Consider the following 57,671-nt stretch of genomic DNA (forward strand, 5'->3'; position numbering starts at 1 on the left):
TTTGAATTTAAACTGTATTGGATTTTTTACGGATCAGATTTGTATACCATTTTATATAATAAAGGGTTATATGAGTTGTATGACAATGATCTAGGTGCATCTTTAAAACAAACCTTAAAAAAAGAAAAGCGTAAAATCTATAATTTTTTTTCAAGATATTCTGGGAATAAGGCAATTCAAAAAACAATCAGCTCCTTAGATTTTTTTTGTTTTTGGAATGAGTTGGATTTTAAATTGCTTCAATCAAATTTTGACACAGATGCTCGCTTTAAGTTTTTTAGATATGGAATTATTGGACAGGAGCTATTTGACGAAAAATACTTTTTTTCTGAAAAAGAATTTCTTTTAGTAAACCATTCGGGTTCAAAATCTGGAAATCACTTAAGAGTATTAAAAAAACTTAGAGATTTAAGAATTCATAAGGGAAAGCATAGATTATACGTTCCTTTAAGCTACGGTGATCAGGAAAATATAAATATTACTCATTCCTTTTGTCTAAAGAATTTCCAAGATGTTTATACTCCATTATTAGAATTTTGTCCAAAGGAAGATTATTACTGGTTTTTGTCGAAAGTGAAAGTTGCATTTTTTGGTCATAGACGCCAAGAAGGAGGCGGGAATATTAATTTTCTTTTATCCACAGGGTGTAAAGTCTATTTGAGAGAAAGTAGCAATTTATTTGAATTTTACAGGAATCTTGGTATTAAGGTTTTTAGTTTCGAAAAAGAATTATCTAATGAAGGGGATCTCGAAATATTAGACCAGAGTACTCAATTTATAAATCGAGAGAGGCTACTAGATTTTTTTTCCGATAAAAATTTGGTTCAATCTTATTCTGAACTTATTGAATAATAAATTGGATGTCATTTAAAAATTTAAAATTTATTCTTAAAAAGTTTTAGAATGGAAGTATCTGTAATAATTCCTGTTTATAACGCAGAGCGGTATGTTAGAATCGCAGTTGAATCAGCTATTGTTCAAAGGGAGGTTTCAGAAATAATATTGATCGAGGATAATTCACCCGACAATGCGTTGGAAATATGTGAAAGTCTGGTAAGTGAGTATAGTAAGATAAAGCTTTTGAGGCATCCAAACGGTGAGAATAGGGGAGCGAGTGCCAGTCGAAATTTAGGAGTGAGAGAAGCAAAAGGAGATTACATATCTTTTTTAGACGCAGATGATTTTTTTGCGGCAAACCGCTTTAAAAAAACGATGGAAGTGTTTTCTGAGAATCCTGAAGCAGATGGCGTATATGAGGCTATAGGGATTTTTAATAAGACCCCGGAGGATTATAAATTATATAGTGTTTCTAAACCAATCGCACCTCCAAAATTATTTCATTTTTTTTTAAGAGGTACTTATGGTCACTTTTCAACTGACGGAATAACCGTGAAAAGATCATTTTTCGAAAAGGCAGGCTATTTTAATGAAAAATTACCATTACACCAGGATTCTGAGTTATGGTTAAGGATGGCTTATTTTGGGAAATTATATGCAGGTAATTTAAATACTCCCGTAGCTTTTGCCCGAAGACATGAGAATAACAGAATAAGCACAGCAAATAAGGAGAGTAATCTTAAATTCTGGAAAGCCGTAAAAAAGTTTTTTGAAAAACAGCAAATTTCGCCTATCGATAAATTTTTGATCAATCGTAAAATTGCCCGACTGGAAAGTAACTCTTCCTCTCAATATTTAAAATCTATAATAAAAAATTCTTTAGGTTGAGGTTTGCGGCTTTCATAATGACCTATGAACGGGCAGAAATCTTATCCCTCACTATAGATAAAATTCTCTCCCAAAGCTATCCTCCTCAGGAGGTCTTGATTGTAGATAATAGTTCTTCAAACGAAACTCAAAAATTCTGGGAGGGCCTGGGGAATGACCTTGTTACCTACCACAAAATGGGTTATAATTCCGGACCCGCAGGTGCAGCATATTACGGTCTTAAAGCACTTGCAGAAAAAGGCTACGATTGGATATTTTGGGGAGATGATGACGATCCACCAAAACATTCCGGAGTATTTAAGGAATTACTTTCCATAGCCGGTCGAACGGAGAATGTCGGGATTGTAGGAGGCCTGGGGGGGCAATTCTTAAAAAACCGTGCCAGAACCCGAAATTTTTACAACAAAGAATTACAGGGTATTATGGACGCTGATTATGTTGCAGGTGGACAAATGATGATCGTCAATTCAGATGTAGTAAAGGAGGGGATTTTGCCAACCCAAAAGCTGTTCTTCGGTTTTGAAGAACTTGACTTTTGTTTAAAGGTAAAAGAACAAGGTTATAGGATTGTTTTTGATGGGGAAAGGATAAAGAAAGAAAGGATCGCAAGAGGTGATACCCATCCAGACTATAAGTGGCAAGGTAAAACCTTTGGGAATAAGGAGTTGGTTTGGAGACAGTATTATAGTATAAGAAATATGTTATATATCCTAAAATCCCGTCATATATATACTGGATATATTTATTATTCTGTCCGAAATATCTTTAAAATTTTAGCATCATATAAATATGGGTTGAATTATGGCACTCAGGTTTTAAGACTATATAAAAAAGCATTTTGGCATCATCTTAACGGAAAATATGGTTATCAAGGGAGAAACAATTTATAGATTTGCAAATTATAATGAACCCTGTATTTAACATATTCCTAACCCCCCATTTAAAAATGGAAAAATCAAATAAATTTAAAATATTGGACTGCACCCTTCGGGATGGCGGTTATTATACCAACTGGGATTTTAATAAGGATATTGTAAAAACCTATTTCCAATCTTTTAACAGTTTACCTGTAGACTATCTTGAAATTGGCTATCGTTCCAATCCAATGAATTCTTATCTGGGAGAATATTTTTACTGTCCGCAATACCTATTGGAAGAATCTAAAGAAATAAGTTCTAAGAAATTGGTGATTATTTTAAATGAGAAGGATGTAAGGCCTGAACATGTAAAAGATTTATTAGGACCAACTTCCGGTTATATAGATATGGTAAGAATTGCCATCGATCCGAAAAATTTTAAAAGAGCTTTGGTGCTGGCAGAGGAAGTTAAAAAACATGGCTTTGAGATAGGGTTTAATGTTATGTATATGTCCAATTGGGAAAATGAAAAGGAATTTCTGGGTCAGATCAAAGAGGTTACAGGAATCGCAGATTACTTTTATATGGTAGACTCATTTGGAGGGGTATATCCCGAAGATGTAAAAAAAACTTATGAAATAGTGAGGGATCAAACCGATACTAAAATAGGTTTTCATGGTCACAATAATTTACAATTAGCCTTAATTAATACTTTAACTGCTATAGAATGCGGGGTCGATATAGTTGATGCTACAGTGACAGGAATGGGACGTGGTGCCGGGAATTTACAGACTGAACTATTGTTGACTGCCTTAAATGCAAAAGGTTTACTGGACTTTGATTTTAACTCCTTGAGCAAAGTGGTGGATCCCTTTGAAAAGATGCAGAAGGAATATGGTTGGGGAACAAATCTGCCCTATATGGTTTCCGGAGCAAATTCTCTCCCACAAAAGGAGGTGATGTCCTGGGTGACAAAAAGATATTATTCCTTAAACAGCATCATAAGAGCACTTTCCAATAAATCCAGGGGAATTGAAGATAATATGGATTTAAAGAACCTTAATGGAGAGAAAAAATTTAAAACTGCTTTAATAATTGGAGGTGGACCAAGTGGAAAGAATCATTCCATGGCCATTAATGAATTTATAAAAAACCAGGATGATATTTGCTTAATACATTCCAGTTCAAAGAATTCGCAAGAGTATAAAAATATTGAGACTCTGCAAATCCATTGTTTAGCAGGAAATGAAGGGCATCGATTAGAAGAAAGCTACAGCAATATGAATATAGACAACAAGTTGGTAGTTTTACCCCCATATCCAAGAACTATGGGGACTTATATTCCCAAAAAACTGGAGGAGGTCGCTTATCAATTAAACGAAATAAATTTTACTGATAAATTCCATGAATCGGTAACCTCCTTAGCAATAGAAACGGCTCTTAAACTTGGTGTAGAAAAATTCTTTTTTGTAGGGTATGATGGGTATACAGGAGCAATAAAAACCCAGGAATTAGAATTATTTAATGAGAATGAATATATCTTTCACAGCTTAAAAAATAACAGAGAATTTACTCCTATATCCTTAACGCCTACTCAATATGATAATTTGGAGACTCAATCTGTATTTGCATTAATTTGATTGTATGTCTATAGCGGTTTTTTTGCCTACCCGAAAAGGAAGTGAACGGGTTAAAAACAAGAATACCCGTAAATTTTCCAAATTTGAGGGTGGTTTATTAGAATTAAAGTTAACTCAATTAAGAGATTTGCAGGTGGAAGAGGTGATCTTATCTACTAATGATGAGGCCTCGATTGCTGTAGCTGAAGAATTCTTAAATGATTTCCCGACTTTAAGAGTAATTCCCAGGCCAGAATATTTAGCTTTAAGTACAACCAGTTTAAGCGATCTTATAAACTATGTCCCCGGTTTAACAAGGTGTGAACATATTCTCTGGACTCACGTTACTTCACCCTTAGTAGGTACTGCCATATATTCTAATTGTTTAGCTGCCTATAAAAAATCCTTAAACGAGGGTTTCGACTCGTTGATGAGTGTCACTCCTTTTCAAAATTTTTTATGGAATAAAGAACGGAATGATATTATAAACAGAATAGGAAAAGAGAGGTGGCCAAAAACCCAGGATCTGGAAACCTTATATGAAATAAACAGTGCGGTTTTTATTAGTCCAAAGGTTGTTTATAAAGAACAACAGGACAGGGTTGGGAAGCATCCCTTTTTATTTGAAATGGAAAAAATCACTTCCCTTGATGTAGATTGGGAAGAGGATTTTAAAATAGCCGAAGCAGTTTATGACAAATATTATTGATAAAAAAAATATCCTATGGGATTTTGACGGGGTAATCATGGATTCCATGCCTGTTAGAAATAGGGGCTTTGAGTTGGTTTTAAAAGAATACCCAAAAAAACAGATAGAACAACTAATGGATTTTCATTTAAAGAACGGTGGCTTGTCACGTTACGTGAAGTTTCGGTATTTCTTTGAAGAAATCAGGGGAGAAGAAATCAATGAAGATGGAGTTGCATTATGGGCCTCCCGGTTTTCTGAGGTAATGAAAAAGGAACTTCTTAACCCGGCTTTATTTATAGAGGACACATTAAGTTATATCAAAAAAAAGCATCAGGATTTTGAAATGCATATCGTTTCAGGTTCTGATCAGACTGAACTCCGTTATATTTGTGAACAGCTGGGCTTAACTAAATATTTTATCAGTATTAACGGATCCCCAACACCTAAAAAGGAACTTGTGAGAGATCTTTTAAATACTTATTCTTATAAGCAGGAAGAAACTATATTAATTGGCGATTCAATAAATGATTATGAAGCAGCCATTACTAATGGTATTAATTTTAAGGGTTATAACAATCCCTCCCTAAAAAATCTAGATGCAGATTATATAGAGAAATTCAGCCATGAATAAGCTTATCAACTTCTTTAAAGGCATTCCCTTTTTTTTCCAGGGAATTAAGGTTTTTCACCCTAAAATTAGCTTTTCGGGTAAGCGTGTAGCTATTGTGGGGCCTGCCGATTCAGCTTATGAAATGGAAAACGGATCTTATATCGATGGATTTGATTATGTGATAAGGATTAACAAAGCCATTTCAACCTGGAAACACGAAAATGAAAAATATATTGGTACAAGAACAGATCTTTGGTTTCATTCTTTTTTTGAAAATGAGAAAAGTGGGGGGGGTAAATTAAACCCTGAAATTATTATAGAGCGAGGGGTTAATACACTTGTTAATCCAAGATCCACATTCCAGGCTTATAGAAGAACTTTTAATTTTTATAGAAAGTACAAGCACACTATTCCTGTTTACCACCTGTCAGATAACGTGTATCGGGCTTTGAAAAAAGAATTTCCGGATAATTTGCGACCAACGGTTGGGTTTACCGCACTATATGCGGCATTAATCTCGGAATGTAACGAATTGTTTATCACAGGATTCACGTTTTTTAAAACACCTTATGCACAAGGCTATCGGGATCATTTAGTGGATTTGGAAGAGAATAAAAAGCACTTTAAAAAACAAGGGATTCACGATGCCGGACTGGAATTTATATTGTTCAAAAAGTTTTTAAAGGAAAGCAGATGTGAAACAGTAAAGCTTGATAATAAATTGGACGCTATTCTGGCAAATGATTAAATATGGGAAAGCTAAAGATTTTATATTATTCTAATGCTTTTATTGCAACTCACGGGGGTCGATTACACTCCGAGGCTTTTTATAAAGAATCCTCTAAGCGTATTGAAGTAGATAGGATTGAAGCCTTTCCGGTCCCCATTAAGAATCAATCAAAGCATGCTAGTAATGGGGGGCTTAGAGGAATCTTAAAAAGAAACACCTTCCTCCAGATTCTGTTTTTTTACAGAAGAAATAATAGAAGCTATAAGGAAATTATCGAAAAAATACGGAATAGTAAAGGTGGAATTAATGTCTTACATATACGACTGGATTCTAATTTCCTTATCATTTCTAAACTTAAAAAGGAATTTCCAAAACTATTTATTACCACTGAAGTTAATGCTTCTCCTTTTGAGGAAAATTTCTCTAATATAGCTTTTAAATCTTATTTCAGAGGTCTTGAGAGAAAAATGCTTGCCAAAGCTGATGCGAATTTCTTTGTATCAGGTTTTTTACGGCAGTCTATTATGAAAGTCGTAAATAAAAACAGAGATTTTGTAGTTCATAACGGGGTAGATGAAAATTTTATAAAGAAAGATGGAAATTTAGGGAAAGCGGGGAACACTGTGGTCTTTGGTTATATAGGAACAATAGATTATCATAAAAAATTAAAATCCCTGATAGATTCTTTTAAAGAAGTAGATGATCAATATCCCAGCAAAGTAGAATTATTAATAGTGGGAGATGGACCACAACTTGAAGAAATTAAAAACTATGTGCTTATAAAAGACCTTAAGGGGAAAGTGAAATTTCCTGGTTGGGTTGCGCATAGTGAAATACCAAAATACCTTCAAAAAATTGATGTGGCTATACATCATTCAGCTAAGCCTTATATGAGTCCGTTAAAGTTGTTTGAATATATGGCAATGGGAAAAACGGTTATAGGTCCTGACACCCCTGCAGTAAGAGAGATCTTTACGGAAGATGAAATATTATTTGTTTCTCCGGGATTAAATGATTTAACCAATAAGATGTTGTACCTCTTTGAGAACAAAGGGAAAAGATTGGAAATGGGAAAACTGGCTCAACAAAAGGTAATTACAAATTTTAAATGGGAGAACAATGCAGCAAAGATTATTAAGGTAATGCAAAATAAATTGTATGAAAATAATTAATCTTATACAAAAACCACAATTAAGAGGTGCCGAAATTTTTGCCTGCCAGTTATCCAATCATCTTGTGGATAGAGGACATGATGTAATTGTAGTAAGTATTTTTCCGGGTGATTCCAAATTGCCGTTTAAGGGAGAAATAATACACTTAAACCGGTCAGTATCTAAAAGATTGTTTGATTATGGTGGATGGAAATTGTTCAATAAAATTATTGAGGATTTCAAGCCCGATATTATACAGGCCAATGCGGCTGATACTTTAAAGTTTGCCGTAAGTTCTAAACTTTTATTTAAGTGGGATTCTAAAATAATTTTTCGAAATGCAAATAAAATGGGTGACTTCATAGACTCCCAAATGAAATGGCAATTAAATAAATTTTATATAAATAGGGTAGATCATGTTATCTCGGTAAGTAAAGAATGTGAAAAAGACTTTATAAAAACGTTTAAATATTCCGAAAACTTAATAAATACTGTAGAAATAGGGGTGGAAGAGACTGCTATTGACAAGCTTTCCAATGATCTAAGTGACATTTTTCAACGAGGCCCCGTACTGGTTCATATTGGAGGATTTGTACCTGAAAAAAATCATGAAGGTCTTTTGAAAATATTTGCCAGGGTAAAAGAAGAGTATCCTGAAATTCAGCTTGTACTTTTGGGAAAAGGTAAATTAGAAATTCCTATAAAAAACATGGTAAATCAAATTAAGTTTGGAGATGATGTTCATTTTTTAGGTCATAGATTAGATGTTCTTGAAATATTAAAAAGTTCACGAGCTTTCTTGTTGCCAAGTTTTATAGAAGGTTTACCCGGTGTAATTCTGGAGGCCATGTATTGTAAAACCCCGGTGGTTGCCTATGATGTTGGAGGAATTTCTGAAGTAGTGAAACCTGAAGAAACCGGTTGGTTAATTGAAAAAGGCGACGAAGACGGCTTTGTTCGTGCAATTCACGAAGTTTTAAATTCCCATTCGGAAAACGAATCCAGAATTAATGCTGCCAAAAGATTAATTCATCATAAATTCCTGAACTCCAAAATTGCAGAAAGATTTGAAGCTGTTTATGAAAAGGTTGTAGCAAGATAAGTTTGGAACCCACATTTCTTTCTTAATCATATTTTAAAATCTTGGTGCCTGTCCAGATTGGCTTAACTTTGGGGCTTTAAAGAAATTATGGCTAAAATAAAAGTACTTCATATCATAAAATCTTTAGGAAGAGGAGGGGCAGAAATGTTACTTCCGGAGACTCTTAAACTTCATGACTATGAAAGATTTGAGTTTCATTATATCTATTTCTTACCATGGAAGGATCAAATGGTCGGAGCAATTAAAGATGCCGGAGGCAAAGTGACTTGCTTAGAGGCGAAAGATAATATCCGGTTGGTATTACAAAATAAGAGAATTATATCTTATTGTAAAGAGCATAAGGTAGATTTGATTCATTGTCATTTACCCTGGGCGGGATTTGTTGGTCGTATGGTTCATAAAAAGACCGGGATTCCCGTGGTGTACACCGAGCATAACATGCAGGAACGCTATCATATCGCAACAAAGACCATTAATAAACTAACATTTAATTTTCAGAATCTGGCATTGGGGGTATCGCAGGATGTTACTGATTCGATAAGGAAAAATATCCATCCAGATATTCCAGTACGAACTTTATTGAATGGAGTGAATACAGATTCTTTTCAAAGATCAGGAGGATCCGGAATCCGATCAGACCTGGGAATCCCTAAGGACGCTATAGTGATTGGGAATGTGGCTGTTTTCAGGTTCCAGAAAAGGCTTGTAGAATGGTTGCAGGTAATTAAAAAGATCCGGGAAAAGAATTCAAACGTTTATGGAATTATTGTGGGAGCTGGACCTTTGGAAGAAGAAATTAAAAAGGAATGGAAGGAGCTGGAGCTTGAAAATCTTGTATTTTTTCCGGGCTTGAGAACAGATGTAAAACCATATTTCGAAGCAATGGATATATTTATGATGAGTTCTTCTTTTGAAGGCTTACCTATTGCGTTATTGGAAGCAATGAGTATGGAATGTGCTGTTGTCTCTTCAGACGCCGGTGGAATAAAGGAGGTGGTCAGGAATGAACAGGACGGCTTGACCTGTAAAGTGGAAGAATGGAAAAAACTTTCAGACCTTTGCCAAATCCTGGTAGATGATTCGGAAAAATTAATGAAATATAAAAAAGCTGCGAGGGAAAGGGTTGTGAAGAATTTTAGCCTGAGGAGGATGGTGGATGAACTGGAAGTTATATATAGTGATCTTGTGACCTAATTGGGGACCGGGAGACTAGGAGAAGAGGGGACTGGGAGACGTGGGGACTATGAGAATTGGGGACCGGATGATATCGAGGCGAAGAGATCGGAGGAGAAGGAAGCTTGGGGACTAGGAGACTGGGGAACTATTATATAACTTGATCTGGCAGCAATATCACTTGTCAATTAATCTGCTAAATGTAAAACTGATATACCAATTAACAAATCACTAATTACTAATTAGCCGGTTCACGAATCCCGAATTAACGAATTAACGAATGCACATAAGAGAAGCCACTCACAATGATATCCCACAAATCCTAAAGGTTTTAAAAGCAAGTTTAGGAGAGACTTCTTCAAAAAAGACCGAAGCTGTATGGAGGTATAAACATATAGATAACCCCTTTGGAGAATCATTGGTGCTGGTAGCTGAAGAAGAGGGCGAAATAATTGGAGTGCGGGCGTTCATGCGATGGAAATGGCAAAAAGGTGACCAGGTTTATTCCGCCTTTAGGGCGGTAGATACGGCAACTCATCCTGCTCATCAGGGGAAGGGGATCTTTAAAAAACTTACTTTAAAAGCTTTGGAAATAGGGAGGGAGCGTGGAGATCATTTTGTTTTTAATACTCCCAATGAACAAAGTAAGCCGGGTTATATTAAAATGGGATGGGAAGAAGTAGATAAGATAAAAATACATTTACGCCCTTTAAATATTCTACGGTTTAAAAACAAAGAACTAGAATACAAAACCTTAGGTAAAGAAGAGGCCATTGTAGACCTCCTAAATAATCATTTTGAACAACTAAAGGCTGCCGATAGACTTTTTACCCCAAAAGATGTAGCTTATATAAAATGGCGCTATCTTCATAATCCATTGCAGGACTATGTTGTAATATTTGATAGGGAATATTTCATCGCAGGGTACATTAAAAACAGGGGGAAAATTAATGAATTTAGGATTTCAGAAGTTATTGTTTTAAAGGCAGGAATGGAATCTGCAAAATTGGTAATTCTAAAATTAGCAAAATCATCTGGAGCAGCTGTTTTAACAATGTCACCAGATGCGGAGATCAATTTTAAAGCGGGAATTACTGGGAATTTCGGGCCGGTTCTGACTTACAAACCTATTAATCTTAACCAACTTGAATTTTTAACCCTAAAAACCTGGTCTTATAGCTTAGGGGACCTTGAACTATTCTAAATGATAGGAACCTTAGTCTTAATAATTTTTCTTCTCCTTATTAATCAGGGACTATTTAGCTCGTTTTCGAAACGGCATAAATGGTTTTCCAAAAAATTAATGAACTCCCTTTTTCTTTATCATCTTTTCTTCTTCGGAGTATATTATACTTATGCCTCGTTTGCCCGGTCTGATTCTGTAATGTATTATGATAGACCTACCTGGTCCCAAAACTGGCTGGACTATTTTGGTACCAGTACTACCTTTATTGATTTTATGTCCTGGCCGTTTATAAACATTTTGAATTTCAACTATGAAATGATGATGTTATTATACTCCTGGTTTGGTTTCGTAGGTTTTGTCTATGCCTATTTGTTTTTTAGGGAAAATATTCCCATTAAGATAAAAGTTTTTAAAAATATTGATTTTTTATCTCTGGTCCTTTTTCTTCCAAATATGCACTTTTGGACAGCCTCTTTAGGAAAAGGTGCACCAATTTTCATGTCATTAATGATGTTTGCTTACGCTATTAAAAAACCAAAGAGTAGGTGGGTTGCTTTGCTGATTGGTTCATTAATTACTTATTACATTAGGCCCCATGTATTTTTATTCATTGCAGCGGGTACTGTTGTAGGTTATATGACAGGTAAAGGTAAAATTGCTTTTTGGAAAAAGCTTTTAGTTTATGTAGGAATGATTGGGAGTTTAGTTTTAGCTCAGGACACAATTTTAGGAATGGCCGGTCTGAATGAATCTGAAGATTTAATACAAGGTTTTGAAGATTTTTCAACTGACAGAGCTGAAGATTTAAGTTCTTCAGGTTCAGGAGTCGGTATGGCAAATTATCCATTGCCGTTTAAATTGTTTACCTTTTGGTTCAGACCGTTATTCGTGGATGCTCCAGGGGTATTAGGTCTTATAGTTTCAGTTGAAAATTTGATTTATCTTTTGCTTTTTATTAAAATATTAAATAAAGATTTTTTAAGATTCTTAAAGAACTCACCTATCAGCGTAAAAATGAGTTTAACCACTTTTTTTCTGGCTTCCCTGGCGATGGCTTTCGTGATGTCCAATCTGGGTATTATTATGCGACAGAAATCAATGGTAATGTATTTTTTATTCTTTGTGATCTATTATTATTTGGCTCAGAAGAAGTATGATAGGATCATGAGGTTGAAACTCTTCAGAAAATTAAAGAATGAAAGAATGGAGGTTTCCAGCTGAGAAGAGGGGACTCTGAGAATCGGGGACCTGGGGCCGAGGAGACCGGAGGAGTGACAGCGCCAAAGAGTTTGTGACCAAAGGGATTAAGAGACATAAGGACGAGTTGGAGATTTGGGAATAACCTAATTCACCAATTAATCTAATAAACCAATTATTATGATCAAAAACGGAGCTTTAGTCATTTCACTTGATTTTGAACTGCTTTGGGGAGTTTTTGATAAAGTGGAGTGGAGGGAGAAGAGAGAATATTTTCGAAATACCCGAAAACTCATTCCCGAGATCCTGCAGCTGTTTGAGAAATATGAGGTCTCGTGTACCTGGGCCACGGTTGGAATGTTATTTAATGAAAATTGGGATGAATGGAATCAGAATTTTCCCGAAATGCTGCCTGAATATGAAAATAAGAATCTTTCTGCTTATAGTTATGGAAAGTTAATTCAGAGTAAAGAGACTGAGGAACTTTGTTTTGCTCCTAATTTGATAAGGCGAATCATAGAAACCCCGGGACAGGAAGTAGGGTCTCATACCTACTCTCACTACTACTGCCTGGAGCCTGGACAGTCCCTGGAGAGTTTTAAAGCTGATCTGCTTAAATCACAAGAGCTGGCTAAAAAATTCGCAATTAGACTTAAGTCTTTAGTCTTTCCCAGAAATCAGTATAATAAAGACTATCTTCAAGTGTGTAAAGAAACCGGGCTACAGAATGTAAGAACAAACCCTGATGTGTGGTACTGGAGAAATACCCAGAAAGATAGTCTGCAGCAGAAAATATTCAGGACCGGCGATGCTTATTTTGGCCTTAAAAATAAATCTTACAAAAATATTCCTGAATTAATTCCGAAATTACACGGTCAAAAAGCGAGCAGGTTATTAAGACCACATAGTGGGAGAAATTTTCTGGATAAAAAACGTGTACAAAGGATTCAATCTGAAATTAACCAAGCGGCAAAGAATAAGGAAATTTATCATCTTTGGTGGCACCCACATAACTTTGGTGGTAATCCGGAAAAAAACTTAGAGGAATTAGATTTTATACTCAAACATTTTAAATCCTGTCAAAATAAATTTGAATTTGGATCATTCAATATGGCAGGAATTACTTCACATCAAAGGTAAACAAGGATATTATCCTATCAATCGGCGCTATTCATCTAAAACCGGATATATCTCTATGTGATATTCTCCAAAGTGATTTGGCTGTTAAATGATAATAAATTTCTTATTATCTCCACTAAAAATGGAGTTTCAGCTGACATAATTAAGGTTTAAAATAAAGGTGGATTGGATATACTATTTTTCTGGCTTTAGATGACCGCTTTTTTAACTAATTTCAGGGTAATATGCATTAGATTATAAGGCAGGTGGGGTACTAATCTTCCGCTTTAAATGTAAATAATTATTGAGAAAACCATTTTTCCGCAAGTCCTCCGAACGAATTTGACTACATTTATTTTGCCTTAACAGTTCCTTTTAATAATATTAAGCCAATTGCCTACAATTTTGGAAATCACTTTCCTCCAAAAGGCCTCCTAATTTTTCTAAAAAGATTTTAATTTTCTGCACTTTGTCGGACGTAAACTAAGTTCATCGAAAACTAAATTCACCTTCTTTTTTCCCCATGACGATTGATTAAATTTAAGGTAATAGAAACCAAATCAAATTGTTATGAAAAAAATTTACTTATTGTTGATGGTCGCCTTGATTTATTCCTGTTCTGTAGAAGATGACAGCTATCTCGAATATGGCGATGTACATTCTTTAACCGGCTCTGCAGTAGAAAATGATGACTGCAGCACGGTTAACGCCGGAGCTGATGCTTCAAGAACTATTACCCAGTCTAAAGCCGATGCTATCTCTGGTGTTGACCAGGTACGACAACTTTATTTAAACTTGTTAGAAGAGGGAGTTACTCGTGATGGAGAATTTGATCCAACCATTTGGAGTCTTATTAATTCCTATAACGGTCCGGGAACTTATTCAACAACCTATACTATAACAGAGGGAGATTGTTCAGATTCTGTGGAGCTAACTATTGTGGTGGTTCCAAACGGAAGCTCAGATCCCACCTGTGATTTAACAGCAGGAGCCGATGCTTCAAGAACTATTACCCAATCTAAAGCCGAGGCTATTACTGGTGTGGACCAGGTGCGAAACCTTTATTTAAACTTATTAGGCGAAGGGGTTTCGCGTGAGGGAGAATTTGATCCATCCATTTGGAGTCTTATTAATTCTTATACTGGTCCTGGAACTTATTCAACAACCTATACTATAACAGAGGGAGATTGTTCAGATTCTGTGGAGCTAACTATTGTGGTGGTTCCAAACGGAAGCTCAGATCCCACCTGTGATTTAACAGCAGGAGCTGATGCTTCAAGAACTATTACCCAATCTAAAGCCGATGCTATTACTGGTGTGGACCAGGTGCGAAACCTTTATTTAAACTTATTAGGCGAAGGGGTTTCGCGTGAGGGAGAATTTGATCCAACCATTTGGAGTCTTATTAATTCCTACACTGGTCCGGGAACTTATTCAACAACCTATACTATAACAGAGGGAGATTGTTCAGATTCAGTTGAGCTCAGTATCATAGTTGTACCCGACAACTCATAAGAATCCAATCTCTGATTATAAACAAAGGCTGCGGTGCAGCCTTTGTTATTTTATCTATAGGAGAAAGGTGTCAAAATAATTTCCCTCCTTTTTTAATTAAGAAAAAAAAATTGATTATAAACATTTTGTTTTAAGTTATTATTTAAATTAAATCATAATGATCGTTTCTAAATTTTATAAATCCTTTACCTTCAAATTCTTTTAATCATTGAATGATATGGAATTCTGCATTTGGTCGATTATGATCTTCGATACATCGAAAATTTCCGCCATTTCCGTTCTTTTTCATAGCCATTGATTAAGTTTAATAATTACTTAATCAATTTGTTATGAAAAAAATATACTTATTGTTTATGGCCTTCACCTTCCTATCCTGCTCTGTAGAAGACGAAGGGATAATGCCAAACGAAAATTATTTAATGGATCTTTCCGCTGTAGTCGAAGGAACCGGCTGTGCAACTGATTCTTACCCCTTTGAAGATGCCGGTGTGATTGAGGTGGTGAATGATGAAGAGGTAGTTTATGTGACCATACTTGCCAACAGTGGGTATGTACTTAACACTGTGCGTCTCCAGGTAGGGGATCACCTTGATGATTTTCCTTTAACAGGGAATGGGAATTTGCCTCCCGGCCAAATGAAAATTAATGAGTCTTTTTCGTCCGGAGTAACCCAACGTACTTATGAATTTCCACTTTCTGATTATTCAGATTCAGTTACCATTGCCTCTATTTCAAGTTTCTCCGGTACTGCGGGAAATATTACCGCCTGGGCAGGGGATAATCATGTGCAATCAGGGAATTGGTCCTATTTTGAATATATGATCCAGGATTGCCACAAACCATGTAAGGAGTTTGACGCGGGTCAGAATAAATCGAAAACAATTACTTCATCTAAAGCCGATGAAATCTCTGGGGTGGACCAGGCACGAAATCTTTACTTAAGCTTGTTAGACCCGGGGGTTAACCGTAATGGCACCTTTGATCCTTCTATCTGGTATTTGATCAATGATTTTAAAAGGAGCGGTGTCGGGGCCTATACAACAACTTATACTATAACCGAAGGAGATTGTTCTGATTCTGTTGAGCTCAGTATGATAGTGGTACCAGATTAACTGGAGAGTTCGGACTTCAATCTAAGGCTATCTTTAAAGCAGCCTTATTTCAATATTATCCTAATTTGGGATAATTTTCTCTTCATGTAAAATTTCTAATGTCTGAAAAGAATTAATTGTTCATAGCCACTGAATTTAATTTGTTCAGAATCTATCTTGGCTTCTGTCTCTTTGATTTTTGGTTGTTGCGCGAAAGAGTCTCCTTTATTTCTCCAATAGCTAAAAAAGTATTTTTAGAAATCGGTATATTTGGCAAAAATAATAATGCCTCCCAAACTTATCCGCATTACGACAGTTCCCCTTTCCCTCGAAAAACTTCTGGAAGGGCAGCTTAGCTTTATGAACGATCATTATGAAGTGACTGCTGTTTCGGCGGAAAAAGCACGTTTAGACAGGTATGGGCGTGATAACCGGGTAAAAACTTTTCATGTAGAAATGACCCGTGCGATTACTCCCCTAAAGGACATGAAAGCTGTCCTTAAATTGTACAGGTTCTTAAAAAAGGAAAATCCCCTGATCGTTCATACCCATACCCCGAAAGCTGGAATTGTAGGAATGCTGGCGGCAAAGATGGCAGGGGTGCCGGTAAGATTGCATACTGTTGCAGGTATGCCCCTGATGGAAACCACCGGAACCAAAAGAAAGATCCTGGAGCAGGTGGAGAAATTCACCTACAGCCTTGCCACCAGAATTTATCCCAATTCGCGTGGACTGAAAGAAATTATTTTGAAGGAAGGTTTTGTGGAGGAGCAAAAACTTAAGATCCTGGGAAAGGGAAGTTCCAACGGAATAGATACAGAATATTTCGATCCACGGCGATATTCTGAAGAAGATAAAACCGCTCTGCGAAAAGAATGGAAGATCACTGAAGCAGACCTGGTGTTTATTTTTATTGGTCGCCTGGTGTCAGAAAAAGGTATAAATGAACTGGTTTCGGCCTTCAATGAACTTCAATTAAAACATCCGGATGTTAGCCTGCTTCTCGTAGGTCCTTTCGAAGAAGAACTGGATCCGCTCTCTCCCTCTACATTAAAATTGATTGAAAACCATCCAAAAATTATTACCACCGACTATCAAATTGATGTCAGACCATTTCTGGCAATTTCAGATGTGTTGGCCTTTCCGAGCTATCGGGAAGGTTTTCCGAATGTGGTAATGCAGGCAGGGGCAATGAGGATACCTTCTATCGTGAGTGATATCAATGGCTGCAATGAAATTATTTCCAATGAGATCAACGGACTCATTATTCCGGCTAAATCTGGGAAAAGTCTCTATACCACGATGGAAAAACTGGTAACAGATGTTGAACTCAGAAAGATACTTTCACAAAATAGCCGTGAAATGATCTGTGAACACTATGAGCGGAAGGAATTCTGGGAAATTTTGTTAAAGGAATACAAAACCTTGGAGCAGGAAATTTCAAAAAACTAATTTAGCAGCCCGGGGAAAATGTCCTGACTTACTGTATATGTACAGAAAATTTTTTAAGCCCATTATAGATTTTACGGTTGCATTATCGGCTTTGTTGATCCTGAGTCCCTTTCTGCTCATGTTCGTACTACTGCTGGCATTTGCTAACGGGGGAAATCCATTTTTCCTGCAACGCCGGCCCGGTAAGAATGGTAAGATCTTCAGGATCGTGAAGTTTAAAACTATGACCGATGAAAAGGATAATGAGGGGAAATTACTGCCGGATTCTGAGCGTTTAACGGCCGTTGGCAGGTTTGTAAGAAAGACTTCCGTAGACGAGATCCCGCAGCTGTTCAACGTTTTGAAAGGTGATATGAGTTTGATTGGCCCACGTCCATTGCTTCCGGAATACCTTCCGCTATACAATGAGAGACAGATGAGAAGACATGAGGTAAGACCCGGAATAACCGGATGGGCACAGGTAAATGGCCGAAATGCTATTAGCTGGAACCAAAAATTTGAATATGATGTATGGTATGTGGAAAACCTGTCTTTTGGCCTCGACCTTAAAATACTTTTTAGAACCTTCAGGAAAGTGCTGATCTCTGAAGGAATAAATACAGCGAATATGGCAACTACAGAACCTTATAACGGAAATAATTAAATGAATCTATACGGAGCCAGCGGCCATGCAAAAGTGGTTATTGATATTATCCACTCCCGAATGGAGGAGATACACTATGTCCTGGATGATAATCCTGCCATCACAGGCTTATATGATTATCCTGTAATTAGTTCTTTTGGACCCGAAGTTTTACGCAGGGGTACATTAGTGACCATAGGTGATAATGAAATAAGAAAAAAGGTAGTAGACAGGCTCGATGGCCCAATTTTTAAAGCCATCTATCATGCCGCAGCCGCTGTAGATCCAACCGTGGAATTTGGAGAAGGTACAGTAGTTATGGCTAACGCTTCCATCAATGCCGATACTATCATTGGAAAGAATTGTATAATAAATACCGGGGCCACTGTTGAGCACGACTGTGTTTTGGGGAATTATGTCCATATTTCCCCCAATGCTGCCCTGGCCGGCGGAGTGGTAGTAGGAGAGGGGTCTCATATTGGAATTGGGGCAGTGGTCATACCCGGGATCAAGATCGGAAAATGGGCTACTGTTGGAGCCGGAGCAGTAGTAATAGAAGACGTTCCCGATAATGCAACTGTTGTAGGAAATCCGGGAAAGATCATTAAATATAAGAATGAGGAAAATGAACAACGATAAAATATGGTTGTCCTCCCCACACATGGGTGGGAATGAACGAAAGTTTATTGATGAAGCCTTCAACCAAAATTGGATTGCTCCTTTGGGACCTAACGTCAACGGGTTTGAGGAAGACCTTCAGAAATACCTTCAGGAGGATGTAAAGGTCGCGACATTAAGTTCCGGAACGGCAGCTTTGCATTTAGGCCTGATTTTATTAGGTGTAGAAAGGGGAGACGAGGTACTGTGCCAGAGCCTTACTTTTGCGGCGTCAGCCAATCCAATAATTTACCAGGGAGCCACTCCGGTATTCATTGACAGCGAGCCGGAAACCCTGAATATTTGTCCGGGAGCTTTGGAGGAAGCAATCATTGACCGTATGGAGCAAGGAAAGAAACCTAAAGCTATCATTGCGGTACATCTATACGGCATGCCTTATAAAATAGAAGAAGTTCATGCAGTGGCCAAAAAATATGACATTCCCGTCATAGAAGATAGTGCCGAGGCATTGGGTAGCAGTTACAAAGAGCAGAAATGCGGCACTTTTGGTGACCTTGCCATACTTTCCTTTAACGGCAATAAGATCATTACAACATCCGGAGGAGGGGCTTTAGTGACCAAAGATCAGAAACAGAAAGAAAAAGCCGTTTTCCTGGCAACACAGGCCAGGGATAATGCGCCCCACTATCAGCACAGTGAGATTGGTTATAACTACAGAATGAGCAATATTTGTGCGGGAATTGGAAGAGGCCAGATGCAGGTGCTCGACCAGCATGTAGAGGCGCGGCGGGAAATGCATAAATTTTATCAAGCTCTTTTTGAGGAGGTAAAAGGAGTAAATATATTCAGTGAACCTAAAAATACTTACTTTTGTAACCACTGGCTTACGGTTATTACCATAGATAAACAGGAAAGTGGTTTTACTTCGGAAGAATTAAGACTGCATCTGGAGAAGAAAAATATTGAAAGCAGGCCACTTTGGAAACCAATGCATTTGCAACCGGTTTTTAAAAGTGCACCTTTCTATGGAAGTAGTGTAGCTGCTGAAGCCTTTGAAAAGGGTCTTTGTTTACCTTCAGGTTCGAATTTATCACAAGATGATAAAACCCGTATCGCTGAAGCAATAACAGAATTTTTTACGGTAAGTAAAGAAAATTGATCCTATAAAGCTCTTGTATGGGTAAAAAGCTGAACAAAGCATTACAACAAATTTTGTCCCCCGAGAACCGGCTTGATATCAGGAATATCAAGTACCTGCCCCGGTGGGCAATACTGGGCATAGATATCTCTATAATAATTATTGCCGATCTTCTTACCATCATTGCCTTAAGGGATCTCACTGTCAATTTCTATGAATACCTGAGTGTTCCCCAGCGTATGTTGCTGGTCATTACGGTCAATACCCTGTTCTTTTTTATTTTCAGGACTTATGCAGGTTTGATAAGACATTCCTCTTATGTTGACGCTCTTAAGATCATGCTGGCCTGTTTCAGTACTTTTCTCACCCTGCTGTTCATAAATTACGCAACCTTTCTTTTGATTGGGGAAAAGATTTACCTGGTAGCTGGTCTTATCTTTTACTTCCTGATCTCTTTTTCTTTACTTTTCCTGTTCCGTTTAACAGTTAAACAGGTATATGAATACTTTAAAAGGACCCAAAGGAATCAAAACCTGCAAAAGGCGGTGATCTTTGGGGCCGATGAAAATGCCATTTCTATTGCAGGTGCTCTTGAGATTGAACATCCCAAAAGGTTCGATATCAGAGGTTTTATAACCAATGACAGCACCAGAAGGAATATCAGGATCATGAATAAACCTGTGATCTACAACGGACTCAAAATAAGTCAGGAAGCAAAGGCTCTGGGAGCTACAGCTCTTATTCTTTCAGAGAATACCCTCACTGCCGAAGAAAAATTTGCGGTGGTGGAAGATTGCCTCGAAAACGACATCCAGGTTTTTAATGCACCTATCGTTTCTTCATATGAAGATGAAAAAACCGTTTCCCATAAGGTGAAATCCCTGCAGATCGAAGATCTTCTTGACCGGGAACCTATCTTGCTCAACAAGGAGAATAAAAGGGAGCAGTTAACAGGGAAAACTATCCTGGTAACCGGCGGTGCAGGATCCATAGGAAGCGAAATAGTAAGACAGGTAGCAGAATATCAGCCTAAAAGTCTGCTTATTCTGGATCAGGCTGAAACCCCCTTACATAACCTGCAACTCGAGATGCGTGCGAAATTCCCTGACCTTAATTTTAAATGTATCATCTGTGACGTGGGTAATCGGGCACGATTAGAGTTACTGCTTAAAAGAAGAGCTATAGATGTGATCTACCATGCCGCTGCATATAAACATGTGCCTCTTATGGAGGAGAACCCACACGAAGCTGTTTTTGTGAACATACAGGGTACCAAGAACCTCGCAGACCTTGCTGTAGAATATAAGGTAGGGCATTTTGTGATGGTATCTACAGATAAAGCGGTGAACCCTACAAATGTAATGGGAGCTTCCAAAAGGGCTGCCGAAATGTACGTGCAATCCCTCTATCACAACTCCGGTGAACTCGAAGAAGGGAACAAGACCAGATTCATCACCACCCGTTTCGGAAATGTACTGGGATCTAACGGTTCTGTAGTTCCATTGTTCAGAAAACAGATTGAAAAAGGAGGTCCGGTGACCATCACCCATCCCGATATCATAAGATACTTTATGACCATTCCTGAAGCATGCCAGCTTGTGTTGGAAGCCGGAGCAATGGGGAAAGGAGGGGAGATCTTTATTTTTGATATGGGAGAGCCTGTAAAGATCATGGATCTCGCGATCAAAATGATCAAACTGGCAGGATATATCCCCGACAAACAAATAGGAATAAAGATCACCGGCTTAAGGCCCGGCGAAAAACTTTTTGAGGAATTGTTGAGCGATAAGAGTAAAACCCTGCCTACCCATCATAAGAAGATCATGATAGTTCAGGATCAACCGGGAAATTATGAGGAGATCAATACCTCTATTGAAACTATAATAAAATCGGCCACAAAACTTAAAAGTGACAAAGTTGTGGCAAAGCTTAAGCTGCTGGTTCCCGAATTTAAAAGTAATAACTCCTCCTTTTCTCTATTGGATAAGGAACCTGAACCCGAAAATCAACAGAAAAAGATCAGTTAAATTTTTTAGAAGGAAAAATAGTATTTCTTTCTGCCTCCTAAAATATCTTATGAAAAGAATCCTATTTATTTTTATATCCCTCATAACCCTGGCAAGTTGTTCCACCAGAAAAGAGATCGTTTATTTTCAGGATATTGAAAAGTTGCAAAACATGCAGCAACCTGAAAATTTTGAACCCAGGATCGAAGAGAATGACGTATTAAGCATCAACGTATCCTCCCTGAATGAAGACCTTGTGGAACCTTTCAGAATGGATCTTGGAAGTCAGCAGAATAGCGGAGGAGGTGGAAGTAACAGCGCTGCCCTTAACGGTTACCTTGTAGATGCAGAAGGGAATATCAAATTTCCGGTACTTGGAGTTGTAAATGTATTGGGAAAAACACGGGGAGAAGTAGAAGAGATGTTGACGACTGAAATAAAAGAGTATGTAACTGATGCGGTGGTAAGGGTTCGGATCGTGAATTTCAAGGTCACCGTATTGGGGGAGACCGGGAGTAGTGTTATTGAAGTTCCAGATGAAAGGATCTCTATCCCTCAATTAATTGCAATGTCAGGGGATATAAACTACGACGGGAAAAGAAATAATATTCTCGTCATTCGGAATAACGATGGAAAAATGGAGTATGGCCGGGTGGATCTTACTAATGCGAAGGTTTTTCAAAACCCGTATTTCTACCTCAAACAAAATGATATAGTTTACGTTGAACCTACCTACAGAAAGGTTAAATCTGCCGGGTTCATTACCAGCTGGCAAGGATTGGTTTCTATTTTGACCACCGCCTTTAGTTTATTTATACTGTTTAGCCGATAAGATTTATGGAAGAACTGGAAGAGTTTTCTGAAAAAGAAGAATCAAATTTTGACCTGAAGGCAGAGATCTATAAATATCTCACGCATTGGAAATGGATCGTTCTGGGATGTCTTGTGGGGCTAATCTTAGCCTGGTTGTATAATCGTTACACCATTCCGAATTATCCTACAGAAGCCTCCATGATGATCCTATCTGATGCTGAAAACGGAGTGGTAGGGGCCCTTCCTTCAGGAGGAGCTTCCCTCCTCGCCATAGGAAATAATTCCCTTGATAACCAGATCGAGACCTTACGGTCCAAACGGCTGGTGGAAAATGTTGTGGATACATTGGATCTTAATATCTCCTATTTTGTTGAAGGGAATGTGATCGCAGTAGAAGCTTATAAAAATACGCCTATCACTATTAAATTTCTTTCCTCTCCCGAAGAGGTCCATAGTAATTATTTAAACCTGAACGTAATTCCCGAATCACCTTCTACTTACCGACTAATGGATGAAAGCAGAGGATATTCCAGGGTGCATAATTTTGGGGATCCTGTGAATTTAGGAGGATTGGATTTTATCATTTCCCTGACCGGGGATAGTTCCAGATCTACGAATACTGTAAATGTTAGGGTTGTTCCCCTGAGAGAGGCAGCCAATGACTATATAGCCAGAATGGCGATCACTCCCAAAGGTAAAGCCCAGGATATACTTTCCCTCTCAATTACCGGAGAAGTGCCCGAAAAATCCCAGGACTTTCTGAATACTCTTATGTTCCATTTTAATGCGGATGGTGTTGCCGATAAACGGCAGGTAGCTGAAAATACGGCAGATTTCATCCAGGAAAGACTGATCCTGATCTCAGAAGAACTCGATTCTGTGGAGGGAGGAATAGCCGATTTTAAACGGGAAAACCGGATCATGGATGTTGGGAGTAGCGCAGGACAATATATGTCTAAATCTTCTATGGCTGAGCAACAGATCTTTGAATTGGAAACCCAGTTAATGATCCTTGAATCTGTAGAAGATGCTCTGACCTCCTCTGAACCTTACAATTTGCTACCCGCCAATATGGGAATAGAAGAAGGAAGTATTTCAGGTCTTATTAGCAGTTACAACACCCTGGTTCTGGAACGAAACGCATACTTGAAAACAGGGACCACAAAGAACCCGGTAGTTGAAACCCTTACAGATCAATTGGATTCCCTCAGGGAAAATTTGCTGGATAATATAAGCAGCACCAGGCGGTCAATAAACATTCAGCTAAGGGAACTAAATCAACTGGACCGGCAGGCTGAAGGTCAGTTCAGTACCTTTCCGGGCTTGGAAAAAGGGATAAGGAGTATCGAACGGCAGCAGCAGATAAAAGAACAGTTATACCTGTTCTTGCTTCAAAGAAGGGAAGAATCGGCTATTTCCTTTGCGGCAACCTCCCCGGTAGCCAAAGTAATTGATCCTGCATTTACCTATAATCAGCCGGTGGATCCTAAACCCTGGGTTGTTCTTGCAGGTGGAGGCGTGATTGGCCTTTTAATCCCGCTTTTGGTAATTTTTAGCATTAACTTTTTGGATACCAAGGTACATCACAAGGGGGATCTGCAAACCCTTACCAAAAATATACCGTTCCTTGGGGAAATACCCAGAGTGGCAGGAGAGGATTCAGAAGTGATACAGGTGAATGATCGTTCGCCGTTAGCCGAATCATTCCGAATTTTGAGAACCAACCTTGCCTATCTCGTCCAGTCCCGTAACCGGGAAAAAGCTGAAGTTATTTTTGTCACCTCCACCATTAAAGGGGAGGGTAAAACCTTCATATCCTTTAACCTCGCCCGCACCCTGGCCAGTACAGGAAAAAGGGTTCTTTTGATAGGCGCTGACGTAAGAAACCCAAAACTCCATAAATTCTCAGATCAACCCCTGGAAACCAAAGGACTTTCAGATTATCTGTATGATCATGAAATACAGTCAGAGAATATTATTAATCCTTCCCTCCAGGATAATATCCCGGTAGATATGATCTTTTCAGGAGCGATTCCTCCCAATCCTGCAGAACTGCTCATGAATGACCGTATGAAGGTTTTACTGAAGGATCTGGAAAAGAATTATGAGTTCATTATAGTTGATACTGCTCCAACTATGATCGTAACAGATACCTTATTGATCAGTCCGTTGGCAGATACTACTATCTACGTGACAAGGGCAGGATATACTGAAAAGAAACTTCTGGATTTCCCAAAAGACCTCAAGCAACAGGGAAAATTAAAAGGTCTTGCGATCGTACTGAATGATGTGGATTATTCCAAGTTTTCCTATGGTGCAAAATATGGATATTCCTATGGTTATGGCTATGGGTATGGTGTAGACGAAGAAAAAGGTTTAACAGCTTTTTTCAGGAAAAGGTTCAGGAAAAAGCAGGTGTAAATAGTTCTTTGGTTCTCTCAATAACCGGAATCACCTGTTCTATCCTCTTTTTTGGTAGCCGGGCATTTGCAAGTTTTTCCAGATGTCTTTCCTGATGGGTGTCGGTGCCAATAAGGTCGATCATCCCTTTGTCGAGAAGAGCGAAAGCGGCTTTCTGTATATTGGAACCGTAATGCCCTATTAAGCTTAAGATATTCAGTTGAAAAAGGCACCCCCTGCGTTTCAGATCCTCATATCTTTCCAGATTTTTTGAGTGTAAGTACGCGTATCTTTCAGGATGCGCCAAAACCGGCTTATATTGTTTTGTTTGTAAGGTAAAAAGGATCTCATTCAAATTTATTGGGGCCTGGAAATAGGACATCTCTACCAGTACGTAGTTTTGATGTAAACATAAAAGAGGTTCCTGTTCCAATAGTTCCATAAAGGAATGATCCATCATGTACTCAGCGGCTGCTTTTACCTGTACATCTGAGATACCTGATCCTTCCAGTGCTATTCTTAACTTATCAAGTGCTGCATTTATAGTAAAAGGGGTATTGGGATAATAATCATTCATAATATGAGGGGTGGCGACAAAGTTACTTACCCCCATTTCCTTAAATTTATGGATCAAATTCAGGGAATCTTCAACTTCGGCTGCACCGTCATCGATTCCCGGTAAAATATGGTTGTGTATATCGATAAACCCTTCCAGCTGATCTTTTAAATAAAACTTCTTCTTGAAAATTGAAAGCATATACTCTTTTTAGGAATTATAAAATTACAGTTTTTATTCCTACTGCGTTTGGATTACAAATAACTATGTTATTTTTACTTCATGAATTTTAAAGTAAATCGATGATCAAACGATTACCCCTCCTGCTTTTCTTCTTTTTCCCCAAACTTCAGGCTCAATATTTTGACTATTCTGCTTCTGCTGTGCTGCAGGGGATCTATTCTTCTGAAGAATATTCCCCCTTCTGGATGCACACCAATCAGCGGGGACGAATTGATGAACTAACCACCATGGCCGGTTGGGTAAACCTTTCCGGGGCCTATATTATCACGGAAGATGCTTCTATAAAAATGGGAATTGGAGCACTTTACCGGGACGGATTCTCTGACGAGATCCAACTCGATGAATACTACCTGAGTTTTGAGAATCGATGGCTTCATGTATTTGCCGGAAGAAAACAAAGACCTGAACTTTATAAAGGTCTAAGTGCCACTAATGAAAATATTCTCTGGTCTTTGAACGCCCGCCCTTTGTCCGGAGTCGGGATCAATATCCCCGAGCCGGTCTTTTTCTGGCCCGAAGCCGGCCTCGGATTTAAAGCCACCTGGGAAGAATTTGTGACAGATGAAGAAAGATATGTTGAAAATACCCGGATACATCATAAGAGTTTTCACCTTGTGTTCAATAAGATCAGGAATATTCAGCTAACCTTTGGGGTGCAGCATTTCGTGCAATGGGGAGGAACCTCTCCTGAATATGGAGACTTGCCATCCGGCTTTGATGATTACCTCAGAGTAGTCACCGGAAGCGGAATAGGAGGGGAGGCCGACGGTTCTATCGGGGAACAGGAGATCAACGGACTGGGGAACCACCTGGGAAGTTATGAGATCTATTTGAATACCTCTGTTTCAGGATATGATGTTGAATTGATCTATAATACTTTATTTGAAGATAAGTCGGGAATGATGCTCAGAAATACCCCTGATGGCCGCTATGGAATCTACGTTGAAGATCAACGTCAGGGAGGATGGCTGGATGCGGTTATGTATGAATATTATTATACCCGTAATCAAAGTAAGAATACACCCACTTCAGACGGAAAGGATAATTACTTCAACAATAATCTTTACAGGTCCGGTTGGACCTATGAAAACAGGATCTTAGGATTGCCGTTCATCCTTCTCGATGAGGATAGATTTCGCGTTAGCCATAATAATATCGTAGCCCATCACCTGGGATTGACCGGTACGGCCTTTCAAAACTATCCCTATAAACTGCTTACAAGTTACCGGCTAAATTACGGAGCCAAAGCAGGGACCAGTACTCCTTCAGAAAAGATCTGGTCTTCCTACCTTGATGTGCAGGTCTGGCAACAGCTGGTAGATATCAATATACAGGTGGGAGCAGATGTTAGTTCAGAAACAGCATCTAATCTGGGAGCAGGAATACGATTATCCAAAAATTTCTTCTGATCTATTCGTCTTTAAAAAGAATGGTGTAGCTTAAATAAATACCCGCCACAGCGGCTAGCAGAAAGAACAGGATTGCTAACCCGGGATACCCAAAAATGCTGAAAGTGGACGGGACGCTCATCAGCATGGAGGCGCCAATGATCATGGAGGCAATTATCAATCCCAGTGTTATTCGGTTAGCTACTTTCTGAAAACCATCGGTCAGTCGTTTTTCATCAATGGCATCCACATGGAAGGTCAGGTCATTGTTGGCTAGTCTTTCAGTGATCTTATTGATCCTTTCCGGAAGGTGTTCGGCAAGTTTTTTAGATTCCAGCAGGATACTGAACAATTCTTCTGGAGCAAGCTCCTTCCTCATCTTGCTCTGCATCAGTTTTGTCATATGCACCCTTACGGCCTCTCTCAGGTCATATTCGGGTGCCAAAAAAGCAATTATCTGGTCCATGTTCAGAAGGATCTTTCCGAGGATATTGACATCTACAGGAAGATGAATGCCGTTAATTGCTGCACTTCTGTTCATCTGGATGAGCAGTTTACCGGTTTGCATATCCTGGGCCGTACTGTTACGGCTGTCTTCCACCATAATCGAAATATGCCTTCGGAATTCCTTTATATTGGCTTTTTCGGTATGCTCACTCATATCCAGTAAAATATTGGCTATTTCTTCTCCATCATTCTTACTGAGGTTCAGTAAAAGTCGCAGCAGGTATTCCTGCATTTGCTTTGAGAATTTGGCAACCATCCCAAGGTCCATAAGAGCTATCTGGTCATTTTCCAAAAGATGGATGTTGCCCGGATGAGGATCTGCATGGACAAAACCATCTGAAACGATCTGTTTGAGATACGCCTCAATGAGTTCGTCTACCAGGGGAGTATAATCTTCCTCGGTCTTTCGTAAAGGGGATACACTGGTGATCTTTTTACCTTTTACATACTCCATGGTAAGAACGCGGGAGGTAGTATAATCAGGAATGGGTTGCGGAACAATAAGCTTGCGGTAGGTTTTGAGATTTGTGCCGAGGGTGACAAGATTGTTCGCTTCCCGCAAATAATCCAACTCCTGTAGCATGATCCTTCTCAGTTCTCCCAGAACATCATCAAAAGCATACTGTTTCCCTACTTCGGTATGTTTTACCGCAAGAGCGGCCATTTCTTCAAGCGTATTAAGGTCATCGAGAAATTTTTTCCGAATTCCCGGCCGCTGTACCTTCACCGCCACTTTTTTACCCGACCTAAGTTCTGCCAAATGTACCTGCCCTATGGAAGCACTTGCAAGGGGTTCCTCTTCAAAGGTATTGAAGGCTTTGGAAATTTTTGTCCCAATCTCGGTCTCCACGATCTCCTGAACTTCATTATAGGGAATAATTGGCAGGTCATCCTGCAGGCTGGCCAGGGCCTCCAGATATCTGTCGGGTAGGAGATCAGGGCGTGTTGAAAGTAATTGGCCCAGTTTGATATAGGTGGGCCCCATTTGTTTGAGGTCTTCCACCAGTTCCTCGGGCGATTGTTCATAATCTGAAAAACTGCGGGCAGTTTCTTCCTCCATCGCATTAGAAGCAGTCTGGTTCAACAGGTCACTGTTCCAGTACTTCAACATGAAACTTAAAAATTTCTGATAGCGTTGCAGATTTTCGGGAAGTATAGACATAGAGGAATAGCTGTTTTGTGATGTAATTCCTACCGAAGATAATTAATTCGCGCTTATCCTTTAAGACAATGCCGGTAGAATAAAGAATAATTTAGGGATTTCTGTTAAAGGAGGCATAAGAATTAGCGGGAGATTTTTTGGCTTCCCAGGAGTTTGTTGACGTCATTACCGAAAGAGAATGCAGGGATCTTTAAAAAGCATGCAGGTCAATGTCATTTCCTGAGAAGAAATTTCTTCCTACCGAAGATTATCTCCCTTCAGTTGGATATCCTGTGTTGATTAAATGCCTGTAGGGATAGAAGAGATCCCTGATTTGCAGAAATTAATACTAAACCGTCAGATCAGACCCGTTTTTAAAGAAGACTGTGAAGGTGGCACCTTCTCCCTCTTTGCTCTCAAGTTTTATCCTACCCTCATTATCCTCGATCATTTTTTTCACCACATAGAGACCCATTCCGGTTCCCTGGATATTCTCAGATAATCTTGAAGATTTATTAAATACCCGTCTTTGATCTTTAAAGGGTATACCCAATCCATTATCCTGCACACACAGGATCAAAAAACCTTTCACTGTCTCTGTGGTTATTCTGATCTCCGAATTCTTTTTAGGGTCACTGAATTTAACGGCATTATTAATAAGGTTGTAAAATATACTTCTCAGGCTATTTCTGGGAAAGATAATTTCTTCAACCTTCAAATCTGTAGTAACTTTAATCTTTTTCTCTTTGATCTCCCCTTTAAGGGCAGTAAGTATATCTCCGCAAATCTCTTCAATGTTCAGCGCACCATTGTCTGATGATCTGCCCTTCTTTGCCCCCTTAGTAGAAGCAAAATCTTCAACCAGGGAATCCAGACTTTTTGAAGATTCTTTAAGGGTATTGATCCATTTCTCGAACTGTAGGGAATCATTTTTTTTATGGGCAATCAATAACCCGTCAGCGATTAGAGTGATGGTCGAAATGGGTTGCCTTATGTCGTGTGCTAACGCGTACTTGAAGGTTTCGTATTGAGAATTTAATTTCTCCAGTTCTTTTATGGCCTTCAATCTCCTTGTGATGTCTACAAAAGTGATGATCACTCCATTGATGACATCCTTCTCGTGCTCAATGTAAGGCACAATATTCATCTGAAACCAACGCCCGTCGGTGGTTTGCACTTCTTTTTCGAGGATCCTGTTCGGATTGCCTATTACGTCATGAATATCTTCAACAACGCGGGGATAACGTAAATTGTCTTTGATGTCTGAGATGTTCTTGCCCACATGATCATAAGTCAGGGAGAACTGCTTCATAGCCGGTGGGGTGAAGATTCTCAGAATGAGATCTGCGTCAACGAATAGCTGCGGAATAATAGTATTGGAAAAGTAATTGGCCAGGTCAAAATTGAGTTTCCGCAATTGCCGGGCATCATTTTTCGGGGTCTCAGTCATGGACACAAAACTAAGACATTAATTTTTAACAACATGTAACAAAATAAAAACTTAAAATAACTTTAGAATGACTTATGTAATTTTAAGAAAACTAAATAAGGGGAGAAGGGAAAAGGGGGAAAACACGTAGGGGATATCATTGAACTTTAAGGTTTTACCTGATTAATTTTTAATGCCCAGGATTAATGTCGCGGCAAAAGTTTTGGCAGCTCTGTTAACCATTAGTGGCTCTGAGACAACCATTATTAAAAAGAATATTCCGGCTTTAGGGTGATCGGGATTCAATAGATTAAACAGATCAAAACTGAAGAAATAGTATTTCTAACTTTCCTCTTCTAACTTCAGGATTACCTCCCTTCGGTCGGTGATCCTGAGGGGGTGGGAACTAAAACAAAGCCAGCAGGCTGTCGCCTGCACGGTTTTTTTGTTGGCCCTGCTGCTTGTGAGCAAGCTCACGCCTATTCGTACTGTTAACATCAGAATTCTAGTTTCAGGATTACCTCCCTACGGTCGGTGATCCTGAGTGGGTGGGAACTAAAACAAAGCCAGCAGGCTATCGCCTGCACGGCCTTTTTTGTTGGCCCTGCAGCTAGTGAGCAAGCTCACGAATTCTAATTTCAGGATTACCTCCCTACGGTCGGTGATCCTGAGGGGGAGAAACTAAAACAAAGCCAGCAGACTATCGCCTGCACGGTCTTTTTTGTTGGCCCTTCGGCTTGTGAGCCAGCTCACGAATTCTAATTTCAGGATTACCTCCCTGCGGTCGGTGATCCTGAGGGGGTGGGAACTAAAACAAAGCCAGCAGGCTATCGCCTGCACGGTCTTTTTTGTTGACCCTTCGGCTTGTGAGCCAGCTCACGCCTTGGTCCAACAAAAAAGCCCTGCACTTTCGTGCAAGGCTTTGTTTTGTCGGGGTGGCAGGGTTATTTACCTCTCCCGTAACACCAGTAAATTCAGTACTTCTTCCTTATTTCCATCTTCTAGGTAACCGATTAGGTGACTTTTAGAATGTTATTTTTTATTTAAAAATAGTTCATTTTTATTTAAGAACAACTAATTTCTACCGGATTGGGATTGGCGATTTCATATCTGTTGCTAAACAATTAGATCGTCCAGTCGATGAAAATTTGAATAACTTCAGGTACTCCAGCTTATTTTCAGTACTCATACAATACGGTTTGATCTATATTTTGAAAATTTAATAGTATTCTATTATCATCTTCAATTTGTAAATTGGTTAGATCAAAATAAAAAGTCCTCTCCTTGAGCTTTTCACATTCATCATTATCTGTGAAAAGGAATCGCAAGTTTCTTTGTGCTGGATCAGATTCGAGAACATCTCCGCTGTCAACCAGGGTTGCAGAAACTTCGCCACAGCCTCCTCCATAAATGACTGTAATTTTTAGGCAGTTTTGGGATTCTAGGTCAACGTCCTTAAAAGTGAATTCGTCTGATTCGGAATTCAAATATTTATCATTATTAACAATTGAAGGTTTGCATTCAATAGGATCGTCGGCTTCACTGCAACTTGAAACTATAATAAGTAATAGTATTAGAAAATTTTTCATATTTAATTTATTTGAATATGGTGAACCTCTTTTTCATTTACCCCCATTTGGATTTCTAAAATGTACCTTCCTTCAACTAAATTCGATACATCTAAAGTTATTTTATTTTCCAATTTTCCCCGGAAAATTAAGTTTCCCTGAAAATCGTAAAATTTATAATCATGTTCAAATGATTTCGCAATTTCCTTTTGAGAAGAAGCTGAGACAGTTTTGATATTCATTCTTTCAATCGTAAGGGTTTCAGAAGTAGGATTGGGAGAATAAGAATAATAATAGTCTCCTTGATAACATGGATTATCATGTAATTCATAATATGTTTGCGAGGTTCCACAAGGAGTAATCGCTTTTACACCAATACTGTAATCCCTCACTGTACAATCATTTTTTGGAATGGACATAGTTACATAATCCCCATTAATTGGGTAATTTAGATGTGTATAAAGAACCCCATCTAAATACCACTCATATCCTGTGGCATTCTCCACAGGTTCCACCCTGGCTTTTATTCTACCTAAATAAGGATCAACTAAAACGCTTAGGAAACTCGAGGGTTTTGGTGCTCCAACAACTACATCCTTCTGAAAAGTTTGACTAGAGAGTACTGCTTTTATATAGCCATAACCACTGACAGATGAATTTGCCGGTCTAACAGTAACACTTGTACTGCTGGAAGATAAGATTTGCAAATTAGAGGAAACCTGCCAAGAATTCGCACTTCCGACACCTTGTAAGGAGTAGGAAGATCCATTTGTTGAATAGCAAATGGTTTCCGTACCCATAATTGGTGACTGCAAGGCATTGTTAGGTAAATCATTTCCTAAATCATTAATAATTTCCTGGACTGAGACCCCTCGGTTAGGGCAGGCACCACAATGATGTAAGGCTATGACAAGATTATCTTCATACCCGATAACAGGTGAACCCGAGGATCCAGGTTGTGTGTCTGCATAGTAGCCAATGTCACTTCCCGTCCCGTTACATCTCGGTTCATTTAAAGAAAAAACTCTTGCTAAACCACCTGTTTCATGTGAATCTGTTGAGTTAAGAGCAATTCTTTTTCCCCAGGCTTGGGGATGCTGAGGGATATATATTCTCTCTCCTTGTACAGGACCTGTCTCACGAAGTTGAAGAAAACCATAAGTTGAAGTAACGTTCGTAGGCAACTGCAAGAGCGAATAGTCTAAATTTGAACTAGACTTAATAAAAGCGGTTGAAGTTGCCACAATTGTTCCTGCACATTCCAACCAATCACGGCAATCTGTTGAACAACTACTCCCTTCAGCCATAAACTCTACAGTCACATTATTGGCTTGGCTAGCGCTACTAATACAGTGTTCATTAGTCATCAAATGACCGTCATCTCCTATAAGCCAACCTGTACATGCACTTGTTCCATTAATTAAGAGTCGTGCAACAGCTTTCGATTTTTCATACACGAATGGTTCTGAAGTTTCATAACAAGCGGCTTCTTGCGAATCATCAGGGCCGCAAAGTGCCTCCTGTTCTGTAATGGTCATCATGTTTATTTCATCGTTTTGAACAAATCCTTTTGCAATTTTGTCGATTTTGTAACCGTATCCACCAACTTTATTTTTGCTAAATATTTCGATAATGGCTTCACTGCCATAAATATGAATACTCCAGAACTGTTTCCGATCTTCTTCACCATAATGATATTTCCAAGCCCTTGTATTTTCCGGATCTCGGATTACTATGTAATCATCCGGTGATAGACTGAATTTCTTAAAATGTACTGCAATGTAACTAGCATTCTTTTCAGAAATCCTATCTGACCATACAACCTCGTAATTTCCTGATATGCTCCCGTTATATGGGTGAGGGCTTTCTATCACGCGTTTTGACTCTTCACCCACCTTAAGGGGTTTTCCGTTTTGTCCCGCACTGTAAAAGAAACAAAAAAAAATTGAAATAATTAGAAATGATCTCATATTAAATGTATTAACGTTAATAAGCAGATAATAAAATTTGAGAATCCTTCAATAAATAGGTTATCAACAGAAATCGTATTTCATACCATTTTTTGGATAAAAACTGGTGAAAAGACAGTTAAGAATTTTCAAAAAAGGATCTTTTTTATATTTCAGAATTAATATAGAGGGTTTTTATATGAATGACCGCCAAGTTTTCCGTACAATTTTTACGGTTTTATTTAATGATTTTTAAAATAAATTTTCTATGGTATGTGAGTCGAAAAGGAAAAGAAAGGGAAAGGGAAAGGGAAAGGGAAGATAGCAAGAGGATGACACGCTGCGCGATGTCAAGTGTTCTTCCCCCCACTATTTACAGAGGTTGCCAGTTATGTCTGTTTTATACAATTAGTAAATTCACCTCAAAAGCCTTTAAGATTGAGACAGACATTAGTAATTAACAGGATTTTCTTGAATGAAAAGGCATTTTGCCAACAAATCTCCAGGCCTCACAACATAGTATTAGTTCGGTAGATTTGGGGCTTGCAGCACTTCGCTGCGCTTCGTTCGCTAATTATTTACTTTCAATTCAATAATCTACTCTCCAAATACGATTTTTCACGTACCTACCTTACCTAATGCTTCGCTACTGGTTTGAGAACACCATGGTCCCGTTTTTTAATCTCTACCTGGTTACCTTTTTCAGGTAAAAACAGGTAAGTCATTTATTTTTTCTTTTACCCGCTTAGAACCTTTAAATAAGTGGCTTTCCCTTAAATAGGTAAGTAGGTAATTAATTTTTACTCTTTTTTATATTACCTCCTTAGGCGGAAGTTTTAGTTAAACCGGATTCAGGAAATCAGTAGCTAAGCAATTTTTATTTTTTCTTTAGCCAGGCTGACTCCTACTGCAGTTTTGATTGTAAAAGATCCATATCCTCTCCTATTTTCTGATCAATTACACGTGCATAAATTTGAGTGGTGGACAGTTTGGAATGACCCAGGAGCTTAGAAACAGTTTCTATAGGCACCCCATTGGAAAGGGTTATAGTTGTAGCAAAGGTGTGCCTGGCAACATGGAAACTAAGTTTTTTCTGTATTTTACATTGATCGGCAATTTCCTTTAAATAGCTGTTGGTTTTCTGATTGCTATAAACCGGGAGAAGGAATTCAGAAACTGGATCTTGGTATTTTTGCAGAATCTCCCTGGCTTTATCCAGAAGGGGGATCTTCATCGGAGTCTGACTCTTTTCTCTCCTGCAGTAAATCCAGTCCTTACCATTTACTCCCTGGATCAAATTATCAATAGTTAGATTTTTCACATCGATGTAAGACAAACCAGTATAGCAGGCGAAAAGAAAAATATCTTTTGTGGTCTCAAGAGTATGGCGTGTGAATCGTGTCTCCTCAATAAATTTTAGTTCTCTTTGATTCAGATAAGCACGATCGAATTTTTCGAATTTCATTTTGTAATCCCGGAAAGGATCCTTTTCAAGCCACCCTAGTTTTATAGAAAGATTGGTGAGCTTTTTAAACCGTTCCAGGTGCTTCATAATTCCATTATTGCTGAGCTGTTTTTTACCGTTTTTATCCTTTTGTCTTCGAAGGAACTTATCAAAGCCTGTGACAAATTGATAGGAGATATTTTTCAGATAGATATCAGTTGTCTTATGCTCCTTCAACAGACATTCACTTAAATATTTCTCGGTGGCTCCGTAATTTTTTAAAGTCCCCGGTTTAAGAATATCGCCCATGGTTGTTTTATGATGCTCAATAACATCCTTAAGAGACTTGTAAGTAGCGTCAGAACCAAGAAACCTGGATTTAATGGCCTGTGCTGTAATGACTTTATCTTCTTTTAGCAGATCTTCATAACACTGGAGTAGTTTGGAATACTTAGCATCTAAATAGTTGTTTAAGACTGTAGCTTCAGAACTTCTTCCTTTTACCCGGTGAGCTCGTTCATCCCAAGCTTCAATATTGCATTCCCTGGCCAAACTAATCTCAGCTCTTTTACCATTTACGGTTACCCGAGCATAGATAGGTAACCGATTATTTTTACTCTTGGCCTTATTCAGCCAAAAAAGAATACGAAAAGTGGGTTTTGATTTCATGACTTGCATTTTAGGTAACCGATTTTACATTTTGAAAAAATCAAATCGCTCTAAAGCCCCTAAACTACAGGAAGGTAAGAAAAAATAAGTAACCGATTAGGTAACCGAATAGGCCACATTTTGGCCAATATCAAACAAAAAAAAATGATCTTCAGTTTTATTAAAGTACTGGAAATCATTTAATTAGGTGTTATTTGATGTTGTTTGACACAACAAAAGTCGGGGTGGCAGGATTCGAACCTGCGGCCTCCTGCTCCCAAAGCAGGCGCGATAACCGGGCTACGCTACACCCCGCAACTACAGCTTACGCTGTAAAAAACAATAATCAAATCCCAGATTCCAAAAGAACCACTTCTACAAGTAGACCGGGAACCGGGCGGAGTTTATCCTGAGCAAATCTCCAAAAGAGATTTGACGAAGGGCTACACCCCGCGACTACAGCTTACGCTGTAAAAGACAATAATCAAATCCCAAATTCCAACTTAAAACAAGAATAATCTTGAATTTTAAATCCAGAATCCTGAATCTATTAGCGGAGAGTGTGAGATTCGAACTCACGCGACAATTGCTCGTCGACAGTTTAGCAAACTGCTCCATTAACCACTCTGGCAACTCTCCTCGTAAAAATATGAACTTGCAAATATTTTGCGGTTGCAAATGTATGTTTTCACTATCATTTGTGCAAACCTTTTCATGCTTTTTTATAGTGTTATTTGACAAGCTATTTGACTTCAGTTCATTAGACTTTTAATTTTATTTATCTGCCGTCTTCACCATATACCTTAGTCCCGGCATGCGGTCTTCGTAATATGCAATTTGTTTCTTCCAGTTCATTTTTAACTTTGCGCTAAAGCCATTCCAGCGAGATTTTTCTTAACTTGAAAACAAAGCTTTTACTTGGAGAAGGAACCCATATATCAGTCAGATTTTAATACTCTCAGGTGTTGTGTAATTATCCCTACCTATAACAATTCTACCACATTGAGCAGGGTTCTTTATGACGTCCTTCAATACACAACTAATGTGCTGGTTGTCAATGATGGTTCTACAGATGATACTTCATCTATTCTCAAGAGTTTTTCTGAACTGCACGTTGTTACTATTGCGGTAAATAAGGGTAAAGGAAATGCCCTTAAAACAGGGTTTAAGTCGGCAGAAGAATTTGGATATGAATATGCGGTGTCTATGGATTCAGACGGGCAACATTATCCCGATGATCTGCCTGTTTTTCTCGAAGCCCTGAAGAACAGGGAACCTAATGATCCGCCTCTCCTCGTGGTAGGATCCCGTGAGATGGATGGACCTGATATTCCTGAAAAAAGCAGTATTGGAAACAGGTTTTCCAGTTTCTGGTTTTGGGTAGAGACAGGGGTGAAGCTACAGGATACCCAATGCGGTTACCGGCTGTATCCTTTGAAGGTTGTCAATAAAATGAAATTGTATACCTCCCGTTTTGAACTAGAGATAGAGGTGCTGGTAAAAGCTGTTTGGAAAGGGGTGAAGGTTATTAACCTCCCGGTAAAAGTTCTGTATGACCCCAAGGAGCGGGTGACCCACTTTAGACCGTTTCAGGATGTGGCCCGTATTACGGTATTGAACATCTGGTTCCTGGGAGTGGCCTTTTTCTATATTTGGCCCCGAAATATTCTACGGAAGATGAAAAGGTCAAAAACAGAAGCGGTATCAAAAGAGACATTTTCAGATAATAATCTCCCCGTAGAGTAATTAATCCTCCAATTTTTCACAGAAGATCACCACTTTTTCACCCGACTCAATGGTGGTAAAAAAGAGGTAATTATCCCCCCCATCTTTTATTTTTAAATTCTTCCGCAGGGAAGAGACTGTTTCGGGAAAATTTCGGGTAGTGATGTGCGCTTTTTCTATAGCAAGTTCCTTTTTAAGTTGTTTCTTTTTATAAGGCAGCACTTTATTGACCTTAAAAGTTCTTCCGGGGAAATCGACCAGCTCTTCGGAAGTGTAAAGATGGCTGTTCATATGCAGTTTTCCTAGTCCCAGTTTGGTTCCTACTGCCTCAAAAAGGCCACTTTTCATTATGGCTGCGTTGGGTTCATATAAATAGGCCAGGGGTGCAGAGTATTCTGAAGTAGATCTGTTCTTATAGTTACCCTCAAAATACTGATCTTCTTTTCTTCGGAAGTTAATGGTTTTGATCAGAACATCATCAACAGCTTCTTTTTTAAGCACCCATAACAATTCCTTCACGTCATTTTCAACAGCGATCACATGAATTTCCTTTATCGTTTTCAGTGCTTTTATTCCCGCCTGAAGGTCAAGCAGGGGAGAGGTCTTTACCAGGATATTTTCGGCTTTCTCCCAAAGTAGTTCCAGATTTTCGGGCACATCGGGTAAACAGTCTGAGAGGTGGAAAACACGACCACCGCTGTCATCCCGCCTCGAAGGATCAATGAAGACCCAGTCAAATGTTTCCGAAGTAGATCTCAGATATTCGAGTCCGTCGCCGGTAAAGGTTTCTATATTCTTTGCTCCCAGCACCTCAAAATTATGTGCTGCCAGTGCCGAAAGTTCTTCGTTGAGTTCGGTATGGATCAACTTCCTGACTTTTCCGGAGAAAAAAAAGGAATCAATTCCAAAGCCACCGGTGAGATCTAACAGTAAATTTCCCGAAACCAGTGACGCTTTATATTCCGCAGTGATCTCAGAAGAGGTTTGCTCGAGATTAATCCTGGGTGGGTAAACGATGCCTTTTGTATTAAACCAGGTGGGAAGTTTCTTTTCAGCTTTCTTTTTTCCGATTATCTGTACGGCAAGTTCCTGCGGACTCACATTTAGGAAAGGGCTCCCTTTTAAAAGGATTTCAGAAATGTCTTCCTTATAATTACGTTCAATAAATTCCTGAATCTCCGTATTTAAAAGGAAAGGGTTCAATTAGAGGTCTCTCGTTAGACGTTTGACAATCTTATATTCGCTGAGGGATTCCTTGGCGATAACTTTAATAGCGGTATAAAGTGGTACGGCTACTACCATTCCCATAATTCCCGAAGTCAATCCTGCAATGAGGATGATTAGGAAGATCTCGAGGGGGTGGGAACGAACACTGGCCCCAAATATCAAAGGTTGATTAATGAAGTTATCTATTAATTGGCAAATTAAATACCCGGACATCACATAAATAAGTTGCGGCAGGATGATGGTTTGAAAGTCTGCCCCAAGATTACTTGAAATTACGAACAGGGAAACCAGAACACCCGCTATAATGGGGCCCAGGTAAGGGATGATATTTAGAAAAGCGCAAATAAACGCAATAGCTATAGGATTATCTATTTCGAAAATCGATAAAAGAATACTGTACAGGATGAAGAGAACTGTGATTTGCATGGTTAGCCCCACAAAATAACGCGAAAGGAGAACCTTGATCTTATTAAAAACCCGCTGGTATTTGGCTTCGTGTCCCTGGTTTGCAAAAACAAGGATACTGTTAAGCATAAGTTTGCTATCCTTCAGGAAGAAAAAAGAAATAAATATTATAGAGAATACCGCTATGAAAGCGGCCCCAAGTACTCCAAAAAAGTTATTGAGATATTGGGGAATGGTCGAAATATCAAAGTTGCGGGCAAACTGGGTTTGTTTGAATCCTTCAATGATGTCAATTTCCTCAACCCCCAAATAATTGTTTATCTGGATATTCAATTCATTAAGGTCACGGGTGAAGGCATCCATATCTATCTGTCCCAGGTTTTTGCTTTGCTCCACCACAATAGGTATAAAAATGGTGATCAAACCTATGAAAAGGCCCAGTACAAGTAAAATTACCATGACCACAGAGATCTTGTTAGGGATCCTGAGCCTGGTTCGGAAAAAGATCACGACCGGCCTTCCGATAAGGGAGATCACTCCCGCTATCGCGATATAGATAAGTACCGATTGTATTTTGTACAGGAAGTAAAGAAGAAAGGCTGCACCCAATAAAATGGCCACTGCTCTCAGAATTCCGTAGGATAATTCTTTTTCGTTCACGGAGTAAAGATATTATTTCTCATCAAATTGCTGCAGGCTTTTTGTTATTTCAAAAAAAGCAATTCCGGCAGCCTGTGCTACGTTCATGCTGCTGTTCTTTCCAAACATAGTGATATGCAGCTTATAACCAACCATTTTTAATACCTCTTCATCTATCCCCATATTCTCATTACCTAATACCAGTGCCACCTTCTTAAATTTATTGTAAGAAATGGAATCTATGGCCAAACTTCCTTCAGTGATCTCAAGTGCAAGGATTTCATATCCTTCCGCAGCAAGAGATATACAGGTTTCAGTAGTGCTTTCTGTTTCTTCGCACATAACGGTCCCGGTAGTTGACCGGGCAGTTCTTCTTAAACGGTTACTTTTAAGATCCGGTGCAGTTCCGCAGAAAATGATCTTTTCAATATTGAACGCGTCTGCAAGACGAAACAAGCTTCCAATATTAGCCGGGCCCGTAATGTTATCAAGCACCAATACTATAGGAAACTTCTTTTCCTCAAAAACGGTATTTTCGTGGGTGAGCTGGCTCAATTCTCAAAAACGTATTTAATAATGTTGGCTCCCATTTGTAACGCTTTGAGTCTTACCTCTTCTGGATCGTTATGAACCTGTTCATTTTCCCAACCATCTCCAAGATCACTTTCATAGGTGAACAGGCAAATGAGACGGTCATTCTCGAACAGACCAAAAGCCTGCGGCGGTTTCGCATCATGTTCATGTATCTTTGGAAGGCCATTGGGAAATGGGTATGCAGTTGAAAAAATGGGATGAGTTGAGGGCAATTCAAGGAGTTCTTTATCTGGAAAGACCTTTTTTAGCTCCCTGCGGATGAATTCATTCATACCGTAATTATCATCTATATGAAGAAATCCACCGCTTAAAAGGTAAGTTCTCAAGTTTTCTGCAGCTTCTGAACTGAAAAATACATTGCCATGGCCCGTCATATGTACAAAGGCATATTGGAAGATGTCAGGGCTGCTGGCTTCTACCGTTCCCGGCTGACTGTTGATGGAGGTCTGGATATTCTCATTGCAGAACTCGATTAGGTTTGGTAAGGAAGTTGGGTTACCATACCAATCCCCGCCGCCATCATACTTGAGGACCGCGATCTCCTGGGCCTGAAGCAGAAAACCTCCTGTGAATAAAAATATGACCAACCCAATATTCTTCATGTTGGTAAAAATAAGAAAAGCCGAAGAGGAAATCTTATTCCTCTTCATTTATTAATGCCGCAGTGTGGCAAGCCACAATTGCCGCTGTTTCGGTCCTTAACCTGCTGCTTCCCAGACTCACTGCTTCCCAGCCGTGGGTTTGGGCCTTTTTTACTTCTTCGGAAGAAAAATCCCCTTCAGGACCTATCAAAACGATTACAGAAGTTTTTGCCTGAAGTCTTTTTGACAACAGGTTCTTTTCTGAATCCTCCTCGCAATGAGCAATGAATTTTTGACCCTCGAAATCCTGCTTCACAAAATCTTCAAAACTCACCGGCTCATGTAAGACAGGGAACCTTGTATGTAATGACTGTTTCAATGCACTTTGCAAAACCCGTTCATACCGGTTCAGTTTTACCACCTTCCGTTCACTGTGGTCACAAATGACCGGGGTTATTTCATGAACGCCGATCTCTGTCGCTTTTTCAAGGAACCATTCATAACGATCATTCATTTTAGTAGGTGCTACCGCCATGTGGAGGTGATAGGGGGAAGGAGGGTCCATTTGGGAATGCAACACCCTTGCGATACAATTTCCGGGATTAGCCGTAATGAGTTGCGTGGTGAAGATCCAGCCCTTCCCATTGGTAAGGTGTAGTTCATCACCTTCTTTTTTCCGAAGGACTTTTACGATATGCTTACTTTCTTCGCGGGGAAAAATTACTTCCTTGTCACCGTCTGTGACTTCGGGATGATAGAATAGCTGCATAAATTACATTTTTATCCTTGCTTTCGCAGTAACGCCCAGGTCAGCATAATCTCCGGATATATATTTAAAATGTCCCGCGATTGCGATCATTGCCGCATTATCTGTAGTGTATTCAAACTTTGGAATAAAAGTTTTCCATCTGTATTTATTCTCTGCTTCTTTAAGGGTCTTCCTTATCCCGCTGTTGGCCGATACGCCACCCGCGATCGCGATCTGGTTGATGCCGGTTTGTTTTGCAGCTTTCTTCAACTTATCCATCAGGATCCCTATGATGGTATGTTGTATCGAAGCACAGATATCATTAAGGTTCTTTTCAATAAACTGCGGATCTTCCTTTAATTGCTTCTGAATAAAATACAGGATAGAGGTTTTGAGTCCGCTAAAACTGAAGTTCAGGTCCCCAACTTTAGGTTTTGGGAACGGAAATGCTTTGGGATTCCCAAGCTGCGCATGTTTATCTACCAATGGCCCTCCGGGGTAGGGAAGTCCAAGGATCTTGGCACTTTTGTCAAAAGCCTCCCCAACAGCATCATCCAGGGTTTGCCCTATTACTTCCATTGCAAAGTAATCAGAAACCTTCACGATCTGGGTGTGACCGCCACTTATGGTCATTGCCAAAAATGGGAATTGTGGCTTGTCATATCCTTCCTCTTCGATGAAATGAGCCAGGATATGTGCCTGCATATGGTTCACATCCAGTAACGGAATACCTAACCCCAGGGCTAAAGACTTGGCAAAAGAGGTGCCTACCAGCAGGGATCCCATTAAACCGGGGCCACGGGTAAAAGCAACGGCAGAAAGATCATTTTTGGAAATACCGGCCTGATCCAGAGCCTCATGGATCACCGGTACGATGTTCTGCTGGTGTGCCCTGGAGGCCAATTCCGGCACAACTCCGCCATATTTTTTATGGATATCCTGGGTGGCCACCACATTAGACAGGATCTTACCGTTGTGCAGAACGGCTGCGGCCGTGTCATCACAGGAAGATTCGATGCCGAGAATAAATATATTTTGTGTTGCCATCTCTATGATTTAGGCCTGAAAATTGTTAATATTGTTCGCAAAGTTATAACATAAAAATCTATCAAAAAATTCTGGAAAATACTAGGTAAAACGGTGCTGGCACTGTTACTTCTTTTTATCATATTATTGATAGTATTTTCTATTCCCGCCGTCCAGACCTCTATCGCAAATAAGATCACCAAATCCTTGAAAGAATCCAAAGATGTGGATATCAAAATTGGGAGGGTAGGGATCACCTATGGCGGAAAACTTGATCTTAGAGACGTGTTGGTGCTAGATCATCACATGGATACTCTTATCTTTTCACAGAAGATCAATACCTCGCTTACCAGCCTTACCAGCATTTACAATAATAATCCCACCCTGGGAAATACTACTGCCACTAATCTCCTGCTGGATATGAAGATCTATGAAGGAGAAGAGAATGACAATCTTAATATACTACTGAACAAGCTCAAGAAGCAGAAAAAAACCGAATCTTCTCCATTCATTCTGACCATTGATGAAGTTGAAGTACTCGACGGCAGGTACAGCTACATCAATGAGAATACCCAAAATCCGGAATTTGTGGTTTTGGAACAACTTAATCTTAATGCCCGTAATTTCCTTCTGGATAATTCTGAGGTTTTTGTAGACGTGAGAAAACTGTCGGGGGTTGAAAAAAGAGGGATCAGGATCGATTTTCTCAGTACCAAATTTGCCTATACTTCCGAAGCTTTGAGCCTTAGCGAGCTGGAGCTTAGAACTGCCGAATCTTCTCTGGAGGCAGATATCGAAGTTGATGTTCAGAACGGGTTTTCAGATTTCGTGAATTCGGTGCCTATCATTGTTGATTTTAAGACGGCTTCAATTTCAACCAATGATCTTAAACCCTTTTATGAAGGATTTGGTGGTGACCAGAAGATCTCCTTTACAGCTCTTCTAAGGGGGCCTCTGAACAATTTTACACTTTCTGACCTGGATATGACCGGTATGGATCGTACTGTCATAAATGGAAATCTTTTGCTGAAGAATGCCCTTTCTGGAGGGGATGAACCTTTTTCCCTGGAAGGAAAGGTTTCGCAGTTGGCCACCAACTATTATGATCTGGTGAATTTGTTACCCGGCTTATTAGGGCCTAAACTTCCCGATGAACTTAAGGAATTTGGAAACCTTCAGTTGCAGGGAGCAGTTTTTGTTTCTGCTACAGACCTTGATTTTGACGCTAAGTTGTTTTCGCAGTTGGGTTCCGCAGATGTAGATATGCAGATGCAAAATTACAATGAGACCTCCACGGCTACTTACCAGGGGGACATTGTGGTTAATAATTTCAATCTAGGGAAACTACTTGGATCAAAAGCATTTGGCCTTACCTCATTTGACATCAGGATCAATGGAAGGGGATTATCGGCAGAAACCCTCAATTCAGATGTAAGGGGACAGATCTCCAAACTGGTTTATAATGGTTACGCTTATAACCGACTAAAAATAAGGGGCACCCTGAAAGCTCCTGTTTTTAATGGAAACTTTATTTCTCTCGATCCTAATCTGCAAATGGAATTCAATGGCCTTGCAGATCTTTCAAAGGAGACCAGTGTCTATGATTTTGAAGCATCGGTAGCCTATGCAGATCTGGCTGCTCTTAACTTTGTAAAACGTGACAGCATTGGGATCTTTAAAGGGGACGTCATCATGAACATGAGTGGAAGCGATCTAAATGACGTTGCCGGAAATATTTTGTTTCTCAACACTTCCTATAAAAATCAGAATGACACATACTCGTTCCGGGATCTTAGGATCACTTCCAGTTTTAACGGACCTGTTCGTACCATTGAAGTTAACTCTCCTGATGTCATAAACGGAACGGTTGAAGGGGTATTTGATATTACAGAGGTTCCTGCACTTTTTGAAAATGCTGTAGGTAGTCTCTATACCAATTACAGGCCCAACAAGATCACTACTAACCAATACCTGTCCTTTAATTTTGATATTTACAATAAGATAGTAGAAGTATTCTTCCCTAAGATCACCCTGGCACCCAACACTTTTATAAGGGGCAGTGTGGAATCTGATGAATCTGAATTTCGCCTTACCTTCAGATCACCCGAGATCAAGGCTTTCAACAATATGTTTGATAAGGTGAATGTCCAGGTAGATAATTCCAATCCACTTTTTAATACCTATGTCGAGATTGACAGTGTCTCTACCGATCTTTATAAAATATCAGATTTTAACCTTATTAATGTTACCCTCAACGACACCTTATTTATTAGATCAGAATTCCGCGGAGGCCCAAGAAATGATGATGAATACAACCTGAACCTGTACCACACGATTAACCAGGATAACAATTCGGTAATTGGTCTACAGCGGTCAGACATCAAATTCAAGGAAAGCGTTTGGCATCTCAACGAGCAAAATAACCGTTCTAACAGGGTCATCTTTGATAATGGATTGCAAAATATAAGAGTTGATTCACTGGTACTTAGTCATGGGGAGGAAGAGATAAGGCTCAATGGTCAAATGAGGGATTCAACCTATAAGGATTTTAAAATGCAGTTTGAGAACGTTGACCTTTACAAGGTCACTCCTGAGATCGATAAACTTTCCATGGAGGGTATAGTTAACGGTACACTTAACCTGCTTCAGCAAAACGGGGCCTATTATCCCAATACCTCGTTAACCATAAAAGATCTGGTGGTGAACGATCAGCTTTTGGGGAACCTAAACCTGGACGTAATGGGGAACAGGGACCTTAGTTTTTACAATGTAAACACCACTCTGAGGAATAAAGGCCTGGAATCTCTCTCGGCCATTGGAGAAATAGTGGTTAATGAAGAGACCCCTAATATAAACCTCGATGTGAACCTCAGGAACTTTGAAATGGCTGCCTTCAGCACAATTGGTGGGGATGTGATCAATAATATTCGCGGACTGGTATCAGGAAATGCCAGGGTGACCGGAAATTATAAGAATCCTGACATCACCGGACGTTTAAGATTAAAAAATGCAGGACTGGGAGTTCCTTATCTGAATGTTGATTATACTTTTGAAGATGATGCTGTGGTAAACCTCACGGAACAACAGTTCAATTTTGACCAGATTGGAATTACAGACACCAGGTTCAATACCACCGGAGTACTGGATGGGACCATTTCGCACCAGAACTTCCGGAACTGGGTTTTGGGATTAAACCTTTCTACCAACAGGCTACTCGTCCTTAATACTGAAGAAGCACCGGATGCACTTTATTACGGCACAGCCTTTATGGCCGGAAATGCGTCTATTTACGGACCTACTTCAGAATTGGTTATAGATGTCGTGGGAAAAACAAGCAGAGGTACTGTTTTTAAGATCCCCATCTCAGATTCAGAATCTATCGGGGATAATTCCTTTATTCACTTTTTGAGCCCTGAAGAGAAAGCTGCAAGACTGGCGGGAGAGGAGATCGAGATCCAAGAAGTAAAAGGATTGGAGCTTAATTTCGATCTTGACGTTACCAGCGACGCCCTGGTGGAACTTGATATTGACGGAAGTATTCTAAGAGGAAGAGGTGCCGGAACCCTACTAATAGAGATCAATACTCTCGGAAAATTCAATATGTGGGGGGATTTTATTGCCAACACGGGAGAATATATTTTTAACTACGGAGCCTTGCAAAAACGATTTGAAGTGCGACCGGGAGGTAGTATCAACTGGAGCGGTAGTCCCGCGCAGGCAGATCTGAATATGAGCGCCGTCTATGAGGCACATGCCAACCCTGCGATCATTCTTGAAAACCCGGGAATTAGCCGAAGAATACCTGTAGACGTTGTCATCAACCTGCAAGGGGAACTGGTACAACCTAATATTTCCTTTGATCTCGAATATCCTAATGTTACCTCTGCAGTTCGGTCTGAGCTCGAGTACAAGATCGAGACAAGTGCAAATACAGAGATCCAGGCATTCTCTCTAATAACCCTTGGGCAATTCTATACTGAAAATGTACTTGCCGGAAATACTGCCAGTGCCTGGGCAGGAAACCTGTTTGAAAGCGCTTCCGGGTTCTTTAACAGTTTGCTGTCTGATGACTCCGGAACATTCCAGGTAGGCCTCAACTATGAACAAGGAGCACGTACCCCTGAGCAATCTACAGCTGACCGGTTTGGGGTAACTCTTTCTACCCAGATCAGTGAACGGGTGCTGATCAACGGACAGGTTGGTGTACCGGTAGGTGGGGTTACAGAAACGGTGATCGTTGGAAATATTGAAATTGAATTTCTTTTAAATGAGGAAGGGAACCTGCGGGCAAAGATCTTTAACCGGGAAAATAACATCCAGTATATTGGGGAAGAACTGGGATTCACTCAGGGAATAGGTTTATCCTATCAGGTGGACTTTGATAGCTTTAAAGAGCTCTTGAGGAAGATCGTAGATAAAGAAATTGCGGCCACCAACAAAGATGAGGAGGAGGAAGAGGAAGTGAAAAAAGAAAGTCTGGCGCCAGATTACATACGGTTCCCGGGGGAAGACTTTTAATAATAACTACCCTATTTTACAGCGATCATGCTGATCTCCACATTTACGAACTTTGGAAGATTGGCAACTTCAACCGTCTCACGGGCAGGGGCCGTTTCTTCCTTAAAGTATTTGGAGTAGATAGAATTGATCTCAGTAAAGTTATTCATATCATTGATGAAGATGGAACTCTTCACCACATTTTCGAAGTTCATTTCCGCAGCAGTTAATACAGCTTTTAGATTACGCATCACTTGTTCTGTTTCCTCCTGAATTGTGGACAGCACTAATTTTCCGTCTACCGGGTTAATTGCGATCTGTCCTGAAATATAAAGAGTATTCCCACTTAAGACTGCCTGGTTGTAAGGTCCAATGGGAGCAGGAGCATCATTGGTTTGAATGATCTTTTTCATAATAAGAAGATGTTATAATTGTCTGTCGTTTTGTCTTCGTTTTTCATACTTGATATCACGCAGCAGAGCAGATTTGATCCCAATGAAGAAATTCCATTGCTCATAGCGTCCAAAGGGCGTCCAGTTAAAGGTCATCCTCCAGCTTTTCAAATCCCGTGCGAAGCGCAGCTGGGTATGGGTAAAACCGTTATTTACAAAATCATAACCAGATGAAGCTCCTACGGTCCACCGGGGTGAAAGTTCCACATCACCCGAGAACATCAGGGAATGGGAAGAAATTTCGCTCTGCCGGGCATTATTTGCGTAGTTCATAGTATAGGCCAGCCTCAGGTCCCAGGGGATGCTAAAGTTATACCACTGGTTATCGGGTCCTTCTTCTTCGGCCACCTGCTCTTCTTCCTCGTCGTAAAAGGTGCCGTCCATTTCCATTCCTTTTCCGAAGAGATCATCAGGACGTCCTCCATTTCTGAAGGTTTCGTTGCTCAGCCTGTTGGTGTTCTCTGTTCCGCCTGTAAAGTCCCGGCTGGAAAATGAATATCCAAAGCTCATGTTTGCGTTGGTCATCCTGAAGAGGCTTCCGCCGTTATTGATATTGAGTTTGTCAATTCGCCTGTTGTCATTGTTAAGGGCATAAATATCCAGGTTGGCACCAAAGTTAATGTCAAGTTTATTGGGAACAACAGGTATAGACCCCCTTACACTTATGGGGGAAAGCTTTAAGGAATCGCCCGCTAAATTGTATGAAGTACTAACATTTAGATTGTTTAGAAGCTTGACCTTTCTTATTTCTGCATCTGCGGAATCTTTTACCTTGGCTTCAAAAGTATTGCTCAGAGACAGGCCTATGGAGCTTGAAAAGCGTTTTCCGGGAGGACCATAAAGAGTACCCTGAAATCGTGAATATTCCACCTCTCTTTCTTCCCGACCGTCTGCAGTTTCGGGGATGAGGTAAGTTTCATAGTAGTGATCGAATCCGGGATTGATGTTATAGCTTATCGAGGGCCTTATCACATGTCTTATTGCCTGATATTTACTATCCGGTTTAAAGTTCATTGTCCCATAAATGGTAGTACCAATACTCGTATTGAAGTTATATGTCCTGTAAGAATCAAATCCGGTAACCGTATCCAATACCTCACGTTGCAGCTCTTCATCATAAGAACGGTCAAAGGTCTTGAACACCCAGTTTTCCGTATAATTACTTCCGGCACTTACACTCAGGTAATTAAACAATTTGAAATTCGTGCTTATTGGGACCGTATGTTGGGCCCCCATTACGGCATCTTCAAACATTTCGGGTTTAAAGAATAGGGAATCGGTGGTGGTGAACCTGTTCTCTCCTCTAAAATTATACTGTAAATTGATATTTTCAAAAACTCCTTTTTTAGCACCTATTTTAGGTTCAAAAGGATAGATCCTTGCAACACTGGCCTGCACGGTGGGCAGGGTCATATTGATCTGCTGTGTATTGGTATTCTGGCTGTGAGTGGCGGTAATACTCAGGTTTACTTGTGGTTCTATAGGAAAGGTCTTGGAGTAGGAAACAGAGGAACTCAGCGTATTGGTCAGCCTGCTCCCGGAGTTGGTCTGGTTGGTGGAAGCCTGATAGTAGTCGCTGCTCCCCAGGTTAACCGATGCCGAGAACCTTGAAGAAGGATTGGCTTTCTGGTCCTGGGAATGGTTCCAACGAAGATTGTAAATAGACCCTTCTGAATAATCAGGGAAGCCTCGCTCACTGTTAATGAGTTTTTCATATCTGAAGCTCAGGTTTCCTCTGAACCGGTATCTCATAGCATAAGAAGATTCCAGCCGCAATCCATAACTGCCGTTGGTATAATAATCCCCCAATGTGGTAAGGTCTACATAGTCACTTATCGCAAAATAATACCCCCCATTTTGAAGGTAATAGCCACGGTTATTGTCTTCACCAAAAGAAGGAATGATAAAACCTGAAGTTTCTTCATCTGTCATCGGGAAATATCCAAAAGGGAGTCCCAATGGAGTAGGCACATCGGCAATGTACATATTTACCAGGCCTGTAACGATCTTCTTGTCTGGTACGAACTTGATCTTACGGGCATAAAAGTAATAATCCGGGTCTTCTTCGTCTTCGGAAGTGGTAAAACGTACATTTTTCATATAGAAAACCGAATCGTTCTCCCTTTTGGTTACCTCTCCAAATACCTTGAATTCCCCCTGTTCAGTTCTGGAATTGAAAACCAGTGCTTTTTCTGTGTCAAAATTAAACCGGATCGAGTCCGGCCTTACAACGCTTTGTGCCTGGGTAAAAACCGGCGTCTGCGTATAAGCGCCTGTAGAATCTGGTATCCCGTAGGCATACACTTCGTTCTTTTCATTGTCCATCACAATTTTTCCGGCAGCAATATGGATGTCCCCATAGGTCACCTCGGCGTTGTTGTAGAGATAAAGGCGATTTTCTCTTGGACTAAGCCTCATGTAATCTTCTGCTGTATAAATTACCTGATCTGTTAAGGCCTGATTTTGACGTCTCACCGTATCCTGCCCGGTGACGGTGATGACCGGTACGGGTGCCTGGATGTTTATAGAGTCCTGAATTGGAGCCACAGAATCACGTTCAGCCGGAATGCGAATACCTTCTTTTGCAGGGATCTCCTGAGCAGTAATTTTATGGCTAAAAAAGAGCATAAAAATACTGCAGGAAAGTATGTAAAGTATATTTGTTCGCAATGCTAGATGTGCTATTTTTGTAAGTGTGGCTTGTTTTTTGAAGTTCAAAATTACATATATTTTTTAAGCTAACTTTTGGGTTTGACAAAAAATAAAATAACCGCCCTAATGAATCGTTATTTCTATATGAAAAAGAACTTTTTACCCCTTCTATTTTTATTATTTTCAGTTTCGCTCTTTGCTGAAACTGAAATTTCAGAATGTGAACCTCCACGCGATAAATTTATCGTAGTGCTTGACGCCGGTCATGGTGGCCAGGATCCCGGGAACAGGGGAAACGGTTATTATGAAAAAGATATTGCCCTCAATATCGTACTCAGCATTGGGGCAGAACTTGAAAAACTGCCCGATGTTCAGGTGATCTACACCCGTAAATCTGATGTTTTTGTTACTCTGGCAGGCAGGGCTGAGATTGCTAATAAAGCCGAGGCAGACCTTTTTATTTCTGTTCATTGTAATGCACATAAGTCGCAGGCGCAGGGAACAGAAACCTTTGTCCTGGGGCTTCACCGGAACGAGGACAACCTGAAAGTGGCAATGAGGGAGAACCAGGTGATCTATCTGGAAGAAGACCATGAAGTCACCTATGATGGTTTTGATCCAAATTCCCCGGAATCCTATATTGGCCTGACCCTTATGCAGGAAGAATATCTTGACCAGAGTATTTTGCTTGCCGACTTTGTGCAGAAGAATTTTACTCATGACCTTAAAAGGGTGAACAGGGGGGTAAAACAAGCCGGTTTCCTGGTACTCCGCCAAACTTATATGCCCAGTGTTCTTATCGAGACAGGATTCCTTACCAATAAAGGGGAGGGAACATACCTCAACAGTAAGTCAGGGCAAAACAGAATGGCTACGGCTATTGTAAATGCAGTTGACAATTATAAGAAGAGTATAAATTTAGAGATCCTTGAAGGCCTGGCAGAGAATCCTCCACTGGAAGTGAATTTGGACACCGCCCCCTTGCCTTCAGACGACTATTATAAAGACGTAACCTTTAGGGTGCAGCTGGCAGCTTCAGGAAAAAAACTGGAACCCAGTCCAAGGAATTTTAAAGGCTTAAAAGAGGTTTTCAGGAACAAGGAGGGAAAACTTTATAAATACTATTATGGAGCCACTTCCAGTTATGTAAAAATTCAGGAACTTCATGATGTTGCAAAAAAGAAAGGTTTTGAGACCAGTTATATAGTTGCATTCCGCAATGACGACAAGATCAGCGTTAATGAGGCGTTAAAAACTAAAGTGAAATAGAGGTACTTTTCTATATTTATTTTTAAATTTGTCCTTCATCAATAAAAGATCTTTGTGAAATATACTAAAGAGGTTAAAACCGCTCTTCTGGCACTTGTTGCCATTCTTCTTTTTATTTTTGGGTATAGTTTTCTAAAAGGTAAGAACTGGTTTGATTCCAGCCGAACCTTTTATGCTATATACAATGATGTGGAAGGGCTTTCTCCCTCTTCCCCCGTAACCATCAACGGACTCAAAGTTGGAAGTGTGACCAAAATCGGATTTTTGGACAACACCGGAAAATTATTGGTGACTTTTAATGTGGACAACAATTTTCCATTCTCGAAAAACAGTATCGCCCAGGTGTATGGAGGTGGCTTAATAGGCGGAAAATCCCTTGCCATTGTGCCCGATTATGAACAAGGAGCACAGGCGAAATCAGGGGATACCCTTCCCAGTGCTATTGAAGAAGGCTTGCTGGAACTGGTGAACGAAAGATTGACACCTCTGCAGGAAAAAGTTGAAAGAGTGATAGTTAGCACAGACTCCCTCATCAATTCCTTTAACCAGGTAATGAATCCTGAAACCCGCGAGAAACTTAGAACAAGTATTGAAGATCTTAGCATCACGGTAGCTTCACTTAAAAGTACCGCCGGTACCGCCAATAATATTTTTTCTGAAAATTCCCCGAAATTGAACAGGACATTTACTAATCTAGATGAAATGTCCACCAACCTAAATAATTTTTCTGATACCCTTGTCGGAATAGACCTCCGGAAAATGACGGATGATCTCGAGAAAGCAGTGGCGAATTTTGAGGACATGACCAACAAGCTTAATGAAGGAGAGGGAACAGCAGCAAGGCTAATAAATGATCCTTCAGTTTATGAAAATCTTGACCGGGCGACCAGGCAATTGGACGAACTAATCCAGGATGTTAAACTGAACCCCAAACGCTATGTTCATTTCTCTGTTTTCGGGAAAAATCCGGGGCCATACGCCCGTCCAAAAGATTCATTAAAATAACCAACCAACCATGCAAATTCTTGCACAAGTCGCTTTTATCCTCGCATTTATTGTAGGGATAGGCATTTTTGTTCGTAATATCCGGAGGATGATCCGGAATATTAAACTGGGAAGAGAAATTGATCGTAATGACCATTCTGCCATCCGCTGGAAAAAAATGGCAAAGATCGCTCTGGGCCAGTATAAAATGGTGCGAAGACCTGTATCGGGCATTGTGCACATCATCGTATACCTTGGGTTTATAATCATCAATATTGAGGTGCTGGAGATCATCATTGACGGGATCTTTGGTACCCACAGGATATTTGCCGGCGCCGGTGCTGCTTATGATTTTCTCATTGCCGCCTTTGAAGTATTGGCCCTCCTGGTGCTGGTAGGGGTGATTATTTTCTGGATAAGACGTAATATCATTCATGTCTACAGGTTCATGGCGCGTGAAATGACTACCTGGCCAAAAAATGATGCCAATTATATCCTTTATTTTGAGATGGTTTTAATGACCTTGTTCCTGGTCATGAACGCGGCAGATCATCAATTACAGATCAACGGGGCTGAACATTATGTTGAAGCAGGGTCTTTTCCCGTAAGCAGTATGTTACTTCCACTTTTAGATGGACTGGGAAATGAAACCCTGATCATTATTGAAAGAACGGCCTGGTGGCTCCATATCCTTGGAATTCTGTTCTTCCTGAACTATCTGTACTATTCCAAACATTTACACATCCTACTTGCTTTCCCAAATGTTTACTTTTCGAAAATACGTCCAAAAGGCGAATTTGATAATATTGAAGCTGTTACCAAAGAGGTGCAGTTAATGATGGATCCTGATGCAGATCCTTTTGCAGCACCTGCTGAAACGGAAGAAGCAGAAGAAGGGGAGCCAGAAAAATTCGGGGCGTCTGATGTATTTGATCTTAACCGGGTGCAGTTGCTCAATGCCTATACCTGTACCGAATGTGGAAGGTGTACCGATGAGTGTCCTGCCAATAATACCGGGAAATTGCTTTCTCCACGAAAGATCATGATGGATACCCGTGACAGGCTGGAGGAAGTGGGAGAGAACATCAATAAGAATGGATCTTTCCAGGATGATGGCAAACAATTGCTTGATGATTATATCCTCAGGGAGGAGATCTGGGCCTGTACCACCTGTAATATGTGTGTGGAAGCTTGCCCTGTTGGTATCGACCCAATGTCGATCATTATTGAAATGAGAAGATATTTAATGATGGAACAAAGCGCGGGTCCCGCTGACCTGAACAATGCTCTTAGTAATATTGAAAACAACGGCGCGCCCTGGCCTTACAACCAGATGGACAGGCTTAACTGGGCGAACGAAAATTAAATGAAGAGGCCGAAAGGCTGCTTAAATCAATTAGAATGGCAGAAAAAATAAAAGTGCCTACCATGGCAGAATATATGGCAGAAGGCAAACACCCCGAAGTGCTTTTTTGGGTTGGTTGTTCCGGTAGCTTTGATGACCGGGCTAAAAAGATCACCAAAGCTTTTGTGAGATTGCTGGACCGTGCAAATGTTAATTTTGCGGTACTGGGTACTGAAGAAAGCTGTACCGGAGATCCTGCAAAACGGGCCGGGAACGAGTTTCTCTATCAAATGCAGGCCGCGGGAAATATTGAAGTGTTGAACGGTTATGAAATCAAAAAGATCGTAACCACCTGTCCTCACTGCTTCAACATCATAAAGAATGAATATCCCGGTCTTGGTGGTAATTATGAGGTCATGCACCATACTACCTTTCTAAAATCCTTGCTTGATGAAGGAAGGTTGACCGTTCAAGGCGGAAAATTCAAAGGGAAAAAAATTACTTTTCATGATCCCTGTTACCTTGGTCGCGGGAATGATATCTATGAGGCACCTCGTGACCTGCTTCGGAAGCTTGAAGTGGAATTGACAGAGATGAAAAGGTGTAAAAAGAACGCGATGTGTTGCGGTGCCGGGGGAGCACAAATGTTTAAAGAGCCTGAACCCGGAGATAAGGAAGTCAACGTGGAGCGTACAGAGCAGGCACTGGAGGTGGAGCCGGAAATTATTGCTGCGGGATGCCCTTTCTGTAACACTATGATGACAGATGGTGTGAAGACCAAAGAAAAAGAAGGCAGCGTAGAGGTGATGGATATTGCCGAAATGATCGCGAACGCTGAAGACCTGTAGATAAATTATACAAAAAGAAAGAGGCTGTCAAAGGAGATTTTACAGCCTTTTTCATTTAAGGCGAAGTTGCTCTTCCTCCTTCAGATCATTTCTTACAAGGTTTACAATATCATCATCGGTGAGGCCTTCTTCTATATAATCTCCATGTATTCCTTGTAAATAGGCATATTCTTCAATGTTGGTAGGATAAACAGGCTGCCTGCGTATCCTCAAATTTTTTTCACTGTAGCCTTTTAAATAAGCAACCACAAGGTCATCATCTTCTACCTGGAGGTGCTTCTGGTCATTGTACCGCATTAATGCTTGCAAACCTTTGGTCACCCCCTGAAAAAGCATTTCAAAATACGTTTTTCCACCTCCGCAGTACTCAGGTTCAAAATGGTAAATATGAATAGGGGCAGAGACCGAATAAAAATACGATTCCACTAAATTATTTTGCTCATCCCAGATGCTACCCACCTCCACGTGTATATTATGTTTTTCCCGCAACCAGTCACGCAGTTGATAAATAGTATCACCCGGCCCGGGATAGCCTGTTTTTCGGGCAGTTTTTATCAGGTCTTCAGTTAAATTTGTCATACCATAAAATTATAGTTGGGCACCAGGTCGACCTATGATTTCTGTCATTTTTATTAAATTAAATCTTTAGATTTAATATTTACATAGAGTGTATTGATCTTTGCATTTAAACTGATAATTTCATTTTAACTTTAACGCCCTGCAGTTTGAACCAAGCTTAAAATCAGCTATTTTTGTAAAAAATAAAACTCCCACAGAATGTTTGTCCCTTTCGAGAATCTACCTGATAGCTCCCGTGTTTGGATCTACCAGTCAAACCGCTCTTTTACAGAACAGGAGCAGGAAGAAATTAAAGTAAAACTTCAACAGTTCATTGAACAATGGACCGCTCATGGTGCCGATCTAAAAGCGTCATATGAACTCAAATATAACAGGTTCATCATCCTGGCCCTGGATCAGAAAATGAATGTGGCAACGGGCTGTTCCATTGATGCTTCTGTCAGTTTCATTCAGGAACTCGAGAAAGAATATGGAGTCGATCTTCTGGACAGGATGAATGTCTCCTATAAACAAGGGGAATTTATAGCCTACAAAACCCTTATAGATTTCCGGAAAATGGCAAAAGACCGTGCCGTTTCTCCCAAAACGATAGTATTTAATAACCTGGTAAATAACAAAGCCGAGTATCTTTCAGAATGGGAAGTACCTGCCTCTGAAAGCTGGCACAAGCGATTCTTAAATTAATGAGGTTACAGAGAAGCACTTTCTGCTTAGTACTCGTCTCACTTTTTTTCCTTCAGGCTGCCTACTCCCAGAACCGTCCGCTCATCGCCGATGATCATGAATTTCAGCGAGCCTGGGCAGACAGCATCTACAATAGGATGAGCCTTCAGGAAAAAGTGGGTCAATTGTTCATGGTAGATATTAATTCAAGCGGTACTTCCGAAGAGATCAGCAAGATCACAGAATTAATTGAGCAACACCATGTTGGCGGTATTCTCTTTTCCAAAGGAGGCCCGCATAGGCAGGCTAAACTTACCAATGAATTTCAGGCCCTGTCAAAAGTTCCTCTTTTGATAGGAATGGATGCAGAATGGGGTCTTGCCATGAGACTTGATTCTACTTATGCTTTTCCGTGGAATATGACCCTGGGGGCTATTCAGGATGATAAACTGGTTGAAGAAGTTGGAGCCAGTATTGCCAAACATGCTGTTCGCCTGGGAGTTCAGATCAATTTTGCGCCTGTGGTAGATGTGAATACCAATCCCGCCAATCCTATCATAGGTAACCGTTCTTTTGGCGAAAACAAAGAAAATGTAAGCCGAAAAGCAGCTGCCTATATTAAGGGTATGGAGCGGGAAAATGTGCTGAGCAGCGCGAAACATTTTCCGGGCCATGGAGATACCGAGACAGATTCCCATAAAACCCTTCCTACTATCGATTTTTCAAGGGAGAGGATCTTCAGGGAAGAATTATATCCTTACAGGGAGATGTTTACCAATGGCCTGAGCAGTGTTATGGTTGGGCATTTGAATGTACCGAGTCTTGAAGGAAGAAGGGATTTCCCATCTTCTCTTTCTCACGGAATTGTTACCGGGATACTGAAAGAGCAAATGGAGTTTAACGGACTCGTGATCACAGACGCCCTGAACATGAAGGGGGTAGCCGATTTTGATAAACCGGGAGAGATAGATCTTGCTGCCTTTCTCGCCGGAAACGACATTCTTTTGATGTCAAAAGATGTTCCCCTGGCTTCAGAAAAGATCATTGAAGCATATCACGAAGGCCTTATAACCGAGGAACGTCTAAAACATTCAGTGCGAAAGATCCTTTATGCAAAATATAAAGCGGGCCTTTACGACCTGGAACCCGTCAACACCGCTTATCTATATGAAGATCTCAACAGTATAAAAAATGAGGTTCTGGCGCATGAACTTTATGAGAACGCGATGACGGTGATCAAAAATGACCGAAGTACCATTCCCGTGAGAGATCTGGAAAGAAGCAAGATCGCGTATGTTTCTTTTGGAGAGGCTTCGGGGGATGTATTTTACGAGCATTTGAATCGTTACACTCAGGTCGATACAGTTACTGCGGAAACCCTTGATGTACTTTTAAATAAATTGGAAAGTTACAATCTGGTAATACTCGGTTACCACCAGTCGGATGAGTCCCCATGGGCAAAATTCAGGATGTCTCAGAAGGAACAGGCATGGTTGTATGAGATTGCCCGCAAAAACAAGGTGATCCTGAACATTTTCACGCGTCCTTATACTTTACTTGACCTAAACTCCACGGGTAACTTTGAAGGCATACAGATAGCTTATCAAAACAACAAACTGGCTCAGGAAAAAGCGGCACAGGTCATTTTTGGTGCTATAGAAGCTAAAGGAAAGCTACCGGTAAGCGCGGGTGAGGATTTTCCCCAGGGAACCGGTTACAGGACCAGGAATATTCATAGGCTTGCCTATG

At 40.0% G+C, this 57,671-nt stretch carries 46 protein-coding genes and 2 tRNA genes (2 of these 48 running past the window's edge); 31 read left to right on the top strand and 17 right to left on the bottom strand.

What is annotated here, in order from left to right:
- The 22 genes from ACFSTG_RS11565 to ACFSTG_RS11670 form a co-directional block, all read left to right on the top strand.
- Positions 1–852, top strand: the 3' portion of a protein-coding gene (locus ACFSTG_RS11565; protein ID WP_380752837.1) for a hypothetical protein. Its footprint begins 294 nt before the window's first position; the window shows 852 of its 1,146 coding nt (coding positions 295–1,146); its start codon lies off the left edge, out of view; its stop codon occupies positions 850–852.
- A 51-nt stretch (positions 853–903) separates the two neighbouring features.
- On the top strand, positions 904–1,725 hold the full coding sequence (locus tag ACFSTG_RS11570; protein WP_380752840.1) for a glycosyltransferase family 2 protein: 822 nt from the start codon (positions 904–906) through the stop codon (positions 1,723–1,725).
- Entirely contained in the window at positions 1,722–2,615 is an 894-nt protein-coding gene (locus ACFSTG_RS11575; protein ID WP_380752843.1) for a glycosyltransferase family 2 protein, read from the top strand. The genes ACFSTG_RS11570 and ACFSTG_RS11575 overlap by 4 nt, the downstream gene beginning before the upstream one ends.
- 56 nt (positions 2,616–2,671) lie before the next feature.
- Positions 2,672–4,222, top strand: coding sequence for an aldolase catalytic domain-containing protein (locus ACFSTG_RS11580; RefSeq protein ID WP_380752846.1), 1,551 nt, complete (start codon positions 2,672–2,674; stop codon positions 4,220–4,222).
- Between the two features lie 4 nt (positions 4,223–4,226).
- Positions 4,227–4,910: an acylneuraminate cytidylyltransferase family protein gene (locus ACFSTG_RS11585; protein ID WP_380752848.1), complete on the top strand. Its 684-nt coding sequence runs from the start codon at positions 4,227–4,229 to the stop codon at positions 4,908–4,910.
- A complete protein-coding gene (locus tag ACFSTG_RS11590) occupies positions 4,894–5,523 on the top strand; it encodes an HAD family hydrolase (RefSeq protein ID WP_380752851.1) in 630 nt (209 codons plus the stop codon). Before ACFSTG_RS11585 ends, ACFSTG_RS11590 begins: the two co-directional genes overlap by 17 nt.
- Positions 5,516–6,250 (top strand): glycosyltransferase family 29 protein, encoded by a 735-nt coding sequence (locus ACFSTG_RS11595; protein WP_380752853.1) that lies wholly within the window; start codon positions 5,516–5,518, stop codon positions 6,248–6,250. Before ACFSTG_RS11590 ends, ACFSTG_RS11595 begins: the two co-directional genes overlap by 8 nt.
- Positions 6,251–6,252: 2 nt before the next feature.
- Entirely contained in the window at positions 6,253–7,404 is a 1,152-nt protein-coding gene (locus tag ACFSTG_RS11600) for a glycosyltransferase family 4 protein (protein ID WP_380752855.1), read from the top strand.
- A complete protein-coding gene (locus ACFSTG_RS11605; RefSeq protein WP_380752858.1) occupies positions 7,391–8,485 on the top strand; it encodes a glycosyltransferase in 1,095 nt (364 codons plus the stop codon). The genes ACFSTG_RS11600 and ACFSTG_RS11605 overlap by 14 nt, the downstream gene beginning before the upstream one ends.
- Positions 8,486–8,572: 87 nt before the next feature.
- Positions 8,573–9,679: a glycosyltransferase gene (locus ACFSTG_RS11610; RefSeq protein ID WP_380752860.1), complete on the top strand. Its 1,107-nt coding sequence runs from the start codon at positions 8,573–8,575 to the stop codon at positions 9,677–9,679.
- A 259-nt stretch (positions 9,680–9,938) separates the two neighbouring features.
- Entirely contained in the window at positions 9,939–10,862 is a 924-nt protein-coding gene (locus tag ACFSTG_RS11615) for a GNAT family N-acetyltransferase (RefSeq protein WP_380752862.1), read from the top strand.
- Between the two features lie 297 nt (positions 10,863–11,159).
- Positions 11,160–12,065, top strand: a complete 906-nt coding sequence (locus ACFSTG_RS11620) for a hypothetical protein (RefSeq protein WP_380752865.1) — start codon at positions 11,160–11,162, stop codon at positions 12,063–12,065.
- A gap of 156 nt (positions 12,066–12,221) precedes the next feature.
- Entirely contained in the window at positions 12,222–13,181 is a 960-nt protein-coding gene (locus ACFSTG_RS11625) for a polysaccharide deacetylase family protein (RefSeq protein ID WP_380752868.1), read from the top strand.
- A gap of 549 nt (positions 13,182–13,730) precedes the next feature.
- Positions 13,731–14,675, top strand: coding sequence for a hypothetical protein (locus tag ACFSTG_RS11630; RefSeq protein ID WP_380752871.1), 945 nt, complete (start codon positions 13,731–13,733; stop codon positions 14,673–14,675).
- A gap of 329 nt (positions 14,676–15,004) precedes the next feature.
- Positions 15,005–15,787 carry a hypothetical protein gene (locus ACFSTG_RS11635; RefSeq protein ID WP_380752873.1) on the top strand — a complete coding sequence of 261 codons (783 nt, stop codon included), beginning with the start codon at positions 15,005–15,007 and terminating at the stop codon, positions 15,785–15,787.
- Positions 15,788–16,051: 264 nt separating this feature from the next.
- The gene (locus tag ACFSTG_RS11640) at positions 16,052–17,218 is read left to right on the top strand and encodes a glycosyltransferase family 4 protein (protein WP_380753757.1); all 1,167 of its coding nucleotides are present in this window, start codon (positions 16,052–16,054) and stop codon (positions 17,216–17,218) included.
- Positions 17,219–17,255: 37 nt separating this feature from the next.
- The gene (locus ACFSTG_RS11645; protein ID WP_380752876.1) at positions 17,256–17,861 is read left to right on the top strand and encodes a sugar transferase; all 606 of its coding nucleotides are present in this window, start codon (positions 17,256–17,258) and stop codon (positions 17,859–17,861) included.
- Complete coding sequence (locus tag ACFSTG_RS11650; RefSeq protein ID WP_380752879.1) at positions 17,862–18,479, top strand: acetyltransferase; 618 nt, start codon at positions 17,862–17,864, stop codon at positions 18,477–18,479. It abuts the gene before it with no gap.
- Positions 18,466–19,617 (top strand): DegT/DnrJ/EryC1/StrS family aminotransferase, encoded by a 1,152-nt coding sequence (locus ACFSTG_RS11655; RefSeq protein WP_380752882.1) that lies wholly within the window; start codon positions 18,466–18,468, stop codon positions 19,615–19,617. The genes ACFSTG_RS11650 and ACFSTG_RS11655 overlap by 14 nt, the downstream gene beginning before the upstream one ends.
- 17 nt (positions 19,618–19,634) lie before the next feature.
- Positions 19,635–21,623 (top strand): nucleoside-diphosphate sugar epimerase/dehydratase, encoded by a 1,989-nt coding sequence (locus ACFSTG_RS11660; RefSeq protein ID WP_380752885.1) that lies wholly within the window; start codon positions 19,635–19,637, stop codon positions 21,621–21,623.
- A gap of 49 nt (positions 21,624–21,672) precedes the next feature.
- A complete protein-coding gene (locus ACFSTG_RS11665) occupies positions 21,673–22,434 on the top strand; it encodes a polysaccharide biosynthesis/export family protein (protein WP_380752888.1) in 762 nt (253 codons plus the stop codon).
- 5 nt (positions 22,435–22,439) lie between these two features.
- Positions 22,440–24,836, top strand: coding sequence for a GumC family protein (locus tag ACFSTG_RS11670; protein WP_380752891.1), 2,397 nt, complete (start codon positions 22,440–22,442; stop codon positions 24,834–24,836).
- On the opposite strand, the gene ACFSTG_RS11675 is transcribed toward ACFSTG_RS11670, so the two are convergent.
- Positions 24,817–25,572, bottom strand: a complete 756-nt coding sequence (locus ACFSTG_RS11675) for a tyrosine-protein phosphatase (protein WP_380752894.1) — start codon at positions 25,570–25,572, stop codon at positions 24,817–24,819. The genes ACFSTG_RS11670 and ACFSTG_RS11675 overlap by 20 nt on opposite strands.
- A gap of 101 nt (positions 25,573–25,673) precedes the next feature.
- Between ACFSTG_RS11675 and ACFSTG_RS11680 the strand changes: the two genes are divergently transcribed.
- On the top strand, positions 25,674–27,023 hold the full coding sequence (locus ACFSTG_RS11680) for a capsule assembly Wzi family protein (protein WP_380752897.1): 1,350 nt from the start codon (positions 25,674–25,676) through the stop codon (positions 27,021–27,023).
- Position 27,024: 1 nt separating this feature from the next.
- Here the strand turns inward: ACFSTG_RS11680 and ACFSTG_RS11685 are convergent, their stop codons facing one another.
- The 7 genes from ACFSTG_RS11685 to ACFSTG_RS11715 form a co-directional block, all read right to left on the bottom strand.
- Entirely contained in the window at positions 27,025–28,671 is a 1,647-nt protein-coding gene (locus tag ACFSTG_RS11685; protein ID WP_380752900.1) for an ABC1 kinase family protein, read from the bottom strand.
- Positions 28,672–28,999: 328 nt separating this feature from the next.
- Positions 29,000–30,100, bottom strand: coding sequence for a sensor histidine kinase (locus ACFSTG_RS11690; protein WP_380752903.1), 1,101 nt, complete (start codon positions 30,098–30,100; stop codon positions 29,000–29,002).
- A gap of 1,157 nt (positions 30,101–31,257) precedes the next feature.
- On the bottom strand, positions 31,258–31,668 hold the full coding sequence (locus tag ACFSTG_RS11695) for a hypothetical protein (protein WP_380752906.1): 411 nt from the start codon (positions 31,666–31,668) through the stop codon (positions 31,258–31,260).
- Between the two features lie 2 nt (positions 31,669–31,670).
- Positions 31,671–33,617: a trypsin-like peptidase domain-containing protein gene (locus ACFSTG_RS11700; RefSeq protein ID WP_380752909.1), complete on the bottom strand. Its 1,947-nt coding sequence runs from the start codon at positions 33,615–33,617 to the stop codon at positions 31,671–31,673.
- A gap of 883 nt (positions 33,618–34,500) precedes the next feature.
- Positions 34,501–35,709 carry a site-specific integrase gene (locus tag ACFSTG_RS11705; RefSeq protein WP_380752912.1) on the bottom strand — a complete coding sequence of 403 codons (1,209 nt, stop codon included), beginning with the start codon at positions 35,707–35,709 and terminating at the stop codon, positions 34,501–34,503.
- A gap of 219 nt (positions 35,710–35,928) precedes the next feature.
- Positions 35,929–36,003: transfer RNA gene (locus ACFSTG_RS11710), tRNA-Pro, on the bottom strand.
- A 239-nt stretch (positions 36,004–36,242) separates the two neighbouring features.
- Positions 36,243–36,327 (bottom strand) — tRNA-Ser (locus ACFSTG_RS11715).
- Positions 36,328–36,606: 279 nt separating this feature from the next.
- On the opposite strand from ACFSTG_RS11715, the gene ACFSTG_RS11720 reads away from it, so the two are divergent.
- Positions 36,607–37,434: a glycosyltransferase family 2 protein gene (locus tag ACFSTG_RS11720; RefSeq protein WP_380752913.1), complete on the top strand. Its 828-nt coding sequence runs from the start codon at positions 36,607–36,609 to the stop codon at positions 37,432–37,434.
- Here ACFSTG_RS11720 and ACFSTG_RS11725 read toward each other — a convergent pair whose 3' ends face one another.
- The 6 genes from ACFSTG_RS11725 to tsaD are packed head-to-tail and all read right to left on the bottom strand — an operon-like array spanning position 37,435 to position 42,654.
- Positions 37,435–38,616, bottom strand: a complete 1,182-nt coding sequence (locus ACFSTG_RS11725; RefSeq protein ID WP_380752915.1) for a class I SAM-dependent methyltransferase — start codon at positions 38,614–38,616, stop codon at positions 37,435–37,437.
- Entirely contained in the window at positions 38,617–39,705 is a 1,089-nt protein-coding gene (locus tag ACFSTG_RS11730; RefSeq protein ID WP_380752918.1) for an AI-2E family transporter, read from the bottom strand. It abuts the gene before it with no gap.
- 12 nt (positions 39,706–39,717) lie between these two features.
- Positions 39,718–40,239, bottom strand: coding sequence for a TrmH family RNA methyltransferase (locus ACFSTG_RS11735; protein WP_380752920.1), 522 nt, complete (start codon positions 40,237–40,239; stop codon positions 39,718–39,720).
- Positions 40,236–40,880: a DUF4159 domain-containing protein gene (locus ACFSTG_RS11740; protein ID WP_380753760.1), complete on the bottom strand. Its 645-nt coding sequence runs from the start codon at positions 40,878–40,880 to the stop codon at positions 40,236–40,238. The genes ACFSTG_RS11735 and ACFSTG_RS11740 overlap by 4 nt, the downstream gene beginning before the upstream one ends.
- A 34-nt stretch (positions 40,881–40,914) precedes the next feature.
- The gene (locus ACFSTG_RS11745) at positions 40,915–41,628 is read right to left on the bottom strand and encodes a 16S rRNA (uracil(1498)-N(3))-methyltransferase (protein WP_380752922.1); all 714 of its coding nucleotides are present in this window, start codon (positions 41,626–41,628) and stop codon (positions 40,915–40,917) included.
- 3 nt (positions 41,629–41,631) lie between these two features.
- Positions 41,632–42,654 carry a tRNA (adenosine(37)-N6)-threonylcarbamoyltransferase complex transferase subunit TsaD gene (tsaD, locus tag ACFSTG_RS11750; protein WP_380752925.1) on the bottom strand — a complete coding sequence of 341 codons (1,023 nt, stop codon included), beginning with the start codon at positions 42,652–42,654 and terminating at the stop codon, positions 41,632–41,634.
- A gap of 93 nt (positions 42,655–42,747) precedes the next feature.
- On the opposite strand from tsaD, the gene ACFSTG_RS11755 reads away from it, so the two are divergent.
- Complete coding sequence (locus ACFSTG_RS11755) at positions 42,748–47,151, top strand: translocation/assembly module TamB domain-containing protein (protein ID WP_380752928.1); 4,404 nt, start codon at positions 42,748–42,750, stop codon at positions 47,149–47,151.
- An 11-nt stretch (positions 47,152–47,162) separates the two neighbouring features.
- Here ACFSTG_RS11755 and ACFSTG_RS11760 read toward each other — a convergent pair whose 3' ends face one another.
- The gene (locus ACFSTG_RS11760) at positions 47,163–47,543 is read right to left on the bottom strand and encodes a Rid family detoxifying hydrolase (protein ID WP_380752932.1); all 381 of its coding nucleotides are present in this window, start codon (positions 47,541–47,543) and stop codon (positions 47,163–47,165) included.
- Positions 47,544–47,555: 12 nt separating this feature from the next.
- A complete protein-coding gene (locus ACFSTG_RS11765) occupies positions 47,556–50,210 on the bottom strand; it encodes a putative LPS assembly protein LptD (protein WP_380753763.1) in 2,655 nt (884 codons plus the stop codon).
- A 168-nt stretch (positions 50,211–50,378) separates the two neighbouring features.
- On the opposite strand from ACFSTG_RS11765, the gene ACFSTG_RS11770 reads away from it, so the two are divergent.
- From ACFSTG_RS11770 to ACFSTG_RS11785, 4 genes are read left to right on the top strand one after another with little or no spacing between them, the layout of a single operon-like run.
- Positions 50,379–51,503, top strand: coding sequence for an N-acetylmuramoyl-L-alanine amidase family protein (locus ACFSTG_RS11770; protein WP_380752935.1), 1,125 nt, complete (start codon positions 50,379–50,381; stop codon positions 51,501–51,503).
- Between the two features lie 54 nt (positions 51,504–51,557).
- Positions 51,558–52,508 (top strand): MlaD family protein, encoded by a 951-nt coding sequence (locus ACFSTG_RS11775; RefSeq protein ID WP_380752938.1) that lies wholly within the window; start codon positions 51,558–51,560, stop codon positions 52,506–52,508.
- A gap of 10 nt (positions 52,509–52,518) precedes the next feature.
- Positions 52,519–53,853 carry a 4Fe-4S dicluster domain-containing protein gene (locus tag ACFSTG_RS11780; RefSeq protein WP_380752941.1) on the top strand — a complete coding sequence of 445 codons (1,335 nt, stop codon included), beginning with the start codon at positions 52,519–52,521 and terminating at the stop codon, positions 53,851–53,853.
- 35 nt (positions 53,854–53,888) lie between these two features.
- Positions 53,889–54,680, top strand: coding sequence for a (Fe-S)-binding protein (locus ACFSTG_RS11785; protein ID WP_380752944.1), 792 nt, complete (start codon positions 53,889–53,891; stop codon positions 54,678–54,680).
- A gap of 51 nt (positions 54,681–54,731) precedes the next feature.
- Here the strand turns inward: ACFSTG_RS11785 and ACFSTG_RS11790 are convergent, their stop codons facing one another.
- The gene (locus tag ACFSTG_RS11790; RefSeq protein WP_380752947.1) at positions 54,732–55,259 is read right to left on the bottom strand and encodes a hypothetical protein; all 528 of its coding nucleotides are present in this window, start codon (positions 55,257–55,259) and stop codon (positions 54,732–54,734) included.
- Positions 55,260–55,457: 198 nt separating this feature from the next.
- On the opposite strand from ACFSTG_RS11790, the gene ACFSTG_RS11795 reads away from it, so the two are divergent.
- Complete coding sequence (locus ACFSTG_RS11795) at positions 55,458–55,943, top strand: ABC transporter ATPase (protein WP_380752950.1); 486 nt, start codon at positions 55,458–55,460, stop codon at positions 55,941–55,943.
- Positions 55,943–57,671: the 5' portion of a glycoside hydrolase family 3 N-terminal domain-containing protein gene (locus ACFSTG_RS11800; protein WP_380752953.1), read on the top strand. Its footprint extends 1,196 nt past the window's final position; 1,729 of the gene's 2,925 nt are visible here — the first part of the coding sequence; the start codon lies at positions 55,943–55,945; the stop codon falls past the right edge of the window. Before ACFSTG_RS11795 ends, ACFSTG_RS11800 begins: the two co-directional genes overlap by 1 nt.

This window comes from Salinimicrobium flavum (assembly GCF_042684505.1).
Lineage (GTDB): Bacteria > Bacteroidota > Bacteroidia > Flavobacteriales > Flavobacteriaceae > Salinimicrobium > Salinimicrobium flavum.

What these genes read in the sequence shown, in the direction of transcription:
- ACFSTG_RS11585 (WP_380752848.1), top strand. Translation starts at nt 4,227, where the DNA reads ATGTCTATAGCGGTTTTTTTGCCTACCCGAAAAGGAAGTGAACGGGTT.
- ACFSTG_RS11685 (WP_380752900.1), bottom strand. Translation starts at nt 28,671, where the DNA reads ATGTCTATACTTCCCGAAAATCTGCAACGCTATCAGAAATTTTTAAGT.
- ACFSTG_RS11605 (WP_380752858.1), top strand. Translation starts at nt 7,391, where the DNA reads ATGAAAATAATTAATCTTATACAAAAACCACAATTAAGAGGTGCCGAA.
- ACFSTG_RS11640 (WP_380753757.1), top strand. Translation starts at nt 16,052, where the DNA reads ATGCCTCCCAAACTTATCCGCATTACGACAGTTCCCCTTTCCCTCGAA.
- ACFSTG_RS11690 (WP_380752903.1), bottom strand. Translation starts at nt 30,100, where the DNA reads ATGACTGAGACCCCGAAAAATGATGCCCGGCAATTGCGGAAACTCAAT.
- ACFSTG_RS11765 (WP_380753763.1), bottom strand. Translation starts at nt 50,210, where the DNA reads ATGCTCTTTTTTAGCCATAAAATTACTGCTCAGGAGATCCCTGCAAAA.
- ACFSTG_RS11590 (WP_380752851.1), top strand. Translation starts at nt 4,894, where the DNA reads ATGACAAATATTATTGATAAAAAAAATATCCTATGGGATTTTGACGGG.
- ACFSTG_RS11595 (WP_380752853.1), top strand. Translation starts at nt 5,516, where the DNA reads ATGAATAAGCTTATCAACTTCTTTAAAGGCATTCCCTTTTTTTTCCAG.
- ACFSTG_RS11780 (WP_380752941.1), top strand. Translation starts at nt 52,519, where the DNA reads ATGCAAATTCTTGCACAAGTCGCTTTTATCCTCGCATTTATTGTAGGG.
- ACFSTG_RS11600 (WP_380752855.1), top strand. Translation starts at nt 6,253, where the DNA reads ATGGGAAAGCTAAAGATTTTATATTATTCTAATGCTTTTATTGCAACT.
- ACFSTG_RS11740 (WP_380753760.1), bottom strand. Translation starts at nt 40,880, where the DNA reads ATGAAGAATATTGGGTTGGTCATATTTTTATTCACAGGAGGTTTTCTG.
- ACFSTG_RS11770 (WP_380752935.1), top strand. Translation starts at nt 50,379, where the DNA reads ATGAAAAAGAACTTTTTACCCCTTCTATTTTTATTATTTTCAGTTTCG.
- ACFSTG_RS11705 (WP_380752912.1), bottom strand. Translation starts at nt 35,709, where the DNA reads ATGAAATCAAAACCCACTTTTCGTATTCTTTTTTGGCTGAATAAGGCC.
- ACFSTG_RS11655 (WP_380752882.1), top strand. Translation starts at nt 18,466, where the DNA reads ATGAACAACGATAAAATATGGTTGTCCTCCCCACACATGGGTGGGAAT.
- ACFSTG_RS11635 (WP_380752873.1), top strand. Translation starts at nt 15,005, where the DNA reads ATGAAAAAAATATACTTATTGTTTATGGCCTTCACCTTCCTATCCTGC.
- ACFSTG_RS11680 (WP_380752897.1), top strand. Translation starts at nt 25,674, where the DNA reads ATGATCAAACGATTACCCCTCCTGCTTTTCTTCTTTTTCCCCAAACTT.
- ACFSTG_RS11670 (WP_380752891.1), top strand. Translation starts at nt 22,440, where the DNA reads ATGGAAGAACTGGAAGAGTTTTCTGAAAAAGAAGAATCAAATTTTGAC.
- tsaD (WP_380752925.1), bottom strand. Translation starts at nt 42,654, where the DNA reads ATGGCAACACAAAATATATTTATTCTCGGCATCGAATCTTCCTGTGAT.
- ACFSTG_RS11785 (WP_380752944.1), top strand. Translation starts at nt 53,889, where the DNA reads ATGGCAGAAAAAATAAAAGTGCCTACCATGGCAGAATATATGGCAGAA.
- ACFSTG_RS11580 (WP_380752846.1), top strand. Translation starts at nt 2,672, where the DNA reads ATGGAAAAATCAAATAAATTTAAAATATTGGACTGCACCCTTCGGGAT.
- ACFSTG_RS11700 (WP_380752909.1), bottom strand. Translation starts at nt 33,617, where the DNA reads ATGAGATCATTTCTAATTATTTCAATTTTTTTTTGTTTCTTTTACAGT.
- ACFSTG_RS11745 (WP_380752922.1), bottom strand. Translation starts at nt 41,628, where the DNA reads ATGCAGCTATTCTATCATCCCGAAGTCACAGACGGTGACAAGGAAGTA.
- ACFSTG_RS11695 (WP_380752906.1), bottom strand. Translation starts at nt 31,668, where the DNA reads ATGAAAAATTTTCTAATACTATTACTTATTATAGTTTCAAGTTGCAGT.
- ACFSTG_RS11650 (WP_380752879.1), top strand. Translation starts at nt 17,862, where the DNA reads ATGAATCTATACGGAGCCAGCGGCCATGCAAAAGTGGTTATTGATATT.
- ACFSTG_RS11570 (WP_380752840.1), top strand. Translation starts at nt 904, where the DNA reads ATGGAAGTATCTGTAATAATTCCTGTTTATAACGCAGAGCGGTATGTT.
- ACFSTG_RS11620 (WP_380752865.1), top strand. Translation starts at nt 11,160, where the DNA reads ATGATGATGTTATTATACTCCTGGTTTGGTTTCGTAGGTTTTGTCTAT.
- ACFSTG_RS11790 (WP_380752947.1), bottom strand. Translation starts at nt 55,259, where the DNA reads ATGACAAATTTAACTGAAGACCTGATAAAAACTGCCCGAAAAACAGGC.
- ACFSTG_RS11610 (WP_380752860.1), top strand. Translation starts at nt 8,573, where the DNA reads ATGGCTAAAATAAAAGTACTTCATATCATAAAATCTTTAGGAAGAGGA.
- ACFSTG_RS11795 (WP_380752950.1), top strand. Translation starts at nt 55,458, where the DNA reads ATGTTTGTCCCTTTCGAGAATCTACCTGATAGCTCCCGTGTTTGGATC.
- ACFSTG_RS11660 (WP_380752885.1), top strand. Translation starts at nt 19,635, where the DNA reads ATGGGTAAAAAGCTGAACAAAGCATTACAACAAATTTTGTCCCCCGAG.
- ACFSTG_RS11675 (WP_380752894.1), bottom strand. Translation starts at nt 25,572, where the DNA reads ATGCTTTCAATTTTCAAGAAGAAGTTTTATTTAAAAGATCAGCTGGAA.
- ACFSTG_RS11665 (WP_380752888.1), top strand. Translation starts at nt 21,673, where the DNA reads ATGAAAAGAATCCTATTTATTTTTATATCCCTCATAACCCTGGCAAGT.
- ACFSTG_RS11615 (WP_380752862.1), top strand. Translation starts at nt 9,939, where the DNA reads ATGCACATAAGAGAAGCCACTCACAATGATATCCCACAAATCCTAAAG.
- ACFSTG_RS11630 (WP_380752871.1), top strand. Translation starts at nt 13,731, where the DNA reads ATGAAAAAAATTTACTTATTGTTGATGGTCGCCTTGATTTATTCCTGT.
- ACFSTG_RS11760 (WP_380752932.1), bottom strand. Translation starts at nt 47,543, where the DNA reads ATGAAAAAGATCATTCAAACCAATGATGCTCCTGCTCCCATTGGACCT.
- ACFSTG_RS11645 (WP_380752876.1), top strand. Translation starts at nt 17,256, where the DNA reads ATGTACAGAAAATTTTTTAAGCCCATTATAGATTTTACGGTTGCATTA.
- ACFSTG_RS11625 (WP_380752868.1), top strand. Translation starts at nt 12,222, where the DNA reads ATGATCAAAAACGGAGCTTTAGTCATTTCACTTGATTTTGAACTGCTT.